Origin of the sequence: Pseudarthrobacter sulfonivorans (assembly GCF_031454915.1) — a bacterium.
Lineage (GTDB): Bacteria > Actinomycetota > Actinomycetes > Actinomycetales > Micrococcaceae > Arthrobacter > Arthrobacter sulfonivorans_C.
This window is the reverse complement of the sequence record NZ_JAVDRS010000006.1, coordinates 171,827-228,972: the sequence shown is the minus strand read 5'-3', so window position 1 is coordinate 228,972 and position 57,146 is coordinate 171,827. Positions and strand designations below refer to the sequence as shown.

The following is a 57,146-nucleotide window of genomic DNA, read 5'->3' as shown; positions in this document are numbered from 1 at the left end:
CGTGGGTCAGCACTCCGTCGGCTACGCGGAAGGTGTGGCGCGCCGTCCCCCGGGCGCTGTGGCGCTCCACGCGCAGCACACCGTCCACCCACGTGCAGCGGGCCGGCGCCCCGGGCGGCTGGCCCATGCTGTCCACGTAGTACCAGAGGACGTCGTTGTGGTCGGGATCGACGGTGAACACCCCGTGGCCTTCAAAGTGGCTGCCGTCCGCTTCGGTGTGCCGGTAGCTCTGCACAACGGCGAAACCTCCCGCCGCGCGCGTGAAACTGATTTCCGCCGCTGCTGCGCGTCCGGGCCCCCACGTAGATGGCGCAAGACGCGTGGTTCCGTGCCAGTGGCCCAGGAAGTCTTCCAGCACAGCGTGCACAGTGCCAGGCTGCGGAGGGTTCATGGCTACATTATCGCCGGACAGTGAGCTTCCGGACAGCGTCTACCCTGTCAGAAGCCGAACGTCTCAGTTTCCTCGAACGGACCCACCACCGTGACGGTGCGCGGCGCGGCAGCAAGCTCCCGCGCCAGGTCCTGGACTTCCTGCGCGGTGACGGACTTGATAAGGCGCAGCGTCTCGTCGATGTCCTGGTATTCGCCGGAGACGAGTTCGGCGCGGCCCAGGCGGGACATCCGGGAACCCGTGTCCTCCAGCGCCAGGACAATGCCGCCGCAGAGCTGGCCCACAGCCTTGCGGAGTTCGTCGTCGGAGATCCCTCCTTCGGCGAGCTTGTCCAGCTCCAGCCCCAGCAGGTCCAGCACCTGGCGCACCTTGGACGGCGTGCACCCGGCGTACATGCCGAAGTAGCCGGCATCGGCGTAGGACGAGGCAAAGGAGTAGGTGGAGTACACCAAGCCACGCTTTTCACGGATTTCCTGGAACAGCCGCGAGGACATCCCGCCGCCCAGGACGGCGTTGAGGACGCTCATGACATACCGGCGGCCATCGGTGGCAACGATCGTAGGGCACCCCATGATGATGTTGGCCTGCTCCACTGCACGCTTCACCACATGCAGGCCGGCGGTGCCGGTGATGTCGGCGCGCTCGGTGGAACGCCGCTCCACGGGGGCTGCGGAGGGCTCAAGTGACCACCCGGCAGTGTGGAGCGCATCCACCACAAGGTTGCAGACGACGTCGTGCTCCAGGCCTCCTGCGGCGGTGATGACCAGCTCGTCCGGGCGGTAGTAGCGGCGGTAGTGCTCCCAGACGGAGTCACGGGCGACCGCGCGGATGGCAGCAGGGGTGCCGCCGATGGGCCGGCCCAAGGGGTGCGTGCCCAGCACCGCTGCGACAAAATTTTCATGCGCCACGTCAGTGGGGTCATCGCTGTCCATGGCGATTTCTTCCAGGATGACGTCGCGTTCCTGCTCCATTTCGGCCGGGTCCAGGACCGCTCCGGTGATCATGTCCGCAATAACGTCGATGGCCATGGGCAGGTCGGTGTCCAGGACCCGCGCAAAGTAGCAGGTGCTTTCCTTGGCCGTGGCCGCGTTGGATTCGCCGCCCACCTCATCGAACGCCGAAGCGATTTCGAGGGCAGTGCGGCGTTTGGTGCCCTTGAACAGGAGGTGCTCCAGGAAGTGCGTGGAGCCATGCTGGCCCGGAGCCTCATCCCGTGACCCCACCCCGACCCAGAAACCGATGGTTGCCGAGCGCTGGCCAGGCATCGCCTCGGTCAGTACCCGCACACCGCCGGGCAGCACCGATCGCCGGACAACGGAGCCGCCGTCGGAGCCGTGGACCAAGGTGTCACCGGGCTGGTTCTGCTCAAGCGGCAGGGGTACAACAGTCAATTGAAGCCTTTCAGGAGCGGCGGCCGGATCTGGCTGCCATCGTAACAGCGGCGGGGCCGGTGGATCATCCACCGGCCCCGCCGATTCATGCTGTGTGGTGCAGGGTCCGAATTACTCGGCGTCTGCAGCGCCCTCTGCGGCGGAAGCGTCAACGCTGTCGCCAGCGCCTTCCTCTTCAGCCACTACGGGGGACAGCGACAGCTTGCCACGGTCATCGATCTTGGTGATTTCCACCTGGATCTTCTGGCCGACGGAAACAACGTCATCAACGTTGTCCACGCGCTTGCCGTTGGCCAGCTTGCGCAGCTCGGAGATGTGCAGCAGGCCGTCCTTGCCCGGGGTCAGGGAAATGAAGGCGCCGAAGGTGGTGGTCTTGACGACCGTACCCAGGTAACGCTCGCCGATTTCCGGAACCTGCGGGTTGGCAATGGCGTTGATGGCGGAGCGTGCTGCGTCTGCAGACGGACCGTTGGTGGCGCCAATGTAGACCGTGCCGTCATCCTCGATGGAGATGTCAGCGCCGGTGTCTTCCTGGATCTGGTTGATCATCTTGCCCTTGGGCCCAATGACCTCGCCGATCTTGTCAACCGGGATCTTGACCGCGATGACGCGCGGCGCGAACTCGGAGAGCTCGTCCGGGGTGTCGATCGCGGAGTTGATGACATCCAGGATGTGCAGGCGGGCTTCGCGGGCCTGCTTCAGTGCTGCTGCCAGCACGGAAGCGGGGATGCCGTCGAGCTTGGTGTCCAGCTGGATGGCCGTGACGAACTCGGACGTACCGGCAACCTTGAAGTCCATGTCGCCGAAAGCATCTTCGGCGCCCAGGATGTCCGTGAGGGCTGCGTAACGGGTCTGGCCGTCAACCTGGTCGGAGACCAGGCCCATGGCGATACCTGCAACAGCTGCCTTCAGCGGCACGCCAGCGTTGAGCATGGAGAGCGTGGAGGCGCAGACCGAACCCATCGACGTCGAGCCGTTGGAGCTGAGAGCCTCAGACACCTGGCGGATGGCGTACGGGAACTCCTCGCGGGACGGCAGCACCGGCACGAGTGCGCGCTCTGCCAGGGCACCGTGGCCGATTTCGCGGCGCTTGGGCGAGCCCACGCGGCCGGTCTCACCGGTGGAGTACGGCGGGAAGTTGTAGTTGTGCATGTAGCGCTTGCGCGTAACGGGTGACAGCGAGTCGATCTGCTGTTCCATCTTGAGCATGTTCAGCGTGGTGACGCCCATGATCTGGGTTTCGCCGCGCTCGAAGATCGCGGAACCGTGCACGCGGGGCAGAACCTCAACCTCGGCGGTGAGCTGGCGGATGTCCGTCAGGCCACGGCCGTCAATGCGGATCTGGTCCTTGAGGATGCGCTGGCGCACAACCTGCTTGGTGACCGAGCGGAATGCTGCGGACAGTTCCTTGTCGCGGCCTTCGAACTGGCCGGCCAGGGCAGCGGTGGTTTCGTCCTTCAACGCGTCCGTGGCAACGTCGCGTTCCTGCTTGTCAGCGATCTGGAAGACAGCTGCCAGCTTCTCAGCGGCGGCGGCCTCGACAGCTGCGTAAACGTCGTCCTGGTAGTCCAGGAAGACCGGGAACTCAACGGTGGGCTTGGCAGCGCGTGCAGCCAGGTCAGCCTGGGCGTCGCACAGTGCCTTGATGAACGGCTTGGCGGCCTCAAGGCCTTCGGAAACGACCTCTTCGGTGGGGGCAGTGGCGCCCTGTTCCTTGATGAGGTTCCAGGAGTTGTCGGTCGCTTCGGCTTCAACCATCATGATGGCGACGTCGTCACCGGCGATGCGGCCGGCCACAACCATGTTGAACACGGAGTTCTCAAGCTGGGAGTGCTTGGGGAAAGCAACCCACTGCGAGCCGTTCTCGTCGGCGACGAGGGCAACGCGGACGCCGCCGATCGGGCCGGAGAACGGGAGGCCGGAGAGCTGGGTGGACATGGAGGAGGCGTTGATGGCCACCACGTCGTAGAGCTCGTCGGGGTTGATGGCCAGGACGGTCACCACAATCTGGACCTCGTTGCGCAGGCCCTTGACGAAGGCCGGACGCAGCGGGCGGTCCATGAGGCGGCAAGCCAGGATGGCTTCGGTGGACGGGCGGCCTTCACGGCGGAAGAACGAACCCGGGATGCGGCCGGCGGCGTACATGCGCTCTTCAACGTCAACCGTCAGCGGGAAGAAGTCGAAGCCTTCGCGCGGGTGCTTGCCTGCGGTGGTGGCGGACAGCAGCGCGGTGTCTTCGTCGATGTACACCATGGCTGCGCCGGCTGCCTGCTTGGCAAGCCTGCCGGTTTCAAAGCGGATTACACGCTTGCCAAAGCGGCCATTGTCAATGACTGCTTCTGAGAACTGGATTTCGGGACCCTCCAAGAGAGTCACCTCCGTTTCATGATTAACGGAGCCCAGCCGCATCAACCCAAGCCAGCATCTGTCTACTGGCCTGCACTGCACCCGGTCATCGATCGAGACCCACGGGCCGGGGCTTCCATCGTGGAAGCCGTTCCCGGGGATCACTACCGAGGACCGCGAATGCGTGATGCGGTTGATCCTCCTGTTTAGTTTTCTTCTGAAGAAGGCGGCCCGATCCACAAGGGAAAGGGCCGCCCCTTAAGCCTGACTAGCGGCGCAGGCCGAGACGCTCGATGAGCGCACGGTAGCGGGCGATGTCAGTGTTCTTGAGGTAGGTGAGCATGCGCTTGCGACGACCAACCATGGCCAGCAGACCGCGCTGGGTGTGGTAATCGTGCTTGTGCTCCTTCATGTGCTCAGTCAGATCCTTGATCCGCTGGGTCAGGACTGCAACCTGGACCTCCGGCGAGCCGGTGTCGCCTTCAGACGTTGCGAAATCCTTGATGATGGACTGCTTTACAGCGGCGTCAAGTGCCACAATAACTCCTAGAGATGTGCCGTGAGGCCCGAATCAGTAATTCACTGCCGGGTCTGCCCCGCGCAGGAATTCCCTGAGTATCGGGGGCTTTCCACGCATGGCAGGAACCAGCCGCCACGGACTGCAGCCGGATCCAACGTTCAGTTTACCGGCAGCGCCGCAATCTTGTCGAAACAGCCGCTATGCCGCAGGAAAGCACAGACACCGCGAGCAGGCAGTTACCGCTGCAGGAGGTCCCGGATTGCGGCCATTCCCCGGTGCACCTCGGTGAAGCTGGTGCTCAGTGGCGACAGTCCGATCCGGATCCCCTGCGGGGCCCGGAAGTCCGGAATAACGTCCTGTTCCCACAGTGCTGCGGTCACGTTCCGGAATGCCGGATGGTCCAGGGTGATGTGGCTCCCCCGGAGCGCCGGGTCACGGGGCGAGGCCAACTCCACAGCCAGGGGTTCGAGCCACGCCTCGAAGAGGTCCACGGCGTAGGCGGTCAGCGCCAGGGATTTCTGTCGGATGGCTGCCATGCCGGTCTCCTCAATGAGGTCCAGGGTCCCGCGCATGGCCAGCATTGCGAAAATAGCCGGCGTGCCGCTGAGGAAACTCCGGATGCCGGGCGCAGGCTCGTAGCCTGCGGCCATCTCGAATGCATCCTTGCGTCCCATCCAGCCCCAGATCGGCTGCTGGAGCCCGGGCAGGTGGCGGGCGTTGACGTAGGCGAACGCCGGCGAGCCCGGTCCCCCGTTGAGGTACTTGTACGTGCACCCTGCGGCAAAGTCCACCCCTGCGCCGTCCAGGTCCAGGTCCACGGAACCGGCGGAATGGCATAGGTCCCAGACCACCAGTGCGCCCGCGCTGTGCGCCACCTCCGTAATGGCGCGCAGATCGGCCAGGAACCCCGAGCGGTACGCCACATGGCTCAAAAGTACGACGGCGGTGGCGGGTCCGGTTGCGTCCCGCACCTGGTCAGGGGTCACCCCTGTTGCGGGATCTGCCTCGATCCACGTGAGGGTTAGTCCTTCCTCGCGGGCGATTCCCTCAACGAGGTAGCGGTCGGTCGGGAAGTTGTCGGTGTCCAGGACAATCTCTGTGCGGGCAGGATCATCCACGGCAGCCAGGGCCGCACGGATCAGCTTGTAGAGCACCACCGTGGTGGAGTCGGCGATGATGGTCTGCCCCGGGGCTGCGCCGAGGACAGCACGGCCCAACTGGTCGCCGATCGCCTGCGGCAGGCCCAGCCACTCCTCGTCCCAGCCGCGGATCAGGCGCCCGCCCCAGCCTTCCTGGATAAAGGCGCTGATGTCGTCGACGGTCCGTTTTAGAGGCCGGCCCAGGGAATTGCCATCGAGGTAGGAGAGGTCTGTGTCGGTGCCGATGAAGAGGCCACGGTACCCTGCCAGCGGGTCGGCGGCATCAAGGTGCGCAGCCCGCTCCAGGAGGGCGGCGGCGTCGTGATTATTCATGGTTGCGTCAGCAGCGCTGCTCATTGGCCGATCTCCGTCCGTACGGCGAAAAGTTCCGGGAAGAACGTGAGTTCAAGGGCTTTTTGGAGGAACGCGGCGCCGCTGGACCCGCCGGTACCGGATTTCATGCCGATGGTGCGTTGGACGGTGCGCAGGTGCCGGAACCGCCACAGCTGGAAATTGTCTTCAAGGTCAACGAGCTCCTCGCAGGCCTCGTAGGCTCCCCAGTTGTCGGCGGCATTTTCGTAGATGTGCTTGAACAGCGGCACCAGTTCGGGGCAGAACTCGTGGGCACGGGTGACGTCGCGTGCCAGGACGGTCTGCGGCACGTCGTAACCCTGCCGGGCAAGGTAGGCCAGGAACTCGTCGTAGATGCTGGGGGCGTTCAGCAGCCCGTCCAGCATGGCGTGGGCGGCGGGGTCGGATTCGAACACGGGAAGCATTTTGCGGTTCTTGTTGCCCAGGACAAACTCCACGGCCCGGTACTGGCTGGACTGGAAGCCCGAGGAATTTCCCAGGAAGCCGCGGAACTGGGAGTACTCCGTGGGCGTCAGCGTGGCCAGCACCGACCACTGTTCCGTGAGTGTCTTCTGGATGTGTTTGACCCGGGCGATGCCCTTGAGCGCGGAGCCGAGATCGTCGGCGCGGAGCCAGGCTGCCGCGCTCCGGAGTTCGTGCAGCACCAGCTTCAGCCACAGCTCAGTGGTCTGGTGCTGGATGATGAACAGCATTTCGTCGTGGTGCTCGGGCTTGCTGACCGGCTGCTGGGCGCTCAGAAGAGTGGGCAGCTGAAGGTAGGACGCATAGCTCATCCGGGACGTGAAATCGCGGACGATCCCTTTGTCCAGCTTGCGGGTGTTCTTTTCAACGGTCACTGCGCTGCCTTCCTCGTTCATGACGCCCGCCGCTGGTTGCCGGTGGGCCGGGTCAGCGCCTCGCCAGGAGATCGTGGGCCTGGATGACGTCCAGCCGCATCTGGTCAACGAGAGCCTCAGGCCCACGGTAGGCCACCATGCCGCGGAGCCGCGCCACAAATTCCACAACTACTGTCTGGCCGTACAGATCGAAGTCCCCAACGTCCTCGTGGGGACGGTCGATGACGTGGGCTTCAACCTGGCGGCTGACCCCGTCGAACGTGGGATTGGAGCCCACCGAGATGGCAGCCGGCCAGCGCTTGCCGGCCTGGTCAACCAGCCAGCCCGCGTAAATGCCGTCTGCCGGGACAAAGCCGGTTGCCTCGTGGGCGAGGTTGGCGGTGGGGAACCCGAGGGCACGTCCGCGGGCAGCGCCATGCACTACTTCGCCGCGCATGCGGTGCGGGCGGCCCAGCACTTCGGCCGCCGTGGCAACATCGCCCTCCTGCAGCGCTTCCCGCACCCAGGTGGAGGAACAGCGGCGGTCGGTGCCGCCGTCGTTATGCAGCGGGTAGCCTTCGGAGCCGAACTCGCTGATGACCTGGACGTCGAAGTTGAACTTTTCGCCCAGCTTTTTCATGGTGTCAAGGTCCCCGGAGTTGCCGCGGCCGAACCGGGCGTCGTGCCCGATCACAACGTGGCTGGCGTGCAGGCTGTCCACGAGAACCTGGCCCACAAATTCCTCGGGGGTCAGGCTGGCGAGGTTCAGCGAGTACTTCATGACCAGGATGCCGTCCAGGCCCAGCTCCCCCAGCGCCACCAGTTTGTCCTCCAGGCCCATGATCATCTCGGGCGCGGACTCCGGACGGTGGATCAGGGCCGGGTGCGGGTCAAAGGTCACAGCTACGGCTTTAGTGCCATTAATGCGGGCAGAGCGGATGAGCTCGGAGAGCACTTGCTGGTGGCCGCGATGGACGCCGTCGAAGTTGCCGAAGGTGACAACAGAGGGACCAAAGTCCGCCGGGACTTCGGACGGATCGTTCCAGATGTAGACCATCAACCTCGCCTTTTACTGCGTGCACTGACATCGCTCCCAACGCACCGGCGCCGGAACTCTCTAAGATTACCCGCATTCGGGGACGCTGCCGGACGGCGCCGGGCGGGCAGAACAACAGCGGCAAATGTGCCCCGGAGTGTCCTAGTGTTCGGCAGGGCGCAGGACTACGATTCAAGGGCAAACCTCCGGCGGCATGCCGCGCGTGCCGTACCGACCCACGTCCGCGGTCCGTCGCGGCACCGAAGGAGTACCTCATGACCGAGATTCACGACCTCCTGAACCAGATCGACGTAAACCAAATGGCGTCCCTGCTCGGCACCGATCCGGCGTCCGCACAGTCTGCCGTCGAAGCGGCCCTGCCCACCCTGCTGGCGGGTATGCATACCAATGTGCAGGCTCCCGACGGCGCCGCCTCACTTCGGTCGGCTCTTGGCCAGCACCAGGACGGCCTGGTTGACGGTGGCGTGGACGCGACGCAGGTTGACACCGCCGACGGCGAAAAGATTGTTGGACACGTGTTCGGCGGCCAGCAGGACCAGGTTGCCGCGCAGCTGGCGGGTACCGCCGGGCTTGGTGGCATCGGCGGCGACCTGATCCGCAAGGCCCTGCCCATCCTGGCCCCGATCGTGATGTCCTACCTTGCCAAGAAGATCTTTGGCCAAGGCGGGCAGGGCGGCCAAGGCGCCGGCGACGCGGGGCAGCCCGGCGGAGTTGGAGGAGGAGTTGGCGGCGAGGAGGCTGGCGGCATCGACCTCGGCAGCATCCTGGGCGGAATCCTCGGAGCAGGCGCAGGGGCTGGTGGAAATGCCGGAACCGGCCAGCAGGGGTCGGTGTTGGACAGCATTCTGGGCAGCCTGGGTGGACTGCTCGGCGGCGGCACTGGGACGGGCGCCCCGGAAGGTTCATCGGCTGGATCGCCGGCTGGCCAGGATATGGGCGGGGAACAGCAACCCGGGCTGCAGCGCCAACCAGGGCAGCGCTCAGTCCGGCCCGCGGAGGCTATCCAGGTTGACCTGCCCCAGGGGGAACCGGCACCGAAGGACCCCGATAAGGAGGGCGGACTGGGCGGGCTCCTCGGCGGCCTGTTCGGTAAGAAGCAAAGCTAGGCCCGTGGACCGTCTGGCGCAGTCTAGGCCCGGACGCCGGCCGGGTGTTGGCCCGGCCGGCGGCGGTACAGCCACACCAGTCCAAGGATGGGCAACAGCAACGGGATAAACGCATAGCCCCGGCCGAACAGCGACCAGACGGTTTCGTGCGGGAAGGCGACCGCGTCGAAGACACTCAGCGCGCCCACCACAAGGACTCCGACAAGTTCAACGAGGACGGCGATCAGCGAAACCTGGAACCAGGTGCGGCCGGCTTTGGCCAGGGAAACGGTGGCCACGAGGTACACCACCGCGGCGAAGGCGGACAGCAGGTACGCCAGCGGGGCTTCGGAAAACTTGGTCAGGATCTGGTAGCCGGCGCGGGCGGTGGCCGAGATGGCGAACACCGCGTAGACGGCAATCAGGAGCCTCCCCGGCCCGGTGTTGCGCGTGTCCTTGGCAGAGACGGACGCATTGTCCGGAGACGCTTCGGGATGAGGGGCTTTCACGTTGCGGGCTTCTTCCATGTCAGTACCAGATCTGGTTCATTCGGGCGGCCATCACCATGGCGGTGACACCGACGGCGGCGAGGACAAAGTTGCTCCAGCGGGTCCGTTCCAGGATGGACCAGTAGACCGCTGCCGGCGGCAGGAGCATGGCCGTGGCCAGGTAGCCCCAGAACTCCCATGCTTCACCGGCAATCGGCTCGCCGGCGATCACGCGCACAACGGAACCCACCAGGTAGACGATGAGTGCCAGCTCGACGGCGGCCACGGAGAGGATGGTGATGTCGTTGGGAGCCTTTTTGAGGATGCCGGCAACCAGGCAGATTCCACTCGAGAGCAGGCCGATGACAAGAATAATGTAGAAGAAGGCGTCCATGCCTAGGCGTCCCCGCCCGCAGTTTTTTCGTGCTCCGGATTTGCGGCCGGGGCATCCGTGGCTGGCGGTTTTCCTTGCTTGGCGTTTCCCGTCGTGGCGTTCCCTGGCAAGACATTGCCCGGCGCGAACACCAGCACCGGCTTCGCGAAGCTGCCCGCATCAGCCAGGAGCGCCACCAGGCTGCCGTCCGGTGCAAACGCCGCGGCGGGGTGTTCCACCGTGGCTGCCCCGGAACTGCCGGTGGCCGCGCCCGCAGCGATCCGACGGCCAAAGGAAATCTCGGTGGTCTCCTCAGCCGTCAGCTCGCGGTTGGGCATAAGTGCCCGCGCAGCCTGTGACATTTCCAGGACCTCAAGCTCGTCGGCCAGCTGTTCGAGGGTCCGGGCCTGGTCCAGGGAGTAGGGGCCCACGTGGGTACGCCGGAGTGCGGTCAGATGTCCGCCCACTCCCAGCCCGTCGCCGAGGTCGCGGGCCAGCGCACGGATGTACGTGCCGGAGGAACACTCCACCGTGACGTCGAGATCTACAACATCGCTGCCCTGCTCCCGCCTGATGCCATGAACCTCGAAGCGGTGGATGGTGACCGGGCGCGCGGCGAGCTTCACTTCTTCGCCGGAGCGGACCCGGGCGTAGGCGCGCTCACCGTTGACTTTGATGGCGCTGACGCTGCTGGGCCGTTGCTGGATTTCGCCCGTCAAGGCGGCGACGCCGTCGTGGATTGCCTGGTCGGGGACGACGGCGGCACTGACCGCGGCAATGACGTCACCTTCGGCGTCGTCCGTGATGGTGGACTCGCCCAGGCGGATGGTGGCCATATACGTCTTGGAGGTACCCACGATGTAGGTGAGGAGTCGAGTGGCCTTGTTGATCCCCACCACCAGGACGCCCGTGGCCATGGGGTCCAACGTGCCGGCATGCCCCACTTTCCGGGTTCCGGCGATGCGCCGCATCCGACCAACCACATCATGGCTGGTCCATCCCTGCGGTTTGTCCACTATCACCAGTCCAGAAAGCACGCTCCCCAGTATATCGGCGCCAACGCCGGCCCCCGCCCAGCTGCGTGGGGGGCCGTTAGGATGGCATGCATGCCTGAGCTTGCCGCGCACGCCCGCGACGTCCCCGTCAACCAGATCCGCGAAATCACCGAGGCTGCCTGGCGGACACCCGGCGCAATAGTCCTCAGCATCGGCGAGCCCGGTTTCCCGCTCCCCCGGCACGTGCTCGAGGCCGGCATGGCCTGCCTGGACCGGGACGAGACCAACTACACCCCCAATGCCGGCATCCCGGCCCTGCGGGAGGCTTTTGCCGCCAGGTTCCGCGAACGCGCCGGCCTGGACCAGGACAGCATTGGTGCCGACCGCATCTACGTGGTGGACGGCGCCCAGCAGGGCCTGCACTTTGCCATGAGCCTCCTCCTCTCCCCTGGTGATGAGGTGCTGATCCCCAACCCGGGCTACCCCACCTTTGCCATGACCATCCGGCTCCTGAACGCCGTGCCGGTGGGCTACCCGCTCTATCCGGATCAGGACTTCCAGCCCCGGATCCAGGACATCGAGGCGCTCATCACCCGCCGGACCCGCGTCCTGATCCTGAACTCGCCCTCGAATCCGCTGGGAGCGGTCCTGCGCGAGGACCTGACCCGGGAACTCGTGGACCTGGCCCGGAGGCACGACCTCTGGATCATCTCCGACGAATGCTACGAGGCGTTCACCTACGATGTGCCGCACGTCAGCCCGGCACGCTTCGACAGCGATGTTCCCGCCGAGGCACGTGTCTTCACGTCGCTGACCCTGTCCAAGACATACGGCCTGACCGGACTAAGGATCGGCGCGCTGGTCTGCCCGCCCGGCCTGGAGCGGACCATGAACAACGTCATGGAAGCGATAGTCTCCTGCGTTGCCTCGCCGTCGCAGTACGCTGCGCTCGCAGCCCTGACCGGTCCGCAGGACTATGTCCGCGATGCCCACGCGCACTACCGGGCCAACCGGGACGCGGCCTCCGCCGTGCTGGCAGCCAAGGGCATTCCCTTCTTGAGCGCGCAAGGTGCCTTCTATCTCTGGGCCGACGTCTCGCACGCCAGCGACGGCGACGTCCGCGCCTGGGCCCGCAGCTTCCTGGCGGACTCCGGCGTGGCTCTGGCGCCGGGCACAGCCTTCGGCTCCATCGGCGAGGGCTGGGTGCGGATCGCACTGTGCGGCAGCCAGCCGGAACTGGTGGAGGGCGTCAGCCGCTTGCCGGCGCGAACATAGCCGCGCTGAGAAGCGCGCTGAGAGAACAGCCGGCGCGCATGGAGACCAGCGTCGGTTAGCTGCGTCCGGCCAGCGCCGCATCGAGCCAGGACCGCAATTCCGCGGCCGGTACCGCCCCTGCCTGCCTGGCCAGCACCCTGCCGCCGTCCATGACCATCAGGGTGGGAATGGCCTGTACATCAAACCGGCCGGAAAGCCGCGGGGCACGGTCAACATCCACCTTGACGAGCTTAAACGCACCGGCCCGTTCGGTGGCCAACTTGTCCAGGACCGGGCTCACCATCCGGCACGGCCCGCACCATGCCGCCCAGAAATCAACCAGCACGGGTACCGGGGATTGCTCGGCGACGGCAGCGAAGTCATCGTCCCCGGCGGCTGTGATCCATGGCAGCCCCAGCTTGCAGTTTCCGCAACGCGGACGGCCGGAAGCGGCCGCCGGGACACGGTTGGTCCTGCCGCAACTGGAGCATTTGATCAGCGTTGGTTCCACGGGTGCCTCCGGACTCAGTACTCGGTTCGTTGCGCATGGCCGCGCCACGCGTCGAACGGGGCGTCCGACGTCGGAATCGCCTCGTGCGCCACCGGCAGCAGTTCGGGCCTGGTGCCATCGAAATACTCATAGAACACCGCATCGTCGAAACCGGCGGCAGCTGCGCCGTGGCGGTCGGCGGCAAAGTAGACGCGATCGATCCTTGCCCACAGCGCGGCGGACAGGCAGAGCGGGCACGGCTCACAACTGGTGTAGAGCACGGCGCCGCTGAGGTCGAAGTTCGCCGTGGCTGCGGCCGCCGTCCGGATGGCAACCACTTCGGCATGGGCGGTGGGATCGTTGTCCCGGGTGACCCGGTTGGTCCCTTCGTGGACCTGGCCATCCGGGGTCACCACCAGCGCCCCGAACGGACCCCCTCCGGCTGCAACGTTGCGGATGGCCAGCTCAACGGCCTGTTCCAGGTATCGGGTGGCATCGTAGTTGTCGTGCGCCTGAGTCATAGCTAGATCCTAGCCATGCCCATGGACAGCGTCGTCCAAATAGGGGGGTCCTCAGGGGAAAAATCCGTCGACGTCACTCCTTCAGAGGACTAATCTGGCGCCCGGGGGTTGTATAAATCCATATCTGCTTTGGTCTCTTTGCCCAGCCCCTGCCTGCGGGGTGGTGCACCTCATTTCCGGAGGATGCAATGAAGAAAAAATCTCCCATTGCCGTGTGCCTTGCCGCCGCGGCGTTAGTCATTCCCATCGGGCCGGCCGCGGCGGGCTCTTCATCGTCCGCGCCAGAGATCCTGGCCAGCGGGCTGGTCACACCCTTGAGCCTCGCCGTTGGCAGGGACAGTTCCGTCCTCGTCACGCAGAATTTTATCGGCCGGCTTGACCGCGTGGAGGATGACGGCAAACTTGCCAACCTCTACACGAAGGCGAAATGGGACGTCGGTGGCGTCGAAACCAGGCGCGGGACAATCTACTTCGTGGAGAGCGTGGGCGGCGGCGGAGGCAATCCCGATGCCCTCGACGGCTACCTGAAGTCCATCGACGGTTCGGGCACTGTGGATACGATTGCTGACCTCGCCACATATGAACGGACGGACAACCCGGACGGTGACCAGGAGTACGGGTTCGGTGCGGACGTCCCGGATGAGTGCCTGCAGAAGTGGCCGGCTTTTCCACCAGCAAAGTACACGGGCGCCATTGATTCCCATCCCTATGCCACGGCAGTCAAGGGGTCCACTGTCTATGTTGCTGACGCCGGCATGAACGCCATCCTCGAAGTCGACGTTGAATCCGGTGACGTCTCGACGCTGGCAGTCCTGCCGCCCCGGCCGGCCGTCATTCCTGCCGGCACGAGGATCCCGATCGACATGGCGGGAGGCACGGTGGAAGTCCCAGCCTGCGTCGCTGGCCACGAGTATGCCTTTGAACCCGTACCAACGGATGTGGAGATCGGCCCCGACGGATGGCTTTACGTTTCGTCACTTCCCGGCGGTCCCGAAGATCCGTCCCTTGGCGCCCGTGGCGCGATCTTCCGGGTCAACCCGTGGACCGGACACGCACGCCTGTGGGCAGAGGACATCCTGAGCCCCACCGGCATCGCGGTATCCGACAACGGGGATGTCTACGCAGCCTCGATGTTCGGCAACGAGATTGTGAAGATCGATGCCTGGACCCGTGAGGCTTCACAGTTCCTGGCCGTGGATGGACCTGCAGCAGTCGAACTGAGCGAGGAAACCCTCTACGCCACGGCGGGCTTCAGCTTCGGGCAACCGACTGGAACCGTGTTGAAGGCCGACATCGGATAGATCCTGCCGGGAGTCCAACCCGGCAGACGAAAGAAGGCCCGGACCGCAGTTGTACTGGCGGTCCGGGCCTTCGCTTCGTGCCTGTTACTCGTTGGAAGAGCTACTTGTTTGCGTCTTCGTCGAGGTCTTTATCGTCGCTGAGGTCGAGGTCCTCTTCGTCGAAGTCGTCCTCGTCGATCTCCACATCGGCGGGAATGTCGCTCTTGTAGGGGTCGGCGTCGCCGGCATGCTTGGCGTTTTCGGCCAGCGCAGCCACCTCGGCGTCGCGCTTCTTGGCGGCCCGGAGCAGTTCCTCCAGGTTGGAAGCGACCACCGGTATCTGGTCGGCCACAAACTCCAGGGTCGGCGTCAGGCGAACGGTGACGTTGCGCCCCACTTCCTGGCGGAGCACACCCTTGGCCTTCTCCAGTCCCTTGGCGGCATCCGCCTGGACAGTCTGGTCACCGAAAACGGTGTAGTAGATCGTGGCGTGCTGCAGATCATTGGTCACGCGGGCATCGGTAACAGTAATGCCCTCCAGCCGAGGATCCTTAACCTTCCGGCCAAGAGCCTCCGCAACAACAACCTTGATCCGCTGCGCCAACTTGGCAGCCCGTGCGGGATCAGCCATTTCCACTCCTAAAAATTTGGGATGTACGACGAAAGCACCTGGGCGACTGTCGCACTCAACTTGGATTCATTGCCACGCACTAAAGGCGAGTCTACGACGGACTCCCGTTGGGTTTTTCCGGCGGCCTGGGAGTGGCATCGGGCCTATCGGAGCCGGACGGTTTGCGATCGAAGATCGAAAACCGTCCGGCGAAGGGGCGGGGCCGCCGGGAAACACCCAACGGCCCCGCACCTGTGACGCTAAGACAACCTAGACGCGCGGCTTTTCGCGCATCTCGAAGGTCTCAATGATGTCGCCTTCGGTGATGTCGTTGAACGAACCAAGACCGATACCACACTCGAAGTCCGTGCGGACCTCAGTGGCGTCGTCCTTGAAGCGCTTGAGCGTCTCAACGGTGAGGTTGTCACCGATGATCTTGCCGTCGCGGCTGATGCGCGCCTTCGTGTTGCGTCGGATGATGCCCGAGCGAACGATGGAGCCTGCGATGTTGCCGAACTTGGAGGAACGGAACACTTCGCGGACCTCGGCGGTGCCCAGCTGGACCTCTTCGTACTCCGGCTTGAGCATGCCCTTGAGGGCCATCTCGATGTCATCGATTGCTGCATAGATGACGGAGTAGAAGCGCATGTCCACGCCTTCGCGGTCTGCCAGTTCGGCAACACGCTCGGCAGGCTTGACGTTGAAGCCGATGATGACGGCGCTGTCGACCGTCGCCAGGTTGACGTCGTTCTGCGTGATGGCACCCACGCCGCGGTGGATGACGCGCAGCTGCACGCCTTCGCCGACGTCGATCTTGAGCAGTGCGTCTTCGAGGGCTTCCACGGCACCGGACACGTCACCCTTGAGGATGAGGTTGAGGGTGTCGATCTTGCCATCGGCCACGGCCTGGTCGAAGTCTTCCAGGCTGATGCGCTTGCGGCGCTTGGCCAGAGCGGCGTTACGGTCGGCTGCTTCACGCTTCTCGGCGATCTGGCGGGCGGTGCGCTCGTCAGCGGTCACAAAGAAGGTGTCGCCGGCGCGCGGCACGTTGGACAGACCCAGAACCTGCACGGGGCGGGACGGGCCGGCCTCGGTCAGGGCGCTGCCGTCGTCGTCGAACATGGCGCGGACGCGGCCGTGGGCCGTACCGGCCACGATCGTGTCACCGACACGCAGTGAACCGGACTGCACCAGGACGGTGGCTACGGAACCGCGGCCCTTGTCCAGGTTGGCTTCAATCGCGATACCGCGGGCATCCTTGTTCGGGTTGGCGCGCATGTCGAGGGCTGCGTCTGCGGTGAGCAGGACAGCCTCGAGCAGCTCGTCGATGTTGAGGTTCTGGCGGGCAGAGACCTCCACGAACATGGTGTCGCCACCGTATTCTTCGGGAACCAGGCCGTATTCGGTCAGCTGGCCGCGGACCTTGTCCGGGTTGGCGCCTTCCTTGTCGATCTTGTTCACTGCAACCACGATCGGCACGTTTGCTGCCTGCGCGTGGTTGAGGGCCTCAACGGTCTGCGGCATAACGCCGTCGTCCGCTGCGACCACCAGGATGGCGATGTCGGTGACCTTCGCACCACGGGCACGCATGGCGGTGAACGCCTCGTGGCCCGGAGTATCGATGAAGGTGATCTTGCGGTCTTCGCCTTCGTGGGTGTGTGTGACCTGGTAAGCACCGATGTGCTGCGTGATGCCGCCGTGCTCGCCCGCCATAACGTCGGACTTGCGGATGGCGTCGAGCAGGCGGGTTTTACCGTGGTCAACGTGGCCCATGACGGTGACAACCGGAGGACGTGCCTCGAGGTCTTCGTCGCCTTCAGCTTCGAGCTCTGCATCGAAGTCGATGTCGAAGGTGGAGAGCAGCTCGCGCTCCTCGTCCTCCGGCGACACAACCTGGAGCTTGTAGCCAAGCTCCTCGCCGAGCAGTGCAAAGGTCTCTTCATCCAGCGACTGCGTGGCTGTGGCCATTTCGCCGAGGTGGAAGAGGACCGTCACCAGTGCTGCGGGGTTTGCCTCGATCTTGTCGGCGAAGTCCGTGATGGACGAGCCACGGCGAAGCCGGACTACGGTGTTGCCGTCGCCGCGGGGTACGCTCACGCCACCCAGCGACGGAGCACTCATCTGCTCGAGTTCCTGGCGCTTGGCACGCTTCGACTTGCGCTGCTTGCCACGGCCTGCGCCGCCCTTACCGAAGGCACCCTGGGTGCCACCGCGACCGCGGCCACCCTTGCCGAAGCCGCCGCCGGCCGGGGCTCCGCCACCGGCACCGGGAGCGCCACCTGTACCTGGAGCGCCACCCGGACGTCCGGGACCACGTGCGCCGCCACCGGGACGGCCTGCACCAGCCGGTGCGGGACGCTCAGTGCGGTTGGGCATCATGCCCGGAGTCGGACGGTTTCCACCGGCACCCGCGGGACGGGGTGCACCCGGGCGGGGTCCACCTGCGCCAGCAGCCGGACGGGGGCCACCTGCACCAGCTGCGGGACGCGGACCACCCGGACGGGGGCCACCTGCACCGGCCGCGGGACGCGGACCACCGGGACGGTCGCCGTCGGGACGGCCACCAGCGCGGGGCATACCCTGCGAGGGAGCGAACGGGTTGTTACCCGGACGCGGGGCACGTTCTCCGTCGCCACCGCGGCCGCGGGGCATGCCCTGGGACGTGGCGAACGGGTTGTTGCCCGGGCGGGGACCGCCGGGGCGCGGAGCCGAGCCACCCTGTGAGCCGCCGGAGCGCGTGGGCGCAGCCGGGGTTTCAGCCTTGGGTGCCGGACGGGCACCCGGCTTGGCACCGGTGGACGGGGCACTTGCGGCCGGAGCCGATGCAGCGGGTGCTGCCGCGGCGGGTGCTGCGGGGGCAGCCGGAGCTGGCGCGGCAACCGGCGTGGCCGGAGCTGCAGGAGCGACGGCCGCGGGAGCTGCAGCGGCCGGTGCTGCGGGAGCCTTGGGGGCTGCGGGACCCGGAGCAGGTGCTGCGGGACGTGATTCTGCCGACGGGGCAGGCGCCTTGGGCGCGGCTGCCGGTGCTGCGGCCTTCGCCGCGGCGTCGGGGTAGGCGTTGCGGAGTTTCCGCACCACCGGGGCCTCAATGGTGGAAGAGGCGGAGCGAACGAATTCGCCCAGTTCCTGCAGTTTTGTCACTGCATCTTTGGAAGTAATACCGAGCTCTTTAGCGAGCTCGTGTACGCGGACCTTGGCCACATTTCTCCTGTCTCGGTCCGCACCGAGCCAGGCACGAACCGTCTACTTCTTACTGCGGGCCCAAGCCGCGGTTGCAGCTGTTGGGCCCATTGCAGAGCGCAACAAAGTTGTCATCGTTGCGCACTCATCGCTGGGAACTCATCGGGTTTCCATCAGTTTTCTGACCCGCTTTCAGGTTGGACGGTTTTTGCTGCATCTGCCAGAGGCATGTGCTGTGGCATCCGCAGCAGGCCGGCGGCCTGCTCACCTGCCAGGATCCGGCGTTCGACGGCGGTGGCCCCGGTTGCGCCGTTGAGGGCCCTTCCGAATGCTCGCCGTTTGACCGCCAGGGCCAGGCACGTTTCGCTGGGGTGCAGCCATGCACCCCTGCCAGCCATCCGGCGTCGTTCGTCTACCAGCACTGCGGTGGAACCGCTGCCTTCGGCGACGAGCCGGAGTAACTCAGACCGCGGAGCCTTCTTCCGGCATCCGATGCAGGTACGCTGCGGTTGATCCTCGCTGTGTTGATTCGCGCTGTGAAGCACTTCTGCCACGGTGAGCATCTTCCTGACGTTCATAACTGCCGGCCTCAAGGCCCCCACCGCAAGTCAGCGGAACGGGGAACACTCAGGGCACACGAATACCGGCCGTTAGGCACGGCCAATGTCTATTCTAGCCCCTCGGGGCCGTTCTGCCCGAAACTGGTGCACCGGCCGCAGGTCACTGCAGTTGGCTGGCGCACCAAGAGGCGGCTTAGCTTTCGCGCGGCGCGGCTGCGTCCGAGACGATATCGATCCGCCAGCCAGTGAGCTTTGCTGCAAGGCGGGCGTTCTGGCCCTCTTTGCCGATGGCCAGGGAGAGCTGGTAATCCGGAACCACAACGCGGGCGGAGCGGGTGGCTTCGTCGATGATCGTGACCGAATTCACGCGCGACGGGGACAGTGCGCTGGCGATAAAGGTTGCCGGATCCTCGCTGAAGTCGACGATGTCGATCTTTTCGTCGTTCAGTTCGGTCATGACGGCGCGGACGCGTGAACCCATTTCGCCGATGCAGGCTCCCTTGGCGTTGATGCCCGGGGTGTTGGCCTTGACGGCGATCTTGGTCCTGTGACCGGCTTCGCGTGCCAGGGCGACGATCTCCACCGAGCGGTCCGCGATCTCCGGGACCTCCAGTTCGAAGAGCTTCCGGACGAGGCCCGGGTGCGACCGGGACAGCGTGACGGACGGGCCCTTGGTGCCGCGGTGGACATCAATGACCAGGGCGCGGAGCCGGTTGCCGTGGGTGTACTTCTCCCCCGGCACCTGTTCGGGCGGCGGCAGCAGGGCCTCGACGGTGCCCAGGTTGACCTGGATCATGTGCGGGTTGTTGCCCTGCTGGATCAGGCCGGCCACCAGTTCACCCTCGCGGCCCTTGAACTCACCGAGGATGTTGTCGTCCTCGACGTCGCGCAGGCGCTGCAGGATGATCTGCCGGGCGGTGCTCGCCGCGATCCGGCCGAAACCGGCAGGTGTGTCCTCGAACTCGCCGATGGGGGCGCCGTCGTCGTCAATCTCCACAGCCCAGATGGTCACGTGGCCGCTCTTGCGGTCCAGCTCCGCGCGGGCCTTCTCGAAGGCGCCAGGCGACTTGTGGTAGGCCACCAGGAGCGCCTGCTCGATGGTGGGGATCAGGAGGTCCAGCGGGATTTCGCGCTCACGCTCCAGAAGTCTCAGCGCGCTCATGTCAATATCCATCAGGCCTCCTCAGAAGGTCCATTGTGCTCAGGTTCCAGACCAGCTTCTTCAAGGTGGCTGAATTCGATCTCGACTTTTCCGTTACGGATCCTGTCGAAAGGAAGATTCTGGGGCTCGCCCTGCTTGGGCTTCATGCCCTTCTTGACGGCGATCTCGGGGATTATGGTCACGCCGGTTTCGTCCACCGACTGGACCCTGCCGGTGACGTTTTCGCCCTGGATGACGTTGACCTTGACCATGCGCCCCTTTGCCCTGTGCCAGTGCCTCGGCTCGGTGAGCGGACGCCCGACGCCCGGGGATGACACCTCGAGATCGTAGGGCCGTCCGTCGTCCGCAGGATCATTGTCCAGGACGTCCGAGAGGACTCTCGAAATATCCGCAATGACATCAAGGTTCACGCCGCCGGTTTCCTCCTGCGGCAGGTCCACCACTACGTGGACCACCCGGTGGGAGCCGGGGATGATGGAGACGTCTTCAAGGTAGAGGCGGTTGGCCTGGACCGATGGCTCCAGCAGGGCCCGGAGCCGTGCGGCTTCCGGATTATAGGCGGGCGCAGCTTCAGCCGTACCCGATCCGGTAGGGTCTGATGAAGTCGTGGCTTCTGCATTACTCACGATGCCGGCCGCCTTCCAATAGATGATGTTGTGACTACTAGACTAGCGATTTTCCGGCCGCAGTGGTGCACGAGGATGCCCCGCAAGCGTGACAACATGGTCTGTTGTGAACGACGACACCCAGGAATCCGGCCACCGCAGGTGCTATTTCCGGTACGCCGTTTTCACCCTGGCCGCCCTTCTGGTTATGAGCCTGGGATTTGTCCTGATCCCCCGCGAACCGGATGCTCCCGCGCCGCCGCCGTTTACCGAGCAGGCCAGGGCCGCGGCGTTCTCCGACGCCGTGGATCTGAGGGCCGCCGGCATTGACCTTGCAGGCACGGCCGACGGCGGGTTGGCGGCCGCCGAATCCGGTGAAGTATCCGCCGAGGTGTCCTCGGCCATCAGCAGGACTGTGACTTTGCTGACTATGCAGGCCCGGGCCCTGATGCTGCCCGGCGATCCGTCCGGTACAGGCACCTCCTCCGCGGCGGTCCCGCTGCCGTCCACACCGGCCGACCTCGCTGCCGCCCTGCACTCGAGTGGTGCCCAGCGGCTCAGTGACGCCCAAACGGCCGACGGCGGCATGGCCCGCCTTCTCGCCGGCGCCGGAACTGCCCAACTCCTCGCAGCCGAGGAGCTCGCGGCGGCCACCGGTGTTCCCCTCGCTGGCGCTGCCGCCGCTGCCCGGCCCCCCGCCAAAACGTCCTCCCATGACCCGACGCCAACTGCAGGCTGCACCGCAACGGCGACATCCGGCAACGCGGGACCCGGCGGCACGGAGTCCGGCGACGCCGGCTCTGGCGGAGCTGGTGTGGACCTGGCCTCCTCCCTCGCATCCGCCCTGGATGCCGAGCTGGAGCTTGTGTACGCGTACCAGGCCGCACTGACCCGGCTTAAACCCGCCTCCGTCGCTCCGGCGTCGGACTTTCTGGCCCAGCACGAAGAACTGCGCAACGAGGCCGGGGCGATGGGCGCGGCCCGGTGCGCCGCCCTGCTTCCCACACCCGCCGGCTATGCCTTGGACCAGGCGTTCCTGTCAGGTCCGGCAGCCGCCCTGGGCACAATGGAGGCCGGTGCCCTCGCGGTCTACGGCGATGTCATTGCCCTGAGCGACGGACCCGAACGGGCATGGGCACTGTCCGCCCTTCAGTCGGCAGCCCGCAGGACGGTTCACTGGGGTGCCTCGGCTGGCCCGGTTCCCGGCGTGACCGTGGACGAATCGCGCCTTCCGGAGCTGCCCGGGACAGCGCCCACGCAAGGCCCAGGTCCCACCAGCTCCCGGCAGCCCTGAGGCAGCTCCCGGGGCCGAAAACTCATCGCGCAACCCGCGCACAGTGGCCAGCCACCTGCACTAATGATTTGCTGGAGGAATGGACAGAGCAGGCGCCCCCGCCTTTCACGAGAACGAACCCCACCAAAACGACGTCGCGCAGCGCCTGAACTGGCTCCGCGCCGGCGTTTTGGGCGCCAATGACGGCATCGTCTCCGTGGCGGCGATCGTGGTGGGCGTGGCCGGCGTCACCACCCAGTCGGGGCCCATCCTCGTGGCTGGCACCGCCGGCCTGGTGGGCGGCGCGGTCTCCATGGCCCTGGGTGAATACGTGTCTGTCAGCAGCCAGAAGGACAGCCAGGAAGCCCTGATCGAGAAGGAACGCCGGGAACTGCAGGAGCAGCCGGAGGACGAACTCGAGGAACTCGCTGCCATTTACCAGTGCAAAGGCCTCAGCGCGGACACCGCCCGGACGGTGGCCAGGGAGCTGACGGCCCACGACGCCCTCGGAGCACATCTGTCGGCCGAACTGAACATCGATGAGACCGACATCGTGAGCCCGTGGCATGCCGCACTGGCGTCCGCTGTCTCCTTCGTGGCGGGCGCCATCCTGCCCATGCTCGCCATCCTGCTGCCACCCGAGAACATCCGCGTCCCGCTGACCTTCGCAGCCGTACTGGTTGCCCTCGCCGCTACCGGGGCCCTGGGCGCCTGGATCGGCGGCGGTTCGAAGTGGCGGGCCGCTGTCAGGGTGGTGGTGGGCGGAGCCCTGGCGCTGGTTGCCACGTTTTCCATCGGCAGCCTGCTCGGGGCAAGTGGCGTCCTGTGAGCCTCCAGAGCGTTGTGCCGATCCCGCCGGCCCTCAGCATGCGCTACGGCCAAGACAGCGCAGGCCGGGCATGGCTAGCCTCCCTTCCCGGACTGATCCAGGGGCGGTTGGAGCACTGGGAGTTGGCGGTCGACCTGGCAGCTGGCGCAACCCCCTGGCATGGCCAGGGCGGCGTGGTGGTTCCTGTCCGTCTGCGGGACGGGACACCGGCCGCCCTCAAGGTCGCCTTTCCCCACGACGAGGCCAAGGCCGAACGCCACGCCCTGGCCTTATGGGGCGGAGCCGGCGCCGTGCGTTTGTTGGAGTCCGACGCCGGAACGTGCGCCATGCTCCTCGAACGGCTGGATCCGGACTGCTCGCTGCAGACTGTGCCGCTGGATGAGGCGGCTGCTGTCTGGGGCAGCCTCATGCGGCAGCTAAGCCTCCAGCCCGACGAACGGCCCGCATGGCAGGAGTTCGACCACATCGCCGGGCGGGCAGAACAGTGGAGCGATGACTTGCCCGCCGACTGGGAGCAGCAAGGCAGGCCCTTCCCGCGCTGGCTGCTCGAAGCCGCCCTGGAAGTCTGCCAGACCCGCGGGGCCGTGGGCCGTCGCGCAGGCCGGGACGTCCTGGTCCACACCGACTTCCACTTCCTGAATATCCTGGCCCGGCCCGCCGCATCCGCTGCGGACGGCGCCGGCGGGCCGGACGGGTTGAGCTTCGTGGCAATCGATCCGCAGCCCATGATCGGCGAACCCGAGTTCGCGGTGGCACCGTTGTTATGGAACCGTCTGGGTGACCTGCCGCGGAGCAATCCGGCCGCAGGGTTGAGGCAGCGCTGCCTCGACTTCAGCGCCGCAGCGGGCCTTGATTCCGAGGCTGCACGTCAGTGGGCGGTGGCACGGGAAGTGCAGAACGCTCTCTGGTACGCGTGCCGGCGAGGCCATCAGGGCGATCTGGCCAGGTCGCTGTGGGTGGCAAGCACGCTTGCCGGCCGGACCCTTGAGGGCCTGCCCGCCGCGCACGACCTCCCCGAGCCGGGCAGTTCCCAACCGGGCGGGGCGGACCACTGACCGAAGGCTCTCCGCTCCCGGCCGCCGGCATGTCAGCCCAGTCAGCCGGCAGCCAAGTCCAGCCCAGTCAGCCGGCAGCCCGCACCGCCGCGAAAGCTGAGCTGACCGCCTCAACGGCAGTCCCGACGTCGTCCGCATCCGTGCTCCAGTTACTCACCGAGACGCGCAGGACGTCCTTGCCCTGCCAGTGCGAACCGGACATCCAGACCTTGCCGTCCGCGATCACCCGCGCCGTCACGGCTCTGGTGGTGGCATCATCGCCGAACGCCAGTGACACCTGCGTGTAATCGACGTCGTTGAGCACCTCGATGCCCTCGAGTGCGGCGAGCTGCTCCGCCAGTTGACCGGCGCGCAGCACCAGCTCACGGACCTGGTGCGCCACGCCCTCCCGTCCGAGTGATCTCAGCGCCGCCCACACTGGCACGCCGCGGGCCCGGCGTGAGAGCTCCGGGACTTTTTCAAGCGGGTCGGCCGCACCGTCAGCGGCCCGGATCAGATAGCTGGCTTGCACGCCCATGGCCGAGCGCAAGGCTGCGGCGTCCCTAACCACCGCTATACCGCAGTCGTAGGGAACGTTGAGGGTCTTGTGCGCGTCGCTGGCCCACGAGTCCGCGAGGTCCATTCCAGCGGTCAGCGCGGCTAGTTCAGGCACGGCAGCGGCCCAGAGCCCGAAGGCCCCGTCCACGTGGACCCAGGCGCCGTGGGCCTTCGCGACGCCGACGGCCTCGACGAAGGGATCGAATGCTCCCGAATGCAGATTCCCGGCCTGCAGGCATACGAGGGCGGGACCGGATCCTGCGGACAGCTGCCGGTCGAGCCCGTCGGTAAGGATCCTGCCCTGCCGGTCCGACGGCACGGTCACCGGTCTCCCCAGCCCCAAGTAGCGCAGGGCCAGATCGACCGAGTCGTGGCGTTCCTGGCCGACGAGACAGCGGATGCGCGGTGCACCGAAAAGTCCGTCGCGGTCCGGGTCCCAGCCGGCGTCGGCGAGCAGGCTCCAGCGTGCGGCGGCCAAGCCGGCGAAGTTGGCCATCGTGGCGCCGGTGACAAAACCGACGTCGGATTCGTCCGGGAGGCCCAGGAGGTCAACGAGCCAGCGCCCGGCAGCGTCCTCGATGGCCGCCATGGCAGGCGCGGAGACCCGGAGCACCGCGTTCTGGTCCCACGCGCTGACCAGCCAGTCGGCAGCCAGGGCGGCAGGCAGCGTCCCGCCGATCACCCAGCCGAAGAACCGGCCGGAGGGCATGGCCATCAGTCCGGGTTCGGCTTTGTCCGCCAAATACTCCACCACGGCTGCGGCTGGCAGGCCTTGAGCGGGGAGAGGTCCGCCGAAGTCTGCTGCAAGGTCGTGGGCGCTTTTGGCCGGTCCCACATGCCGCTGGGGCAGGCTCTCCAGCCAATCGGCCGCGCGACGGGCCGCGGCTGACAATGCTTCGGAATAGGGTTGGCCGCCTGCGGACATACCAGCATGGTACGCCCGGCCGCTTGGGCCTGCGAGGCCTGCCCCTACCCCCTGTCAGGCGAAGTTTTCCTGCCAGACGTCGAAGCCGAGTTTGATGATCAGGGCGCCTACTACAAGCAGGAACACCACCCGGATGAATTTGCTTCCCTGCTTGACCGCGGTCCGTGCCCCGAGGTAGCCGCCCGCCATGTTGGAGAGTCCCAGCACCAGGCCGACGCCCCAGAGCAGTGAGCCGTGAGGCAGGAAGAACAGCAGGGCGCCGGCGTTGGTGGCCATGTTCACGATCTTGGCCTTCGCGCTGGCCTCAAGGAAGGCGTAGCCCATGGCGGAGACGAGGGCAATGACGAGGAAGGAGCCGGTGCCCGGGCCGATGAGGCCGTCGTAAAAACCGATCACCGCCCCGATCAGGCATGCCACGACGTAGTGCGTGCGGCCGTCGTGGCGCAACAGGGTGATGTCGCCGACGTTGGGTTTCAGCGCCGTGAAAAGTGCGACGGCCACCAGTGCGGCCACGATGATTGGCTTGAAGACACTCGCCGGCAGCGTAGCCGCCAGCACCGCGCCGCCGAAGCTGCCGGCCAGGGCGATCACAGCCATGGGAACGGCAGTCCGAAGGTCGGGTTTGATCCGCCCGTAGTACGTCACCGCACTGGTGGTGGTCCCGAAAATCGAGCCCATTTTGTTGGTGGCCAGGGCCTGGACCGGAGTGATTCCGGGGACCAGCAGCAGGGCGGGCAGCTGGAGCAGCCCGCCGCCGCCCACCACCGCATCCACCCAGCCGGCAGCGAATCCAGCCACCACAATCAGGATGATGGTGGCGAGCTGGATCGACTCGAACCCGGAAACCATTACCGAGAAAGGCGCAGCATCAGCTACGGACTGCGGTGACCACGTAGTCAACGGCCTTGTCCACGGCCACGTTCTCCGCTTCGCCGCTTCGGCGGTCCTTGATCTCGACGACGCCGTCCACCAGGCCCCGGCCTACGGCCAGGATGGTGGGGACGCCTACCAGTTCGGCGTCGCCGAACTTAACGCCCGGGGACACCTTGGGGCGGTCATCATAGATAACGTCCAGGCCGGCGGCCTCCAGTTCGAGGGCCAGCTTCTCGGCGGCTGCGAAGATTTCCTCGCCGCGGCCCACGGCCACCACGTGGACATCGGCGGGGGCGACGCTGCGAGGCCAGGTCAGGCCCTTGTCGTCGTGGTTGGATTCGGCCAGGGCAGCAACGGCACGGGTGACACCGACGCCGTAGGAACCCATGGTGACCACCACCTGCTTGCCGTTCTGGTCCAGGACCTTGAGGTCGAGGGCTGCCGCGTACTTGCGTCCGAGCTGGAAGATGTGGCCCATCTCGATGCCGCGGGCGATTTCCAGCGGACCGGATCCGTCCGGGGCGGGATCGCCTTCGCGGACGTCAGTGCACTCGATGACGCCGTCCCAGCTGAAGTCGCGTCCGGCCACCAGGCCGAACACGTGCTTGCCTGCCTCATTGGCGCCCGTGATCCAGGCAGTGCCGCTGACAACGCGCGGATCCACGAGGTACAGGAGCTTGGTTGCGCTTTCGGTGCCCAACAGGGGCTCGTCCAGGGTCAGGCCAGGACCCAGGTAGCCCTTGACGATGAGGGGCTGCTTCTTCAGGTCGTCGTCGTTGGCGGCTTCCAGGCCAATCTCGCCGGCGATGGGCAGGAAGGACCCAATGTTGGCTTCCACGCGCTTCAGGTCCACACCGCGGTCACCAGGCAGGCCGATGACCACAAGCTGGCGTTCACCGGTGGGCAGGGTGACGGCGAGGACAACGTTCTTGAGGGTGTCAGCGCCAGTCCAGGCGCCGCCGTCGGCCTCGGGGCGGGGGGCGAGCACATTGGCGGATGCCACCAGCGTGTCGATGGTGGGGGTATCCGGAGTGTCAAGGACCTCGGCGGCGGGGGCGTCGCTGAAGTCGATGTCGGCGGGCACCACGGTGGTGACTGCCTCGACGTTGGCTGCGTATCCGCCAGCCGAACGCACGAAAGTGTCCTCGCCGACCTCGGTGGGGTGCAGGAATTCTTCGCTCTTGGAGCCACCCATGGCACCGGCGGTGGCCGCGACCGGAATGACCTCCAGGCCCAGCCGCTCGAAGATGCGGATGTAGGCTCCGCGGTGCGCAGCGTAGCTGGCGTCCAGCCCGGCGTCGTCGATGTCGAAGGAGTAGGAATCCTTCATGATGAACTCGCGGCCGCGCAGCAGGCCCGCGCGGGGCCGCGCCTCATCGCGGTACTTGTTCTGGATCTGGTAGAGGCTCAGCGGCAGGTCCTTGTACGAGGAGTACAGGTCCTTCACCAGGAGGGTGAACATCTCCTCATGCGTGGGGGCCAGCAGATAGTCGGCACCCTTGCGGTCCTGGAGCCGGAACAGGCCTTCGCCATATTCTGTCCAGCGGTTGGTGGCCTCATAGGGTTCCCGCGGCAGCAAGGCCGGGAAGTGCACTTCCTGGGCACCGATCGCCGCCATTTCTTCGCGGACGACGGCTTCGACCTTGCGCAGCACGCTGAGCCCGAGCGGCAGCCAGGTGTAGATGCCGGGCGCCGCGCGCCGGATGTAGCCGGCGCGGACCAGAAGCCGGTGGCTGGCCACCTCGGCGTCGACGGGATCTTCACGCAGGGTGCGCAGGAAAAGCTGGGACAGTCTTGTGACCACGGGCGGGTATCCGTTTCTGGGGAATGGCTGCTTAGAAGCAGAGCCGGGCAATTCGTCTGGGTACTAATCTACCGGCAATCCACGCCGTCCTCTGCGGGGGAAGCCCCCGCCCTCCGGTGGAATCACAAGCCAGCCCCCAAGAGCCTGCCGAAAGGCCGGGGACGCGATAGAGCCACGCCCTCGAATACAAAGCCCCTGGCCGTAAACGGTTGGTCATTGCATTCGGGCGTGGCTCTACTGCCGTTGACGCATAGGTACTGGTGAGGACTGGTGAGACTGCCCACCCACTCCAGCGCAGCTAGATCGAACCTATGTGATGGCGGGCACATTGACAAGGGGTTTCTCCATTCGAAGGTGTTGATGGCCCCTTCAGGCGGGTTAGCCCCGGACGTGCAGCACTATTTGATTGTTGAGCTGACAGCCGACCAAGCCGGAAGCTGGAACACGACCCGCATGCTAGAACAGGACCGTAGCGAACGTGCCGACCTGGCGGAAACCCACGCGCTCGTACGTGGACCGCGCGCGGAGGTTAAAGCCGTTGACATAGAGGCTGGTCACAGGAGCCAAGGTACGGGCTTTCTCCACCACTGCTGCCATGTAGCCCGCGCTCAAACCCTGGCCCCGGTAGCCGGGGTTCATCCAGACGCCCTGGATCTGCGTGACGTCGGCTGTGACTGCTCCGAGCTCGGCTTTGAACACCACGTCACCGGAAGCGTTGACATGCGCGAGCGAATGGCCCTGCCGGATCAGGCCCTCCACGCGGCGGCTGTAGAACTCCTTGCCGCCGAGGAACGGTGAGTAGCCCACTTCTTCCTCGAACATGGCGGCGCAGGCAGGGAGGATGCGGTCAAAATCGGCCAGCCGGCCCAACTCGAGATCGGCGTTCGGCTCCACTGACGGCGGCCCACAAAGGGTCATCAGCGGCTGTTCGTCCCGCACCTCGTGGGCCGCATGCCCCAGCTCCGCCAACTCAGCATGGAGGGCAAGGACTGAGTCTGCCGGGCCGAACGCAGAGGCAAAGCGGCGGCCGGACGCGCTGGCCGCTTCTGCGATCAGCCCGGCAAACCCGGGGTCCAGCTCGACCGGGACCAGGTTGGCTCCAGCCCAGCACGCACCCAGCAGGATGCCGTCGTCGAACACGCCCAACACAGCGGCGCCGCCGGTGGTGGGAGCCGCCGACCCTACGGCCCGGAGGTGGGCAAGAATGAACACATTGGCCACCGGGTCCTGCAGCGCAAGGCGCCGCAGGGCAGGGGTGTCCGCGCCCGAAAGTGCACGGACGGTGACCCCCTCCGGATCGGCGCCTTGTTTATGAGACGCTAACCACGGGGCTACCTTTGACAGCATCTTCGCCATCGGCCTCCCCCATCTCCTCAGCAATGCGCATGGCCTCTTCGATCAGTGTCTCAACAATCTCGCTCTCAGGCACAGTCTTGATGACTTCGCCCTTCACAAAGATCTGGCCCTTGCCGTTGCCGGAGGCCACGCCGAGGTCGGCTTCACGGGCTTCCCCGGGCCCGTTCACGACGCAGCCCATCACGGCGACCCGCAGCGGGATCTCCATGCCTTCCAGGCCGGCGGTGACCTGCTCGGCAAGGGTATAGACGTCCACCTGGGCGCGGCCGCAGGACGGGCAGGAGACGATTTCCAGCTTGCGCGGGCGCAGGTTCAGGGACTGAAGGATCTGATTGCCCACCTTGATTTCCTCCACCGGCGGAGCGGAGAGGGAAACGCGGATGGTGTCGCCGATGCCCTTGGCCAGGAGTGCCCCAAATGCTGTGGCGGACTTGATGGTCCCCTGGAAGGCCGGCCCTGCTTCGGTGACGCCCAGGTGCAGGGGCCAGTCACCCTTTTCGGCCAGCATTTCGTAGGCCGCCACCATGATGACGGGGTCATTGTGCTTGACGGAGATCTTGAAATCGTGAAATCCGTGCTCCTCGAACAGCGACGCTTCCCAGACGGCCGACTCAACGAGGGCTTCCGGTGTTGCCTTGCCGTATTTCTTGAGGATGCCCGGCTCGAGCGAACCGGCGTTGACGCCGATGCGGATGGACGTGCCGTGGTCCTTGGCGGCGCGGGCGATTTCCTTGATCTGGTCATCGAACTTGCGGATGTTGCCGGGGTTCACGCGCACTGCCGCACAGCCGGCTTCAATTGCCGCGAAGACGTACTTGGGCTGGAAGTGGATGTCCGCGATGACGGGGATCTGGGACTTGCGCGCGATGATCGGCAGTGCTTCCGCATCATCGGCTGACGGGCAGGCGACGCGCACAATGTCACAGCCCGACGCGGTCAGTTCCGCGATCTGCTGGAGGGTGGCGTTGATGTCCGTGGTGGGGGTGGTGGTCATGGACTGCACGCTGATGGGCGAGTCCGAGCCGACTCCAACCGAGCCCACCTTGATCTGGCGCGTCTTACGCCGGGGGGCGAGGACAGGCGGCGGTGCTGACGGCATTCCCAGGCTGACCGAGGTCACATGGACTCCTTGGGTAGGTATTTCGGGAGGGAAAGAGGTCCGGGAATCAGGACGCGTGCGGGGCCAGGAGGCCGATCACGGGAGTCCATTCGGTTGACCGGATACCGGCGATAGTCCCGGCGGTGGCGAAGGGGTCCTGCTTGAGCAGGTGGTTAAGCTGGGTTTCGTCCTGGACCTTGAAGATCAGCAGGGCACCTGCCCCGTCACCGTAAGGTCCGCTGGTCAGCAACTGGCCGTCTTCCGCCAGGCCGGCCAGCCAGGCGCGGTGCGCAGGGCGGTGTTCATCACGGGCGGCGGAGGAATCGGCGGCGTACACATACTCAACGGCAAAAACAGTCATAAGGACACCCTATCCCCCGGGGCGGGCTGGCGCCGATCCGGCACTTACTGCAGGAAGATCACCTTCACGATCGCTCCGGTGCCGGCCGCCCACAGCATCGACGTGAGTGTGCCGATGATGAACCGTTCCGCAGCCACCGGTGTTTCCTTCAGTTCGGCAAACCTGCCCAGCCCCTTAATGGCCACGATGTAGGCAATGGCCACCGGCTGTCCCGTCAGGATGGCCAGGCACACGCCCAGGCGTTCAAGGACTCCGATGATCGCCCCGCCGCGCAGGATCCGCTGCCCCGGAACTGCAGGCGCCGGAACCGCCTGCCCGGGTACGGCGGGTGCCGGGTGGGTGGCGTCCGACGGCGGCTGGCCGCCACGCGCTGTCAGCTCCCCGTCCACGGTTTGCCCGCGTTCCTGGTCATCCGCCCCCGCCGGCGCGACAGACGCAGGCGCTGCCGGCAAGGTGTCCACAGTGACATCGGCTGACGGATCCTGGGCGGACCCATCGCCGGCTGCACGGCGTGCCTTCCCGGCTGCGTCGGCTTTGTCATCGATGGTTCTGGCCAACCGGAAGACCAGCGCGGTCACTGGCCAGCCAGCAAAGCCAGCCACCAGGAGGGCCACTGCAATCCAGAGTGCGTTCACCGGTTTCCTTTGGTTGGGGTGCCCTGCGCCGGAGTAGTGCGCAGTGCCAGCGATCGGGAAGGCTCCAGGATCTGGGCGTGGGCGTACTCCAGGAGCATGGCCGCCGCCGGCCGGGCCGCCGATTCTTCCGGCCATCCGGACCGGAGCACGGCGCGGCTCACCGATTGTTCGGTTATCCCCAGCTGGCGGGCCACGTGCTTCTGGCTGCCGTGACCTCCCTCGCCGTCCTGGAGTGCGCGCAACCGGTCCACTACGCGCCACTGCGCCGGGGTGCGTTGCTGCACCACGCGCCCCATCAGGCGGAGCACCGCCTGGGCATTCGCACTGCTCATGGCTCCTTCCCCGGCGTCGGGAGGGGTGTCCCGGCCACGTCCCATACTGCCGGGCACCACCGACAATGGCACTTGGGCCGCCGCACCTTTGGCCAGTTCCACTGCCTTGCGTGCTGCCACAAAGCCGTTCCCGGTCCCCTCTCTGGGGCTTGCGCCGGGAGCGAGCAGCACCGTGCCGATCCCGATCCCGACATACCAGTGGCCGTCCCTGAGAGCATGGAGGGCTATCTCCACCACATCCGCGGCATGTTCCACAACACCCTGGAGCTCATCTCCCACCGAACGCTCGAAGGGGGCCGGGGTGAGGCTGCGCAAAGCGGAGATCAGGCCTGGAACCCGGTCCACATCCGTGGTACTGCCGCGTTGGTCAATGGTCAGTACATACATGCCCTAACCGTACGCAGGTGGCCACGGATAATCAATCACGTATAGCTGATTATCAAATATCAGCCAAAATAGGCTGATATAACGGAATCAGCCGGTGTTCCCCCTACGCGCGACCGGCGCATCCGCAGACCGCCAGGTTGCCGTCCACGCGATCCATACCGCGGCAGCTCCCATCAGCAGGGCACCGGCGCTCTGGGTTGGCAGGCTGCTTCCCGTGGTGGCCTGTCCCAGGACCACACCGAGGACGTAGAACAGCACGGCGCCGCCAGCCCAGAGCGCCCCCGCCCACCGCGGCAGCAGGCGGGAACGCCATACCGCGATCCCCAGCAGGACGTTGCCCACGAATGCCAGCAGCAGGCCAAGCAGGAACGCCCCGGTCATTGACGCCGGGAATTCCAACTGCATCACGTCCGGGTTTCCGGCCAGGTAGGCCTTCCCTATGGCGGGGGTGGCGAACGTGGAAATCACGGCCGGCACAAGCAGCAACGCCGTACCGGCGGCGGCGGTGACCATGGCTGTCAACGCCAGGCCTCCCACCCGGGTGCCGGCCAGGCAGCAGCCCAGGGCTAATGCCCCGAAAATGGCGAGGATAGTTCCGCCAGTGCTGCCCAGCAGATGGCCGACCTGGTACGAGTCAGCGCTGACAAATCGGGCCCAGGCTTCCGGGTCCTTGGCTTGGTCCGGCTGTGGCTCCAGCGAGGACCACGCCGTGACGAGCCAGGCGGCCGCCAGCGTCCACAACCCTGCCCGGATCCAGCGGCTGATGTTCGGCGGGTTCATTTTTCGTTCACCCTTCTCCATGGCGGAATCAGGCAGCGGGAGACTTCTCAGCCGAAGAGGTTCACCGGCTTCACGATGTCGGCGTAGATCAGCAGCGCGCTCATCCCCATCAGCAGAGTGGCCACCACATAGGTCACGGGAAGCAATTTGGCGATGTCGAAAGCTCCCGGGTCCGGTTTGCCGAACAGCTTGGCCACCCGGCGCCGTGCACCCTCGTACAGCGCTCCGGCCACATGCCCGCCATCAAGTGGCAGCAGCGGGATCAGGTTGAAGACCGCGAGCGCAAAATTGAGCCCGGCCAGCAGTCCCACCAGCGCGGCCAGACGGGACTGAACGGGCACCTCTTCCATGGCCGCGACTTCACCGGCCACGCGTCCGACGCCCACAACACTGATGGGCCCGTTCGGATCGCGCTCCTCCTCGCTGAAGGCCGCCTTGGCCACGCCCACCACCCTGGCGGGCAGGTTGAGGACAACTCCGGCCACCTGCCTGATGTTCTCCCCAGCCATGGGCAGGACGGACGACGCCGGCTGGGCCACCAGTTCGGTCTGCGCGCCGATGCCCAGGAAGCCTACGTCCTGGTACAGCAGATTGCCGGCGTCGTCCTTGGCCTGGCGTCCGTCGACACCCACAACGGGCCGGGCGGACAGCACCGGGGTCACCGTGGTGGTCACCGGTCCGCCGTCGCGCTCCACCGTGATGGCGACTTCCCTGCCCGCGGACGCACGGATCCACTCCGTCAGCTGGTCCCAGCTGCTGACGGCTTTCCCGTCAAAGGAGGTGACCACATCATTCGGCAGGAGCCCGGCAGCCGCAGCGGGAGTCAGCTGGCAGTCGGGCGAATTGGGATCCACCGTCTGGCCAGCGGCCACTTGGCACTTGGACACATCGGAGATGGTGGTGGTGGCCGTGGCCACACCGAAGCCCATCAGCAGGACAGCGGTCAGCACCACGCCGATCAGCAGGTTCATGACCGGACCGCCCAGCATCACGATGATTTTCTTCCAGACCGGCAGGCGGTAGAACACCCGGTTCCCGTCCTCCGGGCCAACCTCCTCGTGGGCCATGGAGCGGGCCTCCGTGGCCAAGGTCTGGAACATACCGGTGCTGGAGGGCCGGACGGTTCCGTCTTCCTTGTTGGGCGGGTACATCCCGATCATGGACACGTAGCCGCCCAGCGGAATCGCCTTCACACCGTATTCGGTCTCGCCCTTCCGCTTTGACCACAGGGTGGGGCCGAAGCCGATCATGTACTTGGTGACGCGTACTTTGAACAGCTTGGCGGGCACCAGGTGCCCCACTTCGTGGAGCGCAATGGACACAGCGATGCCGATCGCCACAAAGACGACGCCGAGGATAAAAAGGAGGATGGGGCTCATGCGTGGATCTGCTGCTTCCTAGAGACTGCTTACTGCCAAACGTTCGTGGGCGCGTGTTCGTGCCCAGTCTTCAGCATCCAGCACTGACTCAAGGGTCAGCTCCGAGGATCCTGGGTGTTCGCTGAGGACAGCGTCAATGATGTCCACGATTTCGGTGAAGCGGATGCGTCCTGAGTGGAAGGCCATGACTGCTTCCTCGTTGGCCGCGTTGAAGACTGCAGGGTACGTGCTCCCCTGCTTGGCGGCATCCTTGGCCAGGTCCACGGCCGGGAACGCGGCGGTGTCCAGCGGTTCGAAGGTCCAACTGGTGGCCTGGGTCCAGTCACACGGGGACGCCGCTTTCGGCACCCTGTCCGGCCAGCCGATCCCCAGGGCGATGGGCAGGCGCATGTCCGGCGGCGAGGCCTGCGCGATAACGGACCCGTCAACGAACTGGACCATGGAGTGGACCACCGACTGCGGGTGGACCACCACGTCGATGCGGTCCAGCGGTACGTCAAACAGCAGATGGGCTTCGATCAGCTCAAGGCCCTTGTTGACCAAGGTGGCCGAATTGGTGGTGACCATCAGGCCCATGTCCCAGGTGGGGTGTGCCAGGGCTTCCTGCGGGGAAACGCCGTGCAGCTGCTCCCGCGTGCGTCCGCGGAACGGGCCTCCCGATGCCGTGAGGATGAGTTTCTCCACCTCGGCCGCTGAGCCGGAGCGCAGGCACTGGGCAATGGCCGAATGCTCGGAGTCCACCGGGACGATCTGGCCCTCACGCGCCGCGGCTTTGACCAGCGCACCGCCCACGATCAGCGATTCCTTGTTGGCCAGGGCCAAAGTGGCACCGGATCTCAGCGCGGCCAGCGTGGGAGCCAGGCCGATGGAGCCGGTGATGCCGTTGAGGACCACATCCGCGTCCATCGCTGCGATGCGCGCCGAAGCGTCCGGGCCAGCGATGATCTCCGGACGGTAGTCCTGCCGCCCGGCAAGGCGGGCAGCATCGGTGATCAGCTCCTGCAGCTGCCGGGGATCGCCGGCAGCGATACCGACGGCGGCAGCGCCTGTGTGGACAGCCTGTCGGGCGAGCAGCTCCAGGTTTCCACCGCCTGCACTAAGTGCCACTACCTCAAAGAGGTGCGGGGCGCCGTCGACGACGTCAATCGCCTGGGTGCCGATGGAACCGGTGGATCCGAGGAGGACGATTCTGCGTGGCTGCATGGCTTAAGTATCCCGCACCCCTGGTCCTTTCCCGGATCTGCCTGATCTAGGAGCCGGGAACGGCCAGGCGTAACGTGGAGTGCGTGGACTGGGTTTCCTGGTTCGATGCTCCGGACTACGAGTTCGCGCGGCAGGTGCTGCAGCGAGGCATCGCCGCGCTGTACTTTGTGGCGTTCCTGTCGTCCCTGAACCAGTTCCCGGCGCTGCTTGGCGAACACGGGCTCCTCCCCGTTCCGCGGTACCTGGAGGGGTTCAGCGTCAGGCGCCGGCCCACGCTCTTCCGGTGGCGCTACTCGGACCAGCTTCTGCGATGGGTTTGCACAGCGGGACTGGCCATTTCGGCGCTGCTGGTTGCAGGTGTCCCGCAGCTCGGGCCGCCGTGGGTGCCTCTGCTGGCCTTCCTGGCCCTGTGGCTGCTTTATATGTCGATCGTCAACGTGGGCCAGACGTTCTACGGCTTCGGCTGGGAAATGCTGCTTCTGGAAGCCGGCTTCACCGTCGCGTTCCTCGGCTCAGACCAGACGGAACCGCCCCGCACCATACTGATCCTGGTGGCCTGGCTGGTGTTCCGCCTGGAGTTCGGCGCCGGCATGATCAAGATCCGCGGCGGCCGGGAATGGCGTGACCTGACAGCGCTGTACTACCACCACGAGACCCAGCCGATGCCTGGTCCCTTGAGCCGGCAGGCGCATCTGCTGCCCAAACCCTTCCACCGGCTGGAAGTGCTGGGAAACCACTTCGCGCAACTGGTCGTGCCGTTTTTCCTGTTCGCCCCGCAGCCCATTGCCAGCATCGCCGCCGGCATCGTGATCTTCACCCAGCTGTGGCTGGTGGCCAGCGGCAACTTTGCGTGGCTGAACTGGATCGCCATTGTGCTGGCCTTCGCCGCGGTCAGCGACCCCGTTGCCCATGCCGTGTTCCCCTTCCTGCCCCTGGACTGGCACCCTGCGGCGGGAAGTCGCGGGAATCCGCCGTACTGGCTTGCCATCACCGTCGCGGCGACGCTGCTGCTGGTGGTCCTGAGCTACTGGCCGGTGCGGAACCTCATCTCCAGGGGGCAGCTGATGAATGCCAGCTTCAACCGCTGGCAGCTGGTCAACACCTACGGCGCCTTCGGCACCGTGACGAAGCAGCGCATCGAGATCGTTGTCGAAGGCACCCTGGCCGCTGAACCTGACGACACGGCTGACTGGCGCGAGTACGCATTCAAGGGCAAGCCCGGCGACGTGCGCCGGCTGCCGCGGCAGTGGGCGCCCTACCACCTGCGGCTGGACTGGCTGATGTGGTTCCTGCCGCTGCGCACGGTCCACGAGGAGTGGTTTTATGCCTTCCTCGGCAAGCTCCTCGAGGCTGATCCCCGGACCCTGCTGCTTCTTCGCGAGGACCCGTTCGACGGCGAACCGCCGCGTTGGGTGCGCGTCCACAGTTACCTGTATCGCTTCGCCACCCGGAATGAGTTTCGGGAAACCGGTGAGCGGTGGGTCAGGACCCTTTTGTATGAGGCCATTCCGCCGTTGTCCCCCCGCGGTTCCCGCGGGCGGCGACGGTAATCAGGCCGCAACCGTAAGTAAGACGCGGTGACCGCAATCAGACGCTGTGACTCACGCGTGCTGGTTCCTCACGCGTGTGGTTCAGGCGTGGGTTCCGGCCCTGCGGAGCGTGGCTTCCGCGTGCTTGAGGATGGGGCCGTCGATCATCTTGCCGTTGAATTGGAAGACCCCGGACCCTGCCGCGGCGGCGGCCCGCAACAGTTCCTGGGCAGCGGTAACGTCGACCTCGGATGGGGCATAAGCGCCGCGGACCACGTTCGCCTGCGTGGGGTGGATGCACGCCTTGGAGCCAAACCCTGAGGCCACGGCGTCGGCAGCCTCCACAGCGAGCCCGTCAAGGTCCGGGATGTTGACGTAGACAGCGTCCACGGCTTCCTTCCCGAAGGCGCGGGCGGCCACAAGTACCGCGGACCGGGCGTGCATTGCCACGGCGCGGTAGCCGCCGTCGCTCTTTCTTGAGGAGGTTCCGCCCAGGGACGCGAGCAGGTCCTCTGCGCCCCACATCAGTGCCACCACATTTGGTGCAGCGGCGATGGCGGGTGCGTTGAGGATTCCCGCGGCGGTTTCGCACAGGGCAATGACGTGGAAGTCCTTGAGTGCTTCCAGCTGCCCGGCGCTCTCGGCTTTGGCCAGCATCACCGTCCGGTACGGCGTATGTGCCAGGCAATGCAGGTCCTTTTCGAACTCTTCAGTGCCGGCCGGATTGAGGCGGACGATGGTCCGGCTGGGGTCCAGCTCGGGTCCGTCACCGGCGGCACCGAGCTGGGCGAGGATCGCGCCGCGGGCCCGCTGCTTGTCCGCGGGAGCCACGGCGTCTTCCAAATCCAGGATGACGGCGTCGGCGCGTTCGGCTGCCTTCTGGTAGCGCTCGGGACGGTCGGCGGGGCAGAACAAGAGGGCGGGGCCCATCACAAATGTCATACGGACATTGTCCCCTTTCCGATGCCCTGCCCGCTCCCCTTTTATGGTTGTGCCGGGCGCACGGCGTGGGCCTCGCGGGTCCACATCAGGCAGCTCCGGGTTGCCAGGGCCACCACGGTGCCGTCCTGGTTTCGGCCTGTGTGCTGCATGGTCACAATCCCCTGGCCGGGCCGTGATTCCGAGAGCCGCTTCTGCTGGATCACGGTCTCTGTGTAAAGCGTGTCGCCGTGGTATAGCGGGTGCGGAAAGGACACATCAGTCAGGCCCAGTTGGGCGATGATGGTGCCCTGGGTCAGCTGCGACACGGACTGCCCCACCACGGTGGACAGCGTGAACATGGAGTTGACCAGCCGCTGGCCGAAAGGCTGGCCTGCGCTCCAGGCTGCGTCAAGGTGCAGGGCCTGGGTATTCATGGTGAGCGTGGTGAAGAGGACGTTGTCCGCCTCCGTCACGGTGCGTCCGGGCCGGTGCGCGTACACAACGTCCTGCTCCAGCTCGTCGAAGTACAGGCCCCGCTGTTCAATGATGCGGTGGCCCGTCATACAGTGAGTTCCTGGTCCTCTTCGAAGAGCTCAGCCCCGGTGGCCGCCGCGACGTCCTCGACGGACACATTGGGCGCCAGTTCGCGAAGCACCAGGCGGGACCGCCCGCCCTCGGTGACAACATCGATCACGGCGAGGTCGGTAATGATCCGGTCCACGCAGGCTTTGCCGGTCAGCGGCAGCGTGCACTGTTCCACGATTTTGGGGCGGCCGTTGCGGTCAACGTGTTCCATCATCACGATCACCTTCTTGGCGCCGAAAACCAGGTCCATGGCTCCGCCCATGCCTTTGACCATCTTGCCGGGGATCATCCAGTTGGCCAGGTCGCCGTTCTGCGCCACTTCCATGGCGCCCAGCACCGCCACATCCACGTGCCCGCCCCGGATCATGCCGAACGATGACGCGGAGTCGAAGAAGGCTGCGCCCTTGTTGACCGTGACGGTTTCCTTGCCGGCGTTGATCAGGTCAGGGTCCACGGCGTCCTCAGCCGGGTAGGGCCCGACGCCCAGGATCCCGTTCTCCGAGTGCAGGACAACTTCCACACCGGCGGGAATGTAGTTGGGGATCAGGGTTGGCATGCCAATGCCCAGGTTGACGTATTGCCCGTTGCTGAGCTCCCGGGCCACCCGCGCGGCCAGTTCGTTCCGGGTCCAGCCTTTGGCGTCCTGGTTCGTGCCCTCGGGATGCCCGACGGCGGCACGGCGGTATTCGGGCCGGACGGCTTCGGGGCGGGGAGGCGCTCCCTGCGTGCTGTTCGACTCCATGGCTACGCTCCTGCCTGTGATGTGTCTGTGGCCGGGCCGGCCCCGGCCGGGGCAGCCAGGGACACGGTCCGCTTTTCAATCCGCTTCTCGCCGCCGGGCACCACCACCACGCGCTGGACGAAGATGCCGGGTACATGGACGTGCTCCGGATCAAGCTCGCCCGGTTCCACCAGCTCCTCCACTTCGGCCACGGTGATCCTGCCTGCCATCGCGCAGAGGGGGTTGAAGTTCATGGCGGTGGCGTGGAAGACAAGGTTGCCGTGGCGGTCGCCCTTCCATGCGTGCACCAGGCCGTAATCGGGCGTCAGTGACTCCTCCAGGACGTAGTCAACCCCGCTGAAAGTCCGCACCTCCTTGGGTGCGGAGGCGATCGCAACCCCGCCGTCGGCGTCGTACTTCTGGGGAAGCCCGCCCTCGGACACCTGGGTACCCACGCCGGCCTTGGTGTAGAAGGCGGGGATTCCGGCTCCGCCGGCCCGGAGTTTCTCTGCGAGGGTTCCCTGCGGGGTGAGCTCCACCTCCAGTTCACCGGCGAGGTACTGGCGGGCGAACTCCTTGTTCTCGCCGACGTAGGAGCTGACGGTCCGCCGGATCCTGCCGTCCCGAAGCAGGACGCCGAGGCCCCAGTCGTCCACGCCGCAGTTGTTGCTCACGGTCTCCAGATCCTTGGTGCCGTGCCGGTGCAGGGCGTCGATGAGGGCCACGGGGATTCCGCACAGGCCGAACCCGCCCACCGCGAGCGACGCGCCGTCCGGGATGTCCGCTGTGGCTTCCTCGGCGCTGGCAACAACCTTGTTAATCATCAGTGATCCTCTCCAGCCGGCTACAGTCCGAGTTCGCGGGCGATCAGCATCAGCTGGACCTCCGTGGTGCCCTCCCCCACTTCAAGGATCTTGGAGTCGCGGTAGTGGCGTGCCACGGTGAATTCGTTGATGAAGCCATAGCCGCCGAACACCTGGGTGGCATCCCGCGCGTTGTCCATGGCTGCCTCGCCTGCGACCATCTTAGCGATGGCCGCCTGCGTCTTGAACGGCTTACCAGCGAGCATTCTTGAGGAGGCGTCATAGTAGGCCAGGCGTGCCGTGTGGGCTCTGGCCTGCATCCGCGCGATCTTGAACGCGATGGCCTGGTGCTTGCCGATGTGTTGGCCAAAGGCACTGCGTTCCTTGGCGTACTTCACCGAGAGGTCCACGCAGCCCTGCGCTGCTCCTGTGGCGAGCGCGGCGATGGCGATCCGGCCCTCGTCCAGGATGGAGAGGAAGTTCGCGTAGCCCCTGCCTTCCTCGCCGAGCAGGTTTTCCTCCGGCACACGGACGTCCTTCAAGGTCAGCGGATGCGTGTCCGAGGCGTTCCAGCCCACCTTGTTATAGGCCTTTTCCGCCTTGAACCCCGGGGTGTCGGTGGGCACCAGGATGGTGGAGATCTCCTTCTTGATGCTCCCGTCCTTGCGCTCCGTCTCGCCAGTGACGGCTGTGACTGTCACCAGGCGCGTGATGTCGGTACCGGAGTTCGTGATGAACTCCTTGTTCCCGTTGATCACCCATTCGGTCTTGCTGCCGGCGGTCTCGCGCCGGGCGTGGGTCTTGGTGCCGCCCGCGTCGGAACCGGCTTCCGGCTCGGTGAGCCCGAAGCCTGCGAGCGCCTCACCCGAAGCGAGCACCGGCAGCCACTCCTGCTTCTGGGATTCAGTGCCGAACCGGTAGACGGGCATGGCACCCAGGGAGACGCCCGCTTCAAGCGTGATGGCCACCGACTGATCCACCCGGCCCAGCTGTTCGAGGGCGAGCGCGAGCGCAAAATAGTCGCCGCCCATCCCGCCGTATTCCTCAGGGAACGGCAGCCCGAAGAGACCCATGTCTGCCATCTGCTTCACGATTTCATAGGGGAAGCTGTGTTCCTCATCGTGCTTGGCGGACACCGGGGCCACCACGTTGTCCGCGAAGTCGCGGACGGTGTCGCTGAGGTCCTGGTATTCCTCGCTGAGTTCAAAATCTGTCATGGCTAGGCTCCCTTGCCTGTGTTGTCAGTGCCTGTTGTGTCAGTGTTGTCCGGCACCGTGGGCGGGTCCGGATCCGGGACCGTCATGGTGTCCGTGAGTGAATCACTGGTCTCTGCGTGGATGGTGGCCAGCACCTGGTCAGCCTTCACCAGGTCGCCCGTCCTGACGCTGATGTGTACGGTGCCGGCCACTTCGGCGACCAACTGATGCTCCATCTTCATGGCTTCCACGGAGAGGAGGACCTGGCCGGCTGCCACGTGGTCGCCGTCGGCCACGGCAACGGACACCACCGTGCCCGGCATGGGCGAGCGGACCTCCGGATCCGCGATGCCCTCCTCGCGCTGGATGGCGGCGAGCACCCGGGCGAGCCGTGACTCCCGGGTCAGTACTTCCAGCCGGCACGACCAGCCGCCGTTGCCCACGAAGACGGTCTGCGCATTCCCCGTCGCCGGGGACGCCTCGCGGGAGGAACCCCGGGCGAACCGCATCTGCTCGCCGTCGATCGCCAGGAACACGTCCTGTCCGGTCAGTCCCAGGACAGTCACGTCGTGTTCTGGACCCCCGTTGACCCGGGCCGTAACGTGGCCGAGGTCCAGGTTGCTCACCCAGGTCACCGCTACCGTGGCAATGTCGCCGCCCGGGACGCCAAAGCTCCTGGTCCAGGGCGCCGGGCTCCCCAGCCGCCAACCGGTGATGCTGTTCCAGGGGGACCCCACGTTCGCCGGCCCCTCGGCCAGCACCCACTCCGGAATCGCAGCGGCGATGATCTCGGTATCCCCCACGCGGCGGAAGGTGAAATGCGGCATCCTGCGCTCGATCAGGCCGGTGTCCAGGCGCCCTGCCCGGACGTCATCGTCAGTAATCAGCAGGCGAAGGTACTCAACGTTCGTCTCGATCCCCAGCACCGTGTAGCGGGCGAGGGCGGTGTCGAGCCTGGCCAGCGCAGCCTTCCGGTCGGCGCCCCAGGCGACCACCTTGGCCACCATGGGATCGTAGTCGCTGGAGATTTCCAGTCCCTGCACCAGCGAGGAGTCGATCCGGATGTCCGGGTCCGCGGCAGCATCCGTCGCGGAGGAACGGAAGCCCTCGAAGGCCGTGAAGGTGGTGCCCCGCTCGTCCAGGAGCACCACCTCCCCGCCTGATGGCATGAAGTTCCGTTCCGGGATCTCCGCGTAGACGCGCGCTTCGACCGCGTGCCCGTTAAGTTCGACGTCGGCCTGGCGGACGGTCAGTTCCTCACCGGCGGCGATCCGGACCTGCCATTCGACCAGGTCAACGCCCGTGACCATTTCGGTGACCGGATGCTCCACCTGCAGGCGGGTGTTCATCTCCATAAAAAAGAACTCGTCCGGGGCATCATCGGAGACCAGGAACTCCACGGTGCCGGCACCGCTGTAGTGGACACTCCGGGCCGCCTGGCAGGCAGCCTCGCCGATCCTGGCACGGGTGGCACCACCGTCGTTCAGTGAATCCAGCAGCGGTGACGGCGCTTCTTCGATGACTTTTTGGTGGCGCCGCTGCAGCGAGCACTCGCGCTCGCCCAGGTGGATGACGTTGCCGTGGTTGTCAGCCAGGACCTGGACCTCTATGTGCCGCGGCGTGCGCACCAACCGCTCCAGGAAGAGGGTGTCGTCACCGAAGGCGCTCGCCGCAACCCGCCGGGCCGTGGCCAGCGTGGCTTCGAGTTCCCCGGGGCGCTCCACGATGTGCATGCCCTTCCCGCCGCCGCCGGCGGAGGGCTTGATGAGCAGCGGGAAGCCGACGCCGTCCGCGGCCTCCACCAGCTGCGCGTCGGTCATGCCCGGCCTGGCAATGCCCGGCACCACGGGAACGCCGAAGCCTGCCACGTGGTTCTTGGACCGGATCTTGTCGCCCATGACATTAAGGGATTCCACACCGGGGCCGATGAAGGTGATGCCGGCCCCTTCCAGGGCGCGGGCGAAGTCGACGTTCTCGCTCAGGAAGCCGTAACCGGGGTGCACGGCCTCGGCGCCGGTATCACGGCAGGCCTGGATGATTGCTTCGATGTTCAGGTAGCTCTCCGCGGCGGAGGCGGGGCCGATCCGCACGGCAACGTCTGCTTCCCGCACGTGGCGGGCGTCGTCGTCGGCATCGCTGTAGACGGCCACGGAACGGATGCCGAGGGCGCGCAGCGTGCGGATCACACGGCAGGCGATCTCCCCGCGGTTGGCCACGAGGACGGTGCCAAAGAGGGGTTTGCCGGGATTTGAGGTATTGGCCAGTGCGGGAGATGTCGCGGGAGGAATGGTCACAGCGGGCTCACATCCGGAATAGGCCGAAGGAGGTCTCCGGCAGCGGGGTGCGGGAGACGACGTCGAGCGCCAGTCCCAGGACGGTGCGGGTGTCCACAGGGTCAATGATGCCGTCGTCCCAGAGGCGGGCGGTGGAGTAGTACGGGCTGCCTTGGTCCTCATACTGTTGTTTGATGGGGGCCTTGAACGCCTCTTCGTCTTCGGCGGACCATTCCTGGCCGGCGGCGTCGTACTGGTCCCGTTTGACGGTGGCGAGGACGCTGGAGGCCTGGTTGCCGCCCATCACCGAAATGCGACTGGCGGGCCACATCCAGAGGAACCGCGGCGAGTAAGCCCTCCCGCACATCGAGTAGTTGCCTGCCCCGAAAGACCCGCCGATCACCACAGTGAGCTTTGGCACCCTGGCCGTGGCCACCGCGGTGACCATCTTGGCGCCATTCTTGGCGATGCCGCCCTGTTCGGAATCCTTGCCCACCATGAAGCCGGAAATATTCTGCAGGAAGATCAACGGGAAACCGCGCTGATCGCACAGCTCAATGAAGTGCGCGCCCTTGAGCGAGGACTCGCTGAACAGCACGCCGTTGTTGGCCACAATCCCCACGGGGTGGCCGTGAAGCTTCGCGAAGCCTGTGACGAGTGTGGTGCCGTATTCCTTCTTGAATTCGTGGAACCTGCTGCCGTCTACCAGCCGGGCAATGACTTCGCGGACGTCGTATTGGGCGTTGACGTCCGTGGGCACAGCACCGTAGACCTCGGCGGGTTCCGCCGCGGGTTCAACGGCAGTATCCACGTTCCACGCGGGGGCAGCGGGTCTGGGGAGTGTGGCCACAATGTCACGGATGATCTGGAGGGCGTGCTCGTCGTTCTCCGCCAAGTGGTCTGTGACGCCGGAAATCCTGGAGTGGACCTCGCCGCCGCCCAGTTCCTCGGCCGTGACAATTTCACCGATCGCGGCCTTCACCAGCGGTGGGCCGCCCAGGAAGATGGTGCCCTGGTTCCGAACAATCACTGTTTCGTCGCTCATCGCAGGGACGTAGGCGCCGCCGGCCGTGCAGGAGCCCATCACCGAGGCGATCTGCGGAATCTTCGCCGCGGACATCCTGGCCTGGTTGAAGAAAATCCGGCCGAAATGCTCCTTGTCCGGAAACACGTCGTCCTGCTTGGGCAGGAACGCTCCCCCGGAGTCCACCAGATAGATGCAGGGCAAACGGTTCTCCATCGCGATTTCCTGGGCCCGGAGATGCTTCTTCACGGTCATCGGGTAATAGGTGCCGCCCTTGACCGTGGCGTCATTCGAAACCACCAGTACCTGCCGGCCATGGACCAGACCGATGCCCGCGATCACCCCGGCGCCCGGCGACTCATCGTTGTACATGCCATTGGCAGCGAGCGGGGCGATCTCCAGAAAGGGACTGCCGTCATCCAACAGCCGGTCAATGCGTTCACGCGGCAGGAGCTTTCCACGGGCCACATGGCGTTCGCGGGACTTCTCCGGTCCCCCCAGGGCAGTCTCGGCCAGCCTGGCCCGCAGTTCCTCGGCGAGCGCGCGCTGCGCAGTGTTGTTGGCCGCAAACACTTCACTTGCGGCGTCGAGCCGGCTGGTGAGGGTCTCCATCGACGCGGTCCGTTCCCGTTCTGTTGAGGCTTTCGGTCACTCGTGCCCGTGCGGAGCGCGAATGCCAACTCGGTTAGTGCTGAGTAACTGAGATTTAGGTTAGTCTCTATTAACTGTGATGTCCAACACAGGAATGCGTTGTTAGAATTTGCAGGTTCGAGGAGGAAAACGTGCCCATCGCCCGACCTGCGCAGCCGTCCCAGCCGGCGCCGGCAGACCGGCCCCTTGCAGCTGCTGCCCAGCCTGATCCGGGGACCCTGCGCGCCACGGGGACCCAGCGCAGCCAAGCCAAGGAGATCCGGCGCCAGGCACTGCTGACCGCCGCCGCGTCGCTTTTTGCCGTGAACGGGTTTAACCGCGTGTCGCTGGAGGACCTGGGGGCGGCTGCTGGCGTCAGCGGTCCGGCGGTGTACCGCCACTTCCCGGGCAAGCAGGCAGTGCTGGGTGATCTGCTGTTGACAGTCAGCCGGGACCTTTTGGCGGGCGGCCAGCGCGTGGTGGCGGAAACCACAGATCCGCTCGCGGCCCTCCGCAGGCTGGTGGAATTCCAGGTGGATTTTGCGCTGGGTAAACCGGACGTGATCCGCGTCCAGGACAGGGACTTCAGCAACCTCGCCAAACAGGACCAGACCGAGGTGCGGGCGCTGCAGCGTAACTACGTTGAGCTCTGGGTTGAGGTCCTGGCCCGGCTGCACCCCGCCATCGACGCCGCTGAACTGCGGATGCGGGCCCACGCGACCTTCGGCCTCATCAATTCCACGCCGCACTCCGTGCGGACCCATGGCCGAAAGATCGCGCCTAAAACGGCACGCCCGCTGCTTGAGAGCATGGCGCTGGCGGCCCTCACAGCAGATGGCCCGGCAGCCTGACCACCCGGCACCCTGACCACCCCGTCGTTCAATACAGCAACGCGGGGTCACTTGTTGCCCAATCCAGCGGTGTTATTGGGCATTATGTGACCCCGCGTTGTTCTGGCATTCGGGGCTGACGTCCAGGCATGGCGGGCTGGACACCTGCCGCCTAAACCATCGTGAGCACCATGCCGGGATCGGCCAGGATGGCGCCGACGTCGGCGAGGAAGCGCGAGCCCTGCTCCCCGTCCACCAGGCGGTGGTCAAAGGACAGGCTCAAGGTCATGACCTGGCGCAGCGCAACCTCATCCTGGAATTCCCACGGCATCTTCCGGACCGCGCCAACCGCCAGGATGGCTGCCTCGCCCGGGTTCAGGATGGGAGTGCCGGCGTCGATTCCGAAAACCCCGATGTTGGTGATGGAGATAGTGCCGTCAGCCAGCTCAGCGGGAGCAGTCTTCCCGGCCCGAGCGGTTTCCGTCAGATCAGTAAGGGCTTCGGAAAGTTCCAGCAGGGACAGGGTGTCCGCGTCCTTGATGTTGGGAACGGTGAGCCCACGCGGCGTTGCTGCGGCGATGCCGAGGTTGACGTAGTTGAACTGCACAATCTCCTGGTTGGCCTCGTCCCACCGCGAGTTCAGCGACGGGTTCCGCCGGAGCGCGATCAGCACCGTCTTGGCCACAAGAGTCAGTGGAGTGAGCTTGTGGTCCAGGAAAGCCCGGCTTCTTTTCAGCTTGGCAAGCAGGTCCATGGTGGGGGTGACATCCACCGTGAGGAATTCCGTCGCATGCGGTGCCGTAAAAGCACTCGCCACCATCGCAGCCGCAGTGAACTTCCGGACGCCCTTGATGGGAGTGCGGACCTCCCGCCCGCCCTGCGCAGCCGTCCGGTCAGCCGGCGCAGCCGCATCCGACACAGCAGACAGATGGCGCGCGGCCCCTAAAACATCACCACCGCCGACGAAGTTCCGGACATCGTCCCGCGTGATCAGCCCCTGGACACCGGTGCCCGGAACTGCCGCCAGCTCGACGCCAAGGTCTTTGGCCAGCTTCCGTACCGGAGGCGTGGAGCGGGGCCGGTCGAAGGAGCGGAATTCGGCGGGCATGGTTTCGACAGTCCTGCTTTCGACGGGCTCAGCCGCCTGGGCTGCAAAGTTGCGCTGCCGGCGCACCGGACGGCCGGAACTTTCGACGACGGCCCCGTACCCCACCAGGTTGGGTTGCCGCTTCGGTGTCTCGGCCTCAGCCGGCGCGAACCCGGCAGGCAACGCACCGGAGTCGTCCGGTACTTCGAACGAGACGATGGGCTTGCCCACTTCCACCACGGTGCCAGGCTGCTCGTGAAGGGCCGTAATCACACCGGCGAACGGCGACGGCAATTCCACCACGGCCTTGGCGGTTTCCACCTCGGCAATAACCTGGTTCAGGGTGACAGTGTCCCCCACACCAACTTTCCAACTGACGATTTCGGATTCTGTAAGGCCTTCACCCAGGTCCGGTAGCCTGAATTCCTTGATCATGGTTGCGCTCATCCTTCCAGTCCGCTGAGTGAGTTCGGCCGTCCCAGTGCACGGTCCACGCCGTCGAGGATCCTGTCCAGGCTGGGGAGATGGTGCATCTCCACCTTGGAGTACGGGTACGGAATATCGAATCCGGTGACGCGGACGGGCGCTGCTTCGAGGTGGTAGAAACACCGCTCAGTGATACTGGCAGCGACCTCGGCTCCCAGGCCGCCTGACTGGCCGGCCTCATGGGTGACCACCAGCCGGCCCGTCTTCCGCACAGACGCTTCAACGGTGGGGTAATCCACCGGTGACAGCGAGCGCAGGTCGATGACCTCGATGGAGATCCCTTCGTCGGCTGCTGCAGTGGCGGCGTCCCGGGCCGTTTTCACCAGCGGCCCATAGGCCACAAGCGTCACGTCATTGCCTTCGGTCAGCACCCGGGCTGTATCCATCGGCAGCGCGCTGCCGATGTCGGTGCCTTCATCCACTTCACCCTTGTCGTGGTAGCGGCGCTTGGGTTCGAAGTAGAGGACGGGGTCATCGGACAGAATCGCCTGCTGGATCACCGTGTAGGCGTCCTGCGGGTTGGAAACTGTCACCACCCGCAGCCCGGAGGTGTGGGTGAAGTACGCCTCGGGCGACTCGGAGTGGTGCTCCGGCGAGCCAATGCCGCCGCCGAACGGGACCCGGATGGTGATGGGCATCTTCACGGCACCCTGGGTGCGGTAGTGCAGCTTGGCCACCTGGCTGACGATCTGGTCGAAGGCAGGATAGATGAAACCATCGAACTGGATCTCCACCACGGGCCGGTAGCCGCGGTATGCGAGGCCCACGGCGGTGCCGATAATGGCCGACTCGGCCAGCGGCGTGTCCACCACGCGGTGTTTACCGAAGTCCTTCTGGAGGCCGTCGGTCACCCGGAACACACCGCCAAGGACGCCGATATCCTCGCCCATCAGGATGACTTTGGGATCATTTTCGAGGGATTTGCGCAGGCCGGAGTTGATGGCACGGGCAAAGGTCATCTGGGTCATCAGCGTGCACCTTCCTGTGAAGTGGCTCCTGCGGGATCACCGAAGGAAGCAAGGTATCGGGTGTAGTGGTCCTGCTGCCGGTCCAGCCATGAGTTGGGTGCGCTGTACACGTGCTTGAAGACATCCAGCGGCCCGGGCTCCGGCATGGCAATGCAGCCTGCACGGAGCTCACGGGCTACGGCGTCTGCCTTGTCCTTGACGTGCTGCTGGTACTGATCCGTGAGGAGGCCCTTGCGGTCCAGGAGGGCTTTGACGCGGTCGATGGGGTCCTTCGCCGCCCAGTCTTCGAGTTCGTTGGCGTCGCGGTAGCGGGTTGGATCGTCGGCAGTGGTGTGAGGCCCCATACGATAGGTGACGGCCTCGATGAAGGTCGGCCCGCCGCCGTGCCGGGCCCGGTCCACAGCCACCCGGGTGGCTGCCATAACGGCCAGGACGTCATTTCCATCGACCCGGAGGCTCGGGATTCCAAAGCCGGCAGCCCTGTCTGCGAGCTGCACGTGGGACTGCAGCCGCACGGGCTCCGAGATGGCCCAGTGATTATTGGAGCAGAAGAAGACCAGCGGCACCTGGAAGCTTGCGGCGAACACCATGGCCTCGTTGACGTCGCCTTCGCTCGTGGCACCGTCGCCGAAGTACGTCACCGCCACGGAGTCGGCGCCGTCGTTCTGGATGCCCATGGCGTAGCCGGTGGCGTGCAGCGTCTGCGCGCCGATGATGATCTGCGGGGTGGCCATGTTGACGGTGTACGGATCCCAGCCGGAGGAGCCGTTTCCGCGCCAGACACGCAAAATGTCGGTCAGGTCCACGCCGCGGCAGTACGCCACTCCGTTTTCGCGGTAGCTGGAGAAGATGAAATCGTCCTGCCGCAGTGCCCTGGCTGAACCGACCTGCGCTGCTTCCTGGCCCAGCAATGGCGGCCAGAGGCCCAGCTCTCCTTGCCGCTGGAGGGCAGTTGCCTCGACGTCGATGCGCCGGATGGCGGTCAGGTCCTCATAGAGGGAGCACAGCTGTTCATCGCCGATGTCCTTGACCCAGGGGTCGAATTCCGGATGACTGACCCGCTCGCCGTCCGGGGTGATCAGCTGGATCAGATTCCGGCCGGATGCACCTTGTGTTCCTGCACTGCCGGCGGGGGCGCCTGCCCTTGTCCCGCCCTGGCCCGTTTCGTCTGTAGACACGATGGCACGCAACCTTCTCACGTCGTTTGACCAGCCCCTGGGGACTTGTGGTCCCGCCGGCAGCCAGCCGCCCGGGCGCCGTTGCCCCGGATAATTGTGACCCTACTCACAATGTTCATTGGGTACAACTACCGCCGCGGATACTGAGCATAATGCCCTGTTTGCAGTCCCCTGACCGTGCTAACCTTGCGCATTATGCACCCTTTGGATGGCACCGACACCCGGCTGCTTTCTGCCTTGGCCCGCGACCCCCGGCGAACGGTAGTGGCGCTTGCCCAGAAGCTGGGACTGTCCCGTAACACCGTCCAGGCCAGGATGGCCCAGCTTGAGAAAAAACACGTATTCCTCTCCTTCGAGCGGCGGATCAACCCGGTGTCCCTGGGGTATCCCCTGATGGCCTTCATCTCGGTCCACGTCCAGCAGCAAAAGTTGGGGCAGTTGGCCCATGACCTTGCCGGCATTCCGGAGATCCTGGAAGGATACGGCCTGACCGGCTCGGCTGACCTCCTGCTGCGGGTGGTGGCGCTGGATGCTGAGGACCTCTTCCGGATCAACGGGAAAATCCTGGCCTGCGACGGCGTGGACCGTACGGACACCGCCCTGGCCATGGGCGAACTCATCCCCTTCCGCATCCAGCCGCTTCTGGAACGGGAATCCGGGGACGGTCAGGATCCGGAGCCCGCCCGTTAACCTGACGCAAGTAGTGTTTCCTGGATGGTCAGCCCGATGCCCATCCCCGCAAATCCGGGTTATAGGCTGTTCCCAGGTAAATCATGGGAACCGTCCAGCGGCTCCCGGCAAAAAGGCAGTGCCACCGCATTGCCGGAAAGGCTCCATGTGAGCAACCCCCAGGGACCGCACCAGCCGGTCCAGCCTGCACATCGGCCCCAGCAGCCGCAGCAAGAGCCGCAGGCACAAACACAGGCGGGCCAGAATGGCGTTCCCGGCCAGTTCACCGCGCCGGGCCAATACCCAGCTCAGGGACAGTACGCAGCGCCCGGACAGCACGGGGCGCCCGGACCCTACGATGCGGCGGGACAAGCACCGGCCGACGGGCCGTTCGGGCTTCCGGGCGAACAGCCTCCCGCGCGGGGCCGCCGCAGGCTGTTGATCATCTTGGGGGTGGTGGGCGGCGTCCTGCTGCTGGTCATCCTTGGCGTGGTGATTCTGATCAATGTTGTGGCTGGCCCCACCAACCACGCCAGGGGCCTCGCGGACGACTTCACGAAACTGGTGATCAACGGCGAGACCTCCACGGCTTACGACAAATACCTTGACCCTGCCCTCCAGGAACAGGTGTCCAAGGAGGCGTTTATTGCCGGCATCAAGACCCTCGAGATGGACAACACCTGCAAGCCCACCTATAACAACGTCAATGCCGCAACGGAGAACGGCACCAAGGCCGCCGACGTGGTGGGCCTCATCACCTGCGACGGCGGCAAGAACATCGACCTCGTCTACCGCTTCGAGGGCACTGATGAACTCAAAATGATGGACATCAAGATCAAGCCCCAGGTATAGGACCCAAGACGCAGGGAAGGCCCGCGGCCCCGGAAGGGGCTGCGGGCCTTCCAGCGACGACGGCGGCCGCGGGCCGCCGTCGTCCGCTTGCTCAGGTCAGTGGTCCACGGCCTTCTCCGCACCGACACCGGTGAGGGACCGTACTTCCATTTCGGCCTGCTTGGCACTGTCCTCGCGCTTCTTGTCCAGCACCGTGCCAAGCCAACCGAGCAGGAACGCCAGTGGAATGGAGACGATGCCCGGGTTGCTGAGCGGGAAGATCGCGAAGTTGACGTCCTTGATCATGGAGGTGGCTCCGCCGGACACCACAGGAGAGAAAGCGATGAGGAGGATGGCCGAGCCCAGGCCGCCGTACATGCTCCACACCGCGCCCTGGGTTGTGAACCGTCGCCAGAACAGGGAGTAGATAATTGTGGGCAGGTTGGCCGAGGCCGCCACGGCGAAGGCCAGTGCCACCAGGAAGGCCACGTTCTGGCCGTTGGCGAAGATGCCGCCCACGATAGCCATCACCCCGATGACCACCACGGTACGCCGCGCCACCTTGACCTCGGTCTCGGCGTCGGCCTTCCCCTTTGCGATGACGCTCGCGTAGATGTCATGGGCAAAGGAGGCCGCAGCGGTGATGGTGAGGCCGGCCACCACTGCCAGGATGGTGGCAAAGGCCACCGCGGAAATGAAGCCCAAAAGCAGCGGGCCGCCGAGGAAGAAGGCGAGCAGCGGGGCCGCCGAGTTGACGCCGCCCGGTGCCCCCTTGATGGTGTCTGCACCAACGAGGGCTGCCGCACCGTAACCAAGGACCAGGGTGAACAGGTAGAACAGGCCGATCAGCCAGATTGACCAGACCACTGATTTGCGGGCTTCCTTGGCCGTAGGCACGGTGTAGAAGCGCATGAGCACGTGGGGCAGCGCGGCCGTGCCCAGGACCAGGGCGAGGCCCAGGGACATGAAGTCGAGCTTGGACGTTTCGGTCTTGCCGTACTGCAGGCCGGGGTTCAGCACTGCAGGGTTGTTGGAGGTCTCAACGGCCGCACCGAGGAGGCTGGAGAGGTTGAAGCCATAGATGGCCAGAACCCAGATAGTCATAACGAACGCGCCGGCGATCAGCAGGATGGCCTTGATGATCTGGACCCAGGTGGTGCCCTTCATGCCGCCGATCAGGACGTACATAATCATGAGGCCGCCGACGACGATGATCACCAGCGCCTGGCCACCCCAGTCGCTGATGCCCAGGAGCAGGGAAATCAGGCTGCCGGCTCCGGCCATCTGCGCCAGCAGGTAGAAGAAGCACACGGCAAGGGTGGAGATGGCCGCGGCGATGCGGACCGGACGCTGCTTCAGCCGGAAGGAGAGGACATCGGCCATGGTGAATTTGCCGGTGTTCCTCAGCAGTTCGGCCACCAGCAGCAGAGCCACCAGCCAGGCCACCAGGAAGCCGATGGAGTACATAAAACCGTCGTAGCCGTTGATGGCAATGGCGCCGGTAATGCCCAGGAACGAGGCCGCCGAGAGGTAGTCGCCAGCGATGGCCGTTCCGTTCTGTGAGCCCGTGAACGAGCGTCCCGCCGCGTAGTAATCCGCCGCTGTCTTGTTGTTTCGGCTGGCCCGGATCACGATCACCATGGTCACCGCGACGAACAGGCCGAAGATTCCCATGTTGAGGAGCGTGGTTTCCTTGAGGTCGGCGACATCAACCGCCGCGGCAATGCCGATCACTTGTTCACTCCAGTCACGATGTTGCCGTCCTTATCGAATTCATGGCCTTCAATTTCGTGCCGGATTTCCGCGGCGATCGGGTCCAGCCTGCGGTTGGAGTAGCTGACGTACCAGCCGGTAATGGCGAACGTAGTGACAAACTGCAGGAGGCCAAGGATCAAGCCGATGTTGATGTTGCCCCACACTTTGGTGGACATGAAGCCCACGGCATAGTCAGCCAGCAAAACGTACGCGAAGTACCACAGCAGGAAGACCGCTGCCATGGGGAATACGAAGCTGCGGTGACGTTTGCGCAGTTCCTGGAACCGCGCTGTTGATTGGACCTGCTCGAAGTCCACGGACGCCGCTGCGTCCGGAGTCTGGGCATCTTGACCCATCGTTCCTCCTCATTGAGAACTTGCCTGTTCACACCGGCCGCGGCCTGCGGGCAGGGCCGCACATGTGACTGCAATCACTCTGCGCCGTGACCGGCGCTACAACCAGAGGTGCTGGAGCAGCGGTCGCTAAACGGTCGCGATGCTGCGGCCAACGGCACCCGCCACTACGCTGGGCACCATGCCGGACTCTCCGCTCCTGACCGCAGCAGCCATCGCCGTGATCGTGCTGGCGATCGCCGTCGTCGTCGGTGTGGGCTTCAAGGTGCTGCGTTCCTTCCGCGATCTGGGCACCGATGCCGAGCGCGCCACGTACAACACGCTGCACGCCGCATCCCGTGCCGGGCAGCACCTGCGCACGGGGCTGAACCCTACGGGGGCAGCGAAGGCCAGCCGCCAGCTCCGCAACCTCCTCGGCTGTGACGCCCTGGCGATTACCGATACCGCGGGCGTCCTCGCCTGGGATGGTGCCGCCGAGGAACTGAAACCGCTACTGATGGGCCTAGCCGCGGACGTCCTCACCGGGGGCCGCACTGCGGTGCTCCAGACCCGGGACCTGGGTGCCGACCTTACCTCCCGCAGTCTCGCCGCCGTCATCGCACCGGTACGCGCGGGGTCACGGGTGGTTGGCGTGGTGGCAGCGTTTGCCCCGTCGGCGGGCGCCGGGCTGGTCCGCGCCACCAGCGAAGTGGCGGACTGGGTGGCCGTCCAGGTGGAGCTCGCGGAGCTGGATGCGTCCCGGACGCTCCTGATGGAAGCCGAAGTGCGGGCCTTGCGGGCCCAGATCAGCCCGCATTTCATCTACAATTCCCTGAACGCCATCGCATCGTTCATCAACACGGATCCTCAGCGTGCCCGCGAACTCGTGGTGGAGTTCGCGGACTTCACCAGGTACTCCTTCCGGCGCCACGGTGACTTCACCACGCTGGCAGAGGAACTGCGCTGCATCGACCGGTACTTGCTGCTCGAGCGGGCCCGCTTCGGGGAGCGGGTCCAGGTCAGCCTGCGGATCGCGCCGGAGGTGCTGAGCACGGTCATCCCGTTCCTAAGCCTGCAGCCGCTGGTGGAGAACGCGGTGAGGCACGGCCTGGAAGCCAAGGAAGGAGCGGGCCACATCACCATCACCGCCAACGATTCGGGGGCGTTTGCGGAGGTCACCATCGAGGACGACGGCGTGGGGATGGATCCTGCCGAACTCCAGTCCATGCTGGCCGGCCACCGGGACGGGGACCACGTGGGACTGCGGAACGTCGACGCCCGGCTCCGCCAGGTCTACGGGGACCAGCACGGCCTGGTGATCGAGACCGCCCCGGGCGAAGGGACGCTGATCACCATGCGCGTCCCAAAGTCCCAACCCGGCCACGACGCCTGAAGCAAGTTTCCCCGGACAGCTAATGTAGGAGCATGATTAATGTCCTCGTCGCAGACGACGAGTTACCCGCCGTGGAGGAACTGGCGTACCTGCTGGGCAGGGACGACCGCATCGGCACCATCCACCGCGCCTCCTCCGGATCCGAGGCCCTCCGTGCCCTCACCAGCGAATCCGTCGACGCCGTTTTCCTGGACATCCACATGCCCGCCGTATCCGGCCTCGACGTGGCCCGCGCCATTGCCCGCAGCAGCAAACCGCCAGCCGTGGTTTTTGTCACCGCCGATGAGGACTGCGCCCTCGAAGCCTTCGAACTGGCGGCCATTGATTACCTGCTCAAGCCCATCCGGGCGGAGCGGCTGGCCCGTTCGGTGGGCAGGATCAGTGAGTTAATGCGCGACGGCGGCGCCGCACCTGAGATGATCACCGTGGACCAGGGCGGAACCACCAGGATGATCCGGCGCGATGACGTCACGTATGTCCAGGCGCAAGGCGACTACGCCCGGCTGCACACCGCGGACGCGAGCTTCCTCATCCGGGTGCCGCTGGCCGATCTGGAGCAGCAATGGGCGGAGGCCGGCTTCATCAGGACGCACCGGTCCTACCTGGTGGCGCTGAAGCATGTCGCGTCCATGAAGCTGGCAGCCGACAAGCCGAGCGTCTCGGTGGCCGGCGCCAGCCTCCCCATCAGCCGCCGGCACCTGCCCACGGTCAGGGAAAAGCTGGAGGCCACCCGGATCCGGCCGCAGGCATGACGCGGGTCCGCGTCACCGCCCCGCGTTCGGCACCGCGGCCCGCGGGCGAAACACGCGAAGCTGCCGAGGAATCAGAGGTGGGGCAGGTCTTCGTCCGGTCCCTGATCCGTTCCCAACTGCGGCTTGCCCTGGTGGTGGCTGTCGGGTTCATGCTGATTCTGGGTGCGTTCCCGGTGTTACTGGCAGCCGTTCCCGGCCTTGCGGAAACACGTGTTGCGGGCATCCCGTTCGACTGGCTGCTGCTGGGTGCCGGGATCTACCCGGTGATCGGCCTCAGCGCCTGGCTGTTCATCCGGAGCGCCGCCCGGAATGAGGCCCGGTACCGCGACCTGGCCGGGGACAAGTGATTTCCAGATGAATCCCGCGGTCGGCGTGGTGGCCCTGGTTGTGGTCTCCGTAGCAACTGCCGTGATCGGTTTCTACGGCCTGCGGATTTCCCGCACCACCGGGGATTTTTATGTTGCCTCCCGTACGGTCCGGCCGTGGTGGAATGCCTCGGCCATCGGCGGCGAATACCTGTCCGCGGCGAGTTTCCTGGGGGTGGCCGGACTGGTCCTGCTCTCGGGTACCGATGCTTTGTGGTTCCCTGTCGGCTACACGGCGGGTTACCTGATGCTGCTGCTGTTTGTGGCCGCCCCGCTACGCCGGTCAGGGGCGTACACCATCCCGGATTTTACCGAGGCGAGGCTGGATTCGCGGGCTGTCCGCCGCGTCACCAGCCTGGTGGTGGTGGTTGTGGGCTGGCTGTACATCGTCCCCCAACTCCATGGCGCGGCATTGACTATCCGGATCACCACCGGACTTCCTGCCTGGGTGGGCTCCCTGGCCGTGGTCATTGTGGTGTGCCTGACCGTGGTGGCAGGCGGCATGCGCTCCATTACCTTTGTGCAGGCGTTCCAGTACTGGCTGAAGCTCACTGCCCTGGCGGTACCCGTCCTGTTCATCGTCTTCACCCTTGCCGGCAGCGGCACAGCTGCTGTAGCCCCCGCCGCCGTTAACCCCACCGGGATGGCTCCTGCCGGCGCCTACCAGAACATCTCGTTGCTGGTGGCGCTGCTGTTCGGCACCTTGGGTCTCCCCCACGTCCTGGTGCGCTTCTATACGAATCCCGACGGAAGCTCGGCACGGCGGACCACCCTGATCGTGCTCGGCCTGCTCTCGGTGTTCTACCTCTTTCCCACCGCTTATGGGCTCGCGGGGAGGATGTTCGCGCCCGAGCTCGCCCGCTCCGGACGGGCGGACGCGCTGGTCCTGCTCCTGCCCGGGCAGCTGATCGGCGGAACCGCCGGCGACCTGCTCTCGGCTCTGGTGGTAGCCGGGGCGTTTGCCGCCTTCCTGTCCACCACCTCCGGGCTGGTGGTGTCGCTGGCCGGCGTCATCAGCCAGGATGTCCTGGGCGGTAGTGTCCGCGGGTTCCGGCTCGCGGCCGTCATCTCCGCCGTCGTCCCCTTGGGCTTTGCCGTCATGACCGATTCCCTGGCCCTGGCTGGCAGCGTTGGCCTGGTGTTCGCCTTCACCGCTTCCACCGTCTGCCCGGTTCTCCTGCTTGGTATCTGGTGGCGCGGCCTCACGGACACCGGTGCCATTGCGGGGATGGTGACCGGTGGCGTCCTGTGTGGTGGCGCCATGGTGTGCGGCACTGTCCTGGGAGCCACGGGAACCCCGTTCTGGCTGGCGCAGCCGGCGGCGTGGACCGTTCCCGCCGCCTTCGCCGTGATGGT

The 57,146-nt window shown here is 65.8% G+C and carries 54 protein-coding genes (2 of these 54 running past the window's edge); 14 read left to right on the top strand and 40 right to left on the bottom strand.

The genetic code is table 11. From position 1 onward, the window contains the following. The 7 genes from J2808_RS14950 to J2808_RS14920 all read right to left on the bottom strand — a co-directional run. On the bottom strand, positions 1-391 hold the 5' portion of the coding sequence (locus tag J2808_RS14950) for a DUF1579 family protein (RefSeq protein WP_309818107.1). Its footprint begins 71 nt before the window's first position; only the first 391 of its 462 coding nucleotides appear in the window; its start codon is at positions 389-391; its stop codon lies beyond the left edge, outside the window. 47 nt (positions 392-438) lie between these two features. Continuing rightward, a complete protein-coding gene (locus J2808_RS14945; RefSeq protein ID WP_309818103.1) occupies positions 439-1,782 on the bottom strand; it encodes a M16 family metallopeptidase in 1,344 nt (447 codons plus the stop codon). A gap of 111 nt (positions 1,783-1,893) precedes the next feature. After that, positions 1,894-4,149: a polyribonucleotide nucleotidyltransferase gene (locus tag J2808_RS14940; protein WP_309818331.1), complete on the bottom strand. Its 2,256-nt coding sequence runs from the start codon at positions 4,147-4,149 to the stop codon at positions 1,894-1,896. A 247-nt stretch (positions 4,150-4,396) separates the two neighbouring features. Next, entirely contained in the window at positions 4,397-4,666 is a 270-nt protein-coding gene (rpsO, locus tag J2808_RS14935; protein ID WP_164201122.1) for a 30S ribosomal protein S15, read from the bottom strand. Positions 4,667-4,884: 218 nt separating this feature from the next. Then, positions 4,885-6,144 (bottom strand): kynureninase, encoded by a 1,260-nt coding sequence (gene kynU, locus J2808_RS14930; RefSeq protein WP_309818101.1) that lies wholly within the window; start codon positions 6,142-6,144, stop codon positions 4,885-4,887. Continuing rightward, positions 6,141-6,995 (bottom strand): tryptophan 2,3-dioxygenase, encoded by an 855-nt coding sequence (gene kynA, locus J2808_RS14925; RefSeq protein WP_309818099.1) that lies wholly within the window; start codon positions 6,993-6,995, stop codon positions 6,141-6,143. Before kynA ends, kynU begins: the two co-directional genes overlap by 4 nt. 52 nt (positions 6,996-7,047) lie before the next feature. Then, positions 7,048-8,031 carry a bifunctional riboflavin kinase/FAD synthetase gene (locus J2808_RS14920; RefSeq protein ID WP_309818096.1) on the bottom strand — a complete coding sequence of 328 codons (984 nt, stop codon included), beginning with the start codon at positions 8,029-8,031 and terminating at the stop codon, positions 7,048-7,050. Positions 8,032-8,285: 254 nt separating this feature from the next. Here J2808_RS14920 and J2808_RS14915 point away from each other — a divergent pair, with 254 nt between their 5' ends. Continuing rightward, complete coding sequence (locus J2808_RS14915; protein WP_309818093.1) at positions 8,286-9,137, top strand: DUF937 domain-containing protein; 852 nt, start codon at positions 8,286-8,288, stop codon at positions 9,135-9,137. A gap of 23 nt (positions 9,138-9,160) precedes the next feature. On the opposite strand, the gene J2808_RS14910 is transcribed toward J2808_RS14915, so the two are convergent. The 3 genes from J2808_RS14910 to truB are packed head-to-tail and all read right to left on the bottom strand — an operon-like array spanning position 9,161 to position 11,014. After that, positions 9,161-9,643 carry a hypothetical protein gene (locus J2808_RS14910; protein ID WP_309818091.1) on the bottom strand — a complete coding sequence of 161 codons (483 nt, stop codon included), beginning with the start codon at positions 9,641-9,643 and terminating at the stop codon, positions 9,161-9,163. 1 nt (position 9,644) lies between these two features. Further along, positions 9,645-9,998, bottom strand: coding sequence for a hypothetical protein (locus tag J2808_RS14905; RefSeq protein ID WP_309818089.1), 354 nt, complete (start codon positions 9,996-9,998; stop codon positions 9,645-9,647). Between the two features lie 2 nt (positions 9,999-10,000). Continuing rightward, on the bottom strand, positions 10,001-11,014 hold the full coding sequence (truB, locus tag J2808_RS14900; RefSeq protein ID WP_309818087.1) for a tRNA pseudouridine(55) synthase TruB: 1,014 nt from the start codon (positions 11,012-11,014) through the stop codon (positions 10,001-10,003). A gap of 69 nt (positions 11,015-11,083) precedes the next feature. Between truB and J2808_RS14895 the strand changes: the two genes are divergently transcribed. Next, complete coding sequence (locus J2808_RS14895) at positions 11,084-12,247, top strand: pyridoxal phosphate-dependent aminotransferase (protein ID WP_309818085.1); 1,164 nt, start codon at positions 11,084-11,086, stop codon at positions 12,245-12,247. Positions 12,248-12,302: 55 nt separating this feature from the next. Here J2808_RS14895 and trxA read toward each other — a convergent pair whose 3' ends face one another. Further along, positions 12,303-12,737: a thioredoxin gene (gene trxA / locus J2808_RS14890; protein ID WP_309818083.1), complete on the bottom strand. Its 435-nt coding sequence runs from the start codon at positions 12,735-12,737 to the stop codon at positions 12,303-12,305. Between the two features lie 14 nt (positions 12,738-12,751). After that, positions 12,752-13,237, bottom strand: a complete 486-nt coding sequence (locus J2808_RS14885; RefSeq protein ID WP_309818081.1) for a nucleoside deaminase — start codon at positions 13,235-13,237, stop codon at positions 12,752-12,754. A gap of 188 nt (positions 13,238-13,425) precedes the next feature. On the opposite strand from J2808_RS14885, the gene J2808_RS14880 reads away from it, so the two are divergent. Continuing rightward, positions 13,426-14,538 carry a ScyD/ScyE family protein gene (locus J2808_RS14880; protein ID WP_309818078.1) on the top strand — a complete coding sequence of 371 codons (1,113 nt, stop codon included), beginning with the start codon at positions 13,426-13,428 and terminating at the stop codon, positions 14,536-14,538. Between the two features lie 100 nt (positions 14,539-14,638). On the opposite strand, the gene rbfA is transcribed toward J2808_RS14880, so the two are convergent. The 5 genes from rbfA to J2808_RS14855 form a co-directional block, all read right to left on the bottom strand. Next, positions 14,639-15,148: a 30S ribosome-binding factor RbfA gene (gene rbfA / locus J2808_RS14875; protein WP_309818076.1), complete on the bottom strand. Its 510-nt coding sequence runs from the start codon at positions 15,146-15,148 to the stop codon at positions 14,639-14,641. Positions 15,149-15,397: 249 nt separating this feature from the next. Next, a complete protein-coding gene (infB, locus tag J2808_RS14870; protein WP_309818073.1) occupies positions 15,398-18,328 on the bottom strand; it encodes a translation initiation factor IF-2 in 2,931 nt (976 codons plus the stop codon). A 152-nt stretch (positions 18,329-18,480) separates the two neighbouring features. Beyond that, positions 18,481-18,870, bottom strand: a complete 390-nt coding sequence (locus tag J2808_RS14865; RefSeq protein ID WP_309818329.1) for a YlxR family protein — start codon at positions 18,868-18,870, stop codon at positions 18,481-18,483. A 190-nt stretch (positions 18,871-19,060) separates the two neighbouring features. Then, on the bottom strand, positions 19,061-20,041 hold the full coding sequence (nusA, locus tag J2808_RS14860) for a transcription termination factor NusA (RefSeq protein WP_309818070.1): 981 nt from the start codon (positions 20,039-20,041) through the stop codon (positions 19,061-19,063). Beyond that, positions 20,041-20,655 carry a ribosome maturation factor RimP gene (locus tag J2808_RS14855; RefSeq protein WP_309818068.1) on the bottom strand — a complete coding sequence of 205 codons (615 nt, stop codon included), beginning with the start codon at positions 20,653-20,655 and terminating at the stop codon, positions 20,041-20,043. The genes nusA and J2808_RS14855 overlap by 1 nt, the downstream gene beginning before the upstream one ends. Positions 20,656-20,743: 88 nt before the next feature. On the opposite strand from J2808_RS14855, the gene J2808_RS14850 reads away from it, so the two are divergent. The 3 genes from J2808_RS14850 (at position 20,744) to J2808_RS14840 (ending at position 23,791) form a co-directional block, all read left to right on the top strand. Then, positions 20,744-21,928 carry a DUF4439 domain-containing protein gene (locus J2808_RS14850; protein WP_309818065.1) on the top strand — a complete coding sequence of 395 codons (1,185 nt, stop codon included), beginning with the start codon at positions 20,744-20,746 and terminating at the stop codon, positions 21,926-21,928. A gap of 79 nt (positions 21,929-22,007) precedes the next feature. Beyond that, positions 22,008-22,736, top strand: a complete 729-nt coding sequence (locus J2808_RS14845; protein ID WP_309818062.1) for a VIT1/CCC1 transporter family protein — start codon at positions 22,008-22,010, stop codon at positions 22,734-22,736. Positions 22,737-22,774: 38 nt separating this feature from the next. Next, positions 22,775-23,791 (top strand): aminoglycoside phosphotransferase family protein, encoded by a 1,017-nt coding sequence (locus J2808_RS14840; protein WP_397428069.1) that lies wholly within the window; start codon positions 22,775-22,777, stop codon positions 23,789-23,791. A gap of 67 nt (positions 23,792-23,858) precedes the next feature. Here the strand turns inward: J2808_RS14840 and J2808_RS14835 are convergent, their stop codons facing one another. From J2808_RS14835 to dxr, 11 genes are all read right to left on the bottom strand, one after another. Continuing rightward, positions 23,859-25,253: a pyridoxal phosphate-dependent decarboxylase family protein gene (locus tag J2808_RS14835; protein ID WP_309818056.1), complete on the bottom strand. Its 1,395-nt coding sequence runs from the start codon at positions 25,251-25,253 to the stop codon at positions 23,859-23,861. Between the two features lie 54 nt (positions 25,254-25,307). Next, the gene (locus J2808_RS14830; protein WP_309818328.1) at positions 25,308-26,102 is read right to left on the bottom strand and encodes a sulfite exporter TauE/SafE family protein; all 795 of its coding nucleotides are present in this window, start codon (positions 26,100-26,102) and stop codon (positions 25,308-25,310) included. 19 nt (positions 26,103-26,121) lie between these two features. After that, the gene (locus J2808_RS14825) at positions 26,122-27,930 is read right to left on the bottom strand and encodes a proline--tRNA ligase (protein WP_309818053.1); all 1,809 of its coding nucleotides are present in this window, start codon (positions 27,928-27,930) and stop codon (positions 26,122-26,124) included. Positions 27,931-28,386: 456 nt separating this feature from the next. Then, a complete protein-coding gene (locus J2808_RS14820; protein ID WP_309818326.1) occupies positions 28,387-29,277 on the bottom strand; it encodes a GNAT family N-acetyltransferase in 891 nt (296 codons plus the stop codon). Continuing rightward, on the bottom strand, positions 29,240-30,406 hold the full coding sequence (gene ispG / locus J2808_RS14815; RefSeq protein WP_164201167.1) for a flavodoxin-dependent (E)-4-hydroxy-3-methylbut-2-enyl-diphosphate synthase: 1,167 nt from the start codon (positions 30,404-30,406) through the stop codon (positions 29,240-29,242). Before ispG ends, J2808_RS14820 begins: the two co-directional genes overlap by 38 nt. Positions 30,407-30,452: 46 nt before the next feature. Next, the gene (locus J2808_RS14810) at positions 30,453-30,746 is read right to left on the bottom strand and encodes a YciI family protein (protein WP_309818047.1); all 294 of its coding nucleotides are present in this window, start codon (positions 30,744-30,746) and stop codon (positions 30,453-30,455) included. Positions 30,747-30,790: 44 nt separating this feature from the next. Further along, positions 30,791-31,381, bottom strand: a complete 591-nt coding sequence (locus tag J2808_RS14805) for a hypothetical protein (protein ID WP_309818044.1) — start codon at positions 31,379-31,381, stop codon at positions 30,791-30,793. Beyond that, the gene (locus J2808_RS14800; protein WP_309818041.1) at positions 31,378-32,100 is read right to left on the bottom strand and encodes a MarR family transcriptional regulator; all 723 of its coding nucleotides are present in this window, start codon (positions 32,098-32,100) and stop codon (positions 31,378-31,380) included. The genes J2808_RS14805 and J2808_RS14800 overlap by 4 nt, the downstream gene beginning before the upstream one ends. An 87-nt stretch (positions 32,101-32,187) precedes the next feature. Next, positions 32,188-32,880, bottom strand: a complete 693-nt coding sequence (locus J2808_RS14795; RefSeq protein WP_309818038.1) for a hypothetical protein — start codon at positions 32,878-32,880, stop codon at positions 32,188-32,190. A 47-nt stretch (positions 32,881-32,927) separates the two neighbouring features. Continuing rightward, positions 32,928-34,259 (bottom strand): M50 family metallopeptidase, encoded by a 1,332-nt coding sequence (locus J2808_RS14790; protein WP_309818035.1) that lies wholly within the window; start codon positions 34,257-34,259, stop codon positions 32,928-32,930. A gap of 18 nt (positions 34,260-34,277) precedes the next feature. Beyond that, complete coding sequence (gene dxr / locus J2808_RS14785; protein ID WP_309818033.1) at positions 34,278-35,462, bottom strand: 1-deoxy-D-xylulose-5-phosphate reductoisomerase; 1,185 nt, start codon at positions 35,460-35,462, stop codon at positions 34,278-34,280. 83 nt (positions 35,463-35,545) lie between these two features. Between dxr and J2808_RS14780 the strand changes: the two genes are divergently transcribed. Continuing rightward, positions 35,546-37,012, top strand: a complete 1,467-nt coding sequence (locus J2808_RS14780) for a lipase maturation factor family protein (RefSeq protein ID WP_309818032.1) — start codon at positions 35,546-35,548, stop codon at positions 37,010-37,012. Positions 37,013-37,093: 81 nt separating this feature from the next. Here J2808_RS14780 and J2808_RS14775 read toward each other — a convergent pair whose 3' ends face one another. The 7 genes from J2808_RS14775 to J2808_RS14745 are packed head-to-tail and all read right to left on the bottom strand — an operon-like array spanning position 37,094 to position 45,126. Further along, positions 37,094-37,933, bottom strand: a complete 840-nt coding sequence (locus J2808_RS14775; RefSeq protein WP_309818030.1) for an HpcH/HpaI aldolase/citrate lyase family protein — start codon at positions 37,931-37,933, stop codon at positions 37,094-37,096. A 41-nt stretch (positions 37,934-37,974) separates the two neighbouring features. Further along, on the bottom strand, positions 37,975-38,475 hold the full coding sequence (locus J2808_RS14770; RefSeq protein WP_309818027.1) for a MaoC family dehydratase: 501 nt from the start codon (positions 38,473-38,475) through the stop codon (positions 37,975-37,977). Then, positions 38,472-39,239, bottom strand: a complete 768-nt coding sequence (locus J2808_RS14765; RefSeq protein WP_309818025.1) for a CoA transferase subunit B — start codon at positions 39,237-39,239, stop codon at positions 38,472-38,474. The genes J2808_RS14770 and J2808_RS14765 overlap by 4 nt, the downstream gene beginning before the upstream one ends. A 2-nt stretch (positions 39,240-39,241) precedes the next feature. Continuing rightward, positions 39,242-40,042 carry a CoA transferase subunit A gene (locus tag J2808_RS14760; RefSeq protein ID WP_309818023.1) on the bottom strand — a complete coding sequence of 267 codons (801 nt, stop codon included), beginning with the start codon at positions 40,040-40,042 and terminating at the stop codon, positions 39,242-39,244. Between the two features lie 20 nt (positions 40,043-40,062). Then, positions 40,063-41,238 carry an acyl-CoA dehydrogenase family protein gene (locus J2808_RS14755; protein ID WP_309818019.1) on the bottom strand — a complete coding sequence of 392 codons (1,176 nt, stop codon included), beginning with the start codon at positions 41,236-41,238 and terminating at the stop codon, positions 40,063-40,065. Positions 41,239-41,240: 2 nt separating this feature from the next. After that, positions 41,241-43,511, bottom strand: coding sequence for an acetyl/propionyl/methylcrotonyl-CoA carboxylase subunit alpha (locus J2808_RS14750; protein WP_309818016.1), 2,271 nt, complete (start codon positions 43,509-43,511; stop codon positions 41,241-41,243). A 7-nt stretch (positions 43,512-43,518) separates the two neighbouring features. Beyond that, positions 43,519-45,126, bottom strand: coding sequence for a carboxyl transferase domain-containing protein (locus J2808_RS14745; protein ID WP_309818014.1), 1,608 nt, complete (start codon positions 45,124-45,126; stop codon positions 43,519-43,521). 257 nt (positions 45,127-45,383) lie between these two features. On the opposite strand from J2808_RS14745, the gene J2808_RS14740 reads away from it, so the two are divergent. Further along, positions 45,384-45,995: an SACE_7040 family transcriptional regulator gene (locus J2808_RS14740; protein WP_309818324.1), complete on the top strand. Its 612-nt coding sequence runs from the start codon at positions 45,384-45,386 to the stop codon at positions 45,993-45,995. 151 nt (positions 45,996-46,146) lie between these two features. Here the strand turns inward: J2808_RS14740 and J2808_RS14735 are convergent, their stop codons facing one another. From J2808_RS14735 to pdhA, 3 genes are read right to left on the bottom strand one after another with little or no spacing between them, the layout of a single operon-like run. Continuing rightward, positions 46,147-47,508 carry a dihydrolipoamide acetyltransferase family protein gene (locus J2808_RS14735; protein WP_309818008.1) on the bottom strand — a complete coding sequence of 454 codons (1,362 nt, stop codon included), beginning with the start codon at positions 47,506-47,508 and terminating at the stop codon, positions 46,147-46,149. Further along, positions 47,505-48,515 (bottom strand): alpha-ketoacid dehydrogenase subunit beta, encoded by a 1,011-nt coding sequence (locus J2808_RS14730; RefSeq protein ID WP_309818004.1) that lies wholly within the window; start codon positions 48,513-48,515, stop codon positions 47,505-47,507. The genes J2808_RS14735 and J2808_RS14730 overlap by 4 nt, the downstream gene beginning before the upstream one ends. Then, the gene (pdhA, locus tag J2808_RS14725; RefSeq protein ID WP_309818000.1) at positions 48,515-49,693 is read right to left on the bottom strand and encodes a pyruvate dehydrogenase (acetyl-transferring) E1 component subunit alpha; all 1,179 of its coding nucleotides are present in this window, start codon (positions 49,691-49,693) and stop codon (positions 48,515-48,517) included. The genes J2808_RS14730 and pdhA overlap by 1 nt, the downstream gene beginning before the upstream one ends. Positions 49,694-49,888: 195 nt before the next feature. Between pdhA and J2808_RS14720 the strand changes: the two genes are divergently transcribed. Further along, positions 49,889-50,383: an Lrp/AsnC family transcriptional regulator gene (locus J2808_RS14720; RefSeq protein ID WP_309817997.1), complete on the top strand. Its 495-nt coding sequence runs from the start codon at positions 49,889-49,891 to the stop codon at positions 50,381-50,383. A 147-nt stretch (positions 50,384-50,530) separates the two neighbouring features. Beyond that, positions 50,531-51,214 (top strand): hypothetical protein, encoded by a 684-nt coding sequence (locus tag J2808_RS14715; protein ID WP_309817992.1) that lies wholly within the window; start codon positions 50,531-50,533, stop codon positions 51,212-51,214. 96 nt (positions 51,215-51,310) lie between these two features. On the opposite strand, the gene J2808_RS14710 is transcribed toward J2808_RS14715, so the two are convergent. Together J2808_RS14710 and J2808_RS14705 are read right to left on the bottom strand one after the other, a co-directional pair. Next, complete coding sequence (locus tag J2808_RS14710; protein WP_309818322.1) at positions 51,311-52,867, bottom strand: solute symporter family protein; 1,557 nt, start codon at positions 52,865-52,867, stop codon at positions 51,311-51,313. Between the two features lie 56 nt (positions 52,868-52,923). After that, on the bottom strand, positions 52,924-53,304 hold the full coding sequence (locus J2808_RS14705) for a DUF485 domain-containing protein (protein WP_309817990.1): 381 nt from the start codon (positions 53,302-53,304) through the stop codon (positions 52,924-52,926). A gap of 178 nt (positions 53,305-53,482) precedes the next feature. Here J2808_RS14705 and J2808_RS14700 point away from each other — a divergent pair, with 178 nt between their 5' ends. The 4 genes in view from J2808_RS14700 to J2808_RS14685 are tightly spaced (at most 32 nt apart) and all read left to right on the top strand, a layout consistent with a single transcriptional unit that may run on beyond the window. Next, complete coding sequence (locus J2808_RS14700) at positions 53,483-54,673, top strand: sensor histidine kinase (RefSeq protein WP_309818321.1); 1,191 nt, start codon at positions 53,483-53,485, stop codon at positions 54,671-54,673. 32 nt (positions 54,674-54,705) lie between these two features. Beyond that, positions 54,706-55,425, top strand: a complete 720-nt coding sequence (locus J2808_RS14695) for a LytR/AlgR family response regulator transcription factor (RefSeq protein WP_309817987.1) — start codon at positions 54,706-54,708, stop codon at positions 55,423-55,425. After that, complete coding sequence (locus J2808_RS14690) at positions 55,422-55,772, top strand: DUF485 domain-containing protein (protein ID WP_309817985.1); 351 nt, start codon at positions 55,422-55,424, stop codon at positions 55,770-55,772. Before J2808_RS14695 ends, J2808_RS14690 begins: the two co-directional genes overlap by 4 nt. Before the next feature lie 7 nt (positions 55,773-55,779). Further along, a protein-coding gene (locus J2808_RS14685; protein WP_309817982.1) for a sodium/solute symporter crosses the window boundary here: on the top strand, positions 55,780-57,146 show its 5' portion. It continues 100 nt past the right edge of the window; 1,367 of the gene's 1,467 nt are visible here — the first part of the coding sequence; it begins with the start codon at positions 55,780-55,782; its stop codon lies off the right edge, out of view.

Coding starts and splice junctions, on each gene's coding strand:
- kynU (WP_309818101.1), bottom strand. CDS start 6,144: ATGAGCAGCGCTGCTGACGCAACCATGAATAATCACGACGCCGCCGCC.
- J2808_RS14920 (WP_309818096.1), bottom strand. CDS start 8,031: ATGGTCTACATCTGGAACGATCCGTCCGAAGTCCCGGCGGACTTTGGT.
- J2808_RS14915 (WP_309818093.1), top strand. CDS start 8,286: ATGACCGAGATTCACGACCTCCTGAACCAGATCGACGTAAACCAAATG.
- J2808_RS14910 (WP_309818091.1), bottom strand. CDS start 9,643: ATGGAAGAAGCCCGCAACGTGAAAGCCCCTCATCCCGAAGCGTCTCCG.
- J2808_RS14905 (WP_309818089.1), bottom strand. CDS start 9,998: ATGGACGCCTTCTTCTACATTATTCTTGTCATCGGCCTGCTCTCGAGT.
- J2808_RS14895 (WP_309818085.1), top strand. CDS start 11,084: ATGCCTGAGCTTGCCGCGCACGCCCGCGACGTCCCCGTCAACCAGATC.
- J2808_RS14885 (WP_309818081.1), bottom strand. CDS start 13,237: ATGACTCAGGCGCACGACAACTACGATGCCACCCGATACCTGGAACAG.
- J2808_RS14880 (WP_309818078.1), top strand. CDS start 13,426: ATGAAGAAAAAATCTCCCATTGCCGTGTGCCTTGCCGCCGCGGCGTTA.
- rbfA (WP_309818076.1), bottom strand. CDS start 15,148: ATGGCTGATCCCGCACGGGCTGCCAAGTTGGCGCAGCGGATCAAGGTT.
- J2808_RS14865 (WP_309818329.1), bottom strand. CDS start 18,870: ATGCTCACCGTGGCAGAAGTGCTTCACAGCGCGAATCAACACAGCGAG.
- nusA (WP_309818070.1), bottom strand. CDS start 20,041: ATGGATATTGACATGAGCGCGCTGAGACTTCTGGAGCGTGAGCGCGAA.
- J2808_RS14845 (WP_309818062.1), top strand. CDS start 22,008: ATGGACAGAGCAGGCGCCCCCGCCTTTCACGAGAACGAACCCCACCAA.
- J2808_RS14840 (WP_397428069.1), top strand. CDS start 22,775: ATGCGCTACGGCCAAGACAGCGCAGGCCGGGCATGGCTAGCCTCCCTT.
- J2808_RS14835 (WP_309818056.1), bottom strand. CDS start 25,253: ATGTCCGCAGGCGGCCAACCCTATTCCGAAGCATTGTCAGCCGCGGCC.
- J2808_RS14830 (WP_309818328.1), bottom strand. CDS start 26,102: ATGGTTTCCGGGTTCGAGTCGATCCAGCTCGCCACCATCATCCTGATT.
- J2808_RS14820 (WP_309818326.1), bottom strand. CDS start 29,277: ATGCTGTCAAAGGTAGCCCCGTGGTTAGCGTCTCATAAACAAGGCGCC.
- J2808_RS14810 (WP_309818047.1), bottom strand. CDS start 30,746: ATGACTGTTTTTGCCGTTGAGTATGTGTACGCCGCCGATTCCTCCGCC.
- J2808_RS14800 (WP_309818041.1), bottom strand. CDS start 32,100: ATGTATGTACTGACCATTGACCAACGCGGCAGTACCACGGATGTGGAC.
- J2808_RS14795 (WP_309818038.1), bottom strand. CDS start 32,880: ATGAACCCGCCGAACATCAGCCGCTGGATCCGGGCAGGGTTGTGGACG.
- J2808_RS14790 (WP_309818035.1), bottom strand. CDS start 34,259: ATGAGCCCCATCCTCCTTTTTATCCTCGGCGTCGTCTTTGTGGCGATC.
- dxr (WP_309818033.1), bottom strand. CDS start 35,462: ATGCAGCCACGCAGAATCGTCCTCCTCGGATCCACCGGTTCCATCGGC.
- J2808_RS14775 (WP_309818030.1), bottom strand. CDS start 37,933: ATGACATTTGTGATGGGCCCCGCCCTCTTGTTCTGCCCCGCCGACCGT.
- J2808_RS14770 (WP_309818027.1), bottom strand. CDS start 38,475: ATGACGGGCCACCGCATCATTGAACAGCGGGGCCTGTACTTCGACGAG.
- J2808_RS14765 (WP_309818025.1), bottom strand. CDS start 39,239: ATGGAGTCGAACAGCACGCAGGGAGCGCCTCCCCGCCCCGAAGCCGTC.
- J2808_RS14760 (WP_309818023.1), bottom strand. CDS start 40,042: ATGATTAACAAGGTTGTTGCCAGCGCCGAGGAAGCCACAGCGGACATC.
- J2808_RS14755 (WP_309818019.1), bottom strand. CDS start 41,238: ATGACAGATTTTGAACTCAGCGAGGAATACCAGGACCTCAGCGACACC.
- J2808_RS14745 (WP_309818014.1), bottom strand. CDS start 45,126: ATGGAGACCCTCACCAGCCGGCTCGACGCCGCAAGTGAAGTGTTTGCG.
- J2808_RS14735 (WP_309818008.1), bottom strand. CDS start 47,508: ATGAGCGCAACCATGATCAAGGAATTCAGGCTACCGGACCTGGGTGAA.
- J2808_RS14730 (WP_309818004.1), bottom strand. CDS start 48,515: ATGACCCAGATGACCTTTGCCCGTGCCATCAACTCCGGCCTGCGCAAA.
- J2808_RS14720 (WP_309817997.1), top strand. CDS start 49,889: ATGCACCCTTTGGATGGCACCGACACCCGGCTGCTTTCTGCCTTGGCC.
- J2808_RS14710 (WP_309818322.1), bottom strand. CDS start 52,867: ATGGGAATCTTCGGCCTGTTCGTCGCGGTGACCATGGTGATCGTGATC.
- J2808_RS14705 (WP_309817990.1), bottom strand. CDS start 53,304: ATGGGTCAAGATGCCCAGACTCCGGACGCAGCGGCGTCCGTGGACTTC.
- J2808_RS14700 (WP_309818321.1), top strand. CDS start 53,483: ATGCCGGACTCTCCGCTCCTGACCGCAGCAGCCATCGCCGTGATCGTG.
- J2808_RS14695 (WP_309817987.1), top strand. CDS start 54,706: ATGATTAATGTCCTCGTCGCAGACGACGAGTTACCCGCCGTGGAGGAA.
- J2808_RS14690 (WP_309817985.1), top strand. CDS start 55,422: ATGACGCGGGTCCGCGTCACCGCCCCGCGTTCGGCACCGCGGCCCGCG.